Annotated in this window: 54 protein-coding genes; 39 read left to right on the plus strand and 15 right to left on the minus strand. The window is 41.4% G+C overall.

The features are described 5' to 3' along the window. Positions 1-317 precede the first annotated feature (317 nt). On the plus strand, positions 318-803 hold the full coding sequence (locus V7K73_RS26750) for a CRR6 family NdhI maturation factor (RefSeq protein ID WP_334884651.1): 486 nt from the start codon (positions 318-320) through the stop codon (positions 801-803). A gap of 247 nt (positions 804-1,050) precedes the next feature. On the opposite strand, the gene V7K73_RS26755 is transcribed toward V7K73_RS26750, so the two are convergent. Then, on the minus strand, positions 1,051-2,631 hold the full coding sequence (locus tag V7K73_RS26755) for a B12-binding domain-containing radical SAM protein (RefSeq protein WP_334884653.1): 1,581 nt from the start codon (positions 2,629-2,631) through the stop codon (positions 1,051-1,053). Between the two features lie 329 nt (positions 2,632-2,960). On the opposite strand from V7K73_RS26755, the gene trpS reads away from it, so the two are divergent. The 3 genes from trpS (at position 2,961) to V7K73_RS26770 (ending at position 6,016) form a co-directional block, all read left to right on the plus strand. Continuing rightward, positions 2,961-3,968, plus strand: coding sequence for a tryptophan--tRNA ligase (gene trpS / locus V7K73_RS26760; protein WP_334884655.1), 1,008 nt, complete (start codon positions 2,961-2,963; stop codon positions 3,966-3,968). 59 nt (positions 3,969-4,027) lie between these two features. Then, complete coding sequence (locus V7K73_RS26765; RefSeq protein ID WP_334884657.1) at positions 4,028-4,948, plus strand: methylenetetrahydrofolate reductase; 921 nt, start codon at positions 4,028-4,030, stop codon at positions 4,946-4,948. A 243-nt stretch (positions 4,949-5,191) separates the two neighbouring features. Beyond that, on the plus strand, positions 5,192-6,016 hold the full coding sequence (locus V7K73_RS26770; protein WP_334884659.1) for an Rpn family recombination-promoting nuclease/putative transposase: 825 nt from the start codon (positions 5,192-5,194) through the stop codon (positions 6,014-6,016). A 71-nt stretch (positions 6,017-6,087) separates the two neighbouring features. Here V7K73_RS26770 and V7K73_RS26775 read toward each other — a convergent pair whose 3' ends face one another. The 3 genes from V7K73_RS26775 to V7K73_RS26785 form a co-directional block, all read right to left on the minus strand. Beyond that, complete coding sequence (locus V7K73_RS26775) at positions 6,088-6,333, minus strand: hypothetical protein (RefSeq protein ID WP_322650065.1); 246 nt, start codon at positions 6,331-6,333, stop codon at positions 6,088-6,090. A 240-nt stretch (positions 6,334-6,573) separates the two neighbouring features. Beyond that, positions 6,574-7,122 carry a phosphate-starvation-inducible PsiE family protein gene (locus V7K73_RS26780; RefSeq protein ID WP_334884661.1) on the minus strand — a complete coding sequence of 183 codons (549 nt, stop codon included), beginning with the start codon at positions 7,120-7,122 and terminating at the stop codon, positions 6,574-6,576. An 88-nt stretch (positions 7,123-7,210) separates the two neighbouring features. Beyond that, a complete protein-coding gene (locus V7K73_RS26785; RefSeq protein ID WP_334884663.1) occupies positions 7,211-8,131 on the minus strand; it encodes a tetratricopeptide repeat protein in 921 nt (306 codons plus the stop codon). A 264-nt stretch (positions 8,132-8,395) separates the two neighbouring features. Here V7K73_RS26785 and V7K73_RS26790 point away from each other — a divergent pair, with 264 nt between their 5' ends. Then, positions 8,396-10,444 carry an elongation factor G gene (locus V7K73_RS26790; protein ID WP_334884665.1) on the plus strand — a complete coding sequence of 683 codons (2,049 nt, stop codon included), beginning with the start codon at positions 8,396-8,398 and terminating at the stop codon, positions 10,442-10,444. Between the two features lie 91 nt (positions 10,445-10,535). Here the strand turns inward: V7K73_RS26790 and V7K73_RS26795 are convergent, their stop codons facing one another. Together V7K73_RS26795 and V7K73_RS26800 are read right to left on the minus strand one after the other, a co-directional pair. Further along, entirely contained in the window at positions 10,536-10,739 is a 204-nt protein-coding gene (locus V7K73_RS26795; protein WP_292804740.1) for a type II toxin-antitoxin system HicA family toxin, read from the minus strand. Further along, a complete protein-coding gene (locus V7K73_RS26800; protein ID WP_196518444.1) occupies positions 10,736-10,936 on the minus strand; it encodes a type II toxin-antitoxin system HicB family antitoxin in 201 nt (66 codons plus the stop codon). Before V7K73_RS26800 ends, V7K73_RS26795 begins: the two co-directional genes overlap by 4 nt. Before the next feature lie 243 nt (positions 10,937-11,179). Here V7K73_RS26800 and V7K73_RS26805 point away from each other — a divergent pair, with 243 nt between their 5' ends. The 3 genes from V7K73_RS26805 (at position 11,180) to V7K73_RS26815 (ending at position 14,316) form a co-directional block, all read left to right on the plus strand. Beyond that, positions 11,180-12,076: an SPFH domain-containing protein gene (locus V7K73_RS26805; RefSeq protein ID WP_334884667.1), complete on the plus strand. Its 897-nt coding sequence runs from the start codon at positions 11,180-11,182 to the stop codon at positions 12,074-12,076. A gap of 682 nt (positions 12,077-12,758) precedes the next feature. Then, positions 12,759-13,178, plus strand: coding sequence for an RICIN domain-containing protein (locus tag V7K73_RS26810; RefSeq protein ID WP_334884669.1), 420 nt, complete (start codon positions 12,759-12,761; stop codon positions 13,176-13,178). 487 nt (positions 13,179-13,665) lie between these two features. Further along, the gene (locus V7K73_RS26815) at positions 13,666-14,316 is read left to right on the plus strand and encodes a Uma2 family endonuclease (RefSeq protein ID WP_334884671.1); all 651 of its coding nucleotides are present in this window, start codon (positions 13,666-13,668) and stop codon (positions 14,314-14,316) included. A gap of 420 nt (positions 14,317-14,736) precedes the next feature. On the opposite strand, the gene V7K73_RS26820 is transcribed toward V7K73_RS26815, so the two are convergent. Next, entirely contained in the window at positions 14,737-15,243 is a 507-nt protein-coding gene (locus tag V7K73_RS26820; RefSeq protein ID WP_334884673.1) for a DUF6174 domain-containing protein, read from the minus strand. 257 nt (positions 15,244-15,500) lie between these two features. Between V7K73_RS26820 and V7K73_RS26825 the strand changes: the two genes are divergently transcribed. After that, complete coding sequence (locus V7K73_RS26825; protein WP_334884675.1) at positions 15,501-15,686, plus strand: DDE transposase family protein; 186 nt, start codon at positions 15,501-15,503, stop codon at positions 15,684-15,686. A 469-nt stretch (positions 15,687-16,155) separates the two neighbouring features. Here V7K73_RS26825 and ctpC read toward each other — a convergent pair whose 3' ends face one another. Then, positions 16,156-17,439, minus strand: coding sequence for a carboxyl-terminal processing protease CtpC (ctpC, locus tag V7K73_RS26830; protein ID WP_334884677.1), 1,284 nt, complete (start codon positions 17,437-17,439; stop codon positions 16,156-16,158). 248 nt (positions 17,440-17,687) lie between these two features. After that, positions 17,688-18,914: a (E)-4-hydroxy-3-methylbut-2-enyl-diphosphate synthase gene (gene ispG / locus V7K73_RS26835; protein ID WP_334884679.1), complete on the minus strand. Its 1,227-nt coding sequence runs from the start codon at positions 18,912-18,914 to the stop codon at positions 17,688-17,690. Between the two features lie 756 nt (positions 18,915-19,670). On the opposite strand from ispG, the gene V7K73_RS26840 reads away from it, so the two are divergent. From V7K73_RS26840 to V7K73_RS26870, 7 genes are all read left to right on the plus strand, one after another. Further along, positions 19,671-20,753 (plus strand): glycosyl transferase, encoded by a 1,083-nt coding sequence (locus V7K73_RS26840; RefSeq protein WP_334884739.1) that lies wholly within the window; start codon positions 19,671-19,673, stop codon positions 20,751-20,753. Between the two features lie 42 nt (positions 20,754-20,795). Continuing rightward, positions 20,796-21,209, plus strand: coding sequence for a secondary thiamine-phosphate synthase enzyme YjbQ (locus tag V7K73_RS26845; protein ID WP_334884741.1), 414 nt, complete (start codon positions 20,796-20,798; stop codon positions 21,207-21,209). Between the two features lie 398 nt (positions 21,210-21,607). Continuing rightward, positions 21,608-22,354: a hypothetical protein gene (locus V7K73_RS26850; RefSeq protein WP_334884681.1), complete on the plus strand. Its 747-nt coding sequence runs from the start codon at positions 21,608-21,610 to the stop codon at positions 22,352-22,354. A 37-nt stretch (positions 22,355-22,391) separates the two neighbouring features. After that, entirely contained in the window at positions 22,392-23,180 is a 789-nt protein-coding gene (locus V7K73_RS26855; protein ID WP_334884683.1) for a Nif3-like dinuclear metal center hexameric protein, read from the plus strand. A gap of 289 nt (positions 23,181-23,469) precedes the next feature. Next, complete coding sequence (locus V7K73_RS26860) at positions 23,470-23,688, plus strand: hypothetical protein (RefSeq protein ID WP_334884685.1); 219 nt, start codon at positions 23,470-23,472, stop codon at positions 23,686-23,688. 239 nt (positions 23,689-23,927) lie between these two features. Further along, positions 23,928-24,086: a hypothetical protein gene (locus V7K73_RS26865; RefSeq protein WP_334884687.1), complete on the plus strand. Its 159-nt coding sequence runs from the start codon at positions 23,928-23,930 to the stop codon at positions 24,084-24,086. A gap of 219 nt (positions 24,087-24,305) precedes the next feature. Next, complete coding sequence (locus V7K73_RS26870) at positions 24,306-24,620, plus strand: DUF6679 family protein (RefSeq protein ID WP_334884689.1); 315 nt, start codon at positions 24,306-24,308, stop codon at positions 24,618-24,620. 94 nt (positions 24,621-24,714) lie between these two features. Here the strand turns inward: V7K73_RS26870 and V7K73_RS26875 are convergent, their stop codons facing one another. Continuing rightward, a complete protein-coding gene (locus tag V7K73_RS26875; protein ID WP_334884691.1) occupies positions 24,715-26,382 on the minus strand; it encodes an MBL fold metallo-hydrolase in 1,668 nt (555 codons plus the stop codon). A 681-nt stretch (positions 26,383-27,063) separates the two neighbouring features. On the opposite strand from V7K73_RS26875, the gene V7K73_RS26880 reads away from it, so the two are divergent. From V7K73_RS26880 to V7K73_RS26900, 5 genes are all read left to right on the plus strand, one after another. Further along, entirely contained in the window at positions 27,064-27,621 is a 558-nt protein-coding gene (locus V7K73_RS26880) for an RDD family protein (RefSeq protein ID WP_334884693.1), read from the plus strand. 43 nt (positions 27,622-27,664) lie between these two features. Next, the gene (rpmG, locus tag V7K73_RS26885; protein ID WP_334884695.1) at positions 27,665-27,859 is read left to right on the plus strand and encodes a 50S ribosomal protein L33; all 195 of its coding nucleotides are present in this window, start codon (positions 27,665-27,667) and stop codon (positions 27,857-27,859) included. 2 nt (positions 27,860-27,861) lie between these two features. Then, a complete protein-coding gene (rpsR, locus tag V7K73_RS26890; protein ID WP_012411240.1) occupies positions 27,862-28,077 on the plus strand; it encodes a 30S ribosomal protein S18 in 216 nt (71 codons plus the stop codon). Positions 28,078-28,380: 303 nt separating this feature from the next. After that, positions 28,381-30,441: a ribonuclease catalytic domain-containing protein gene (locus V7K73_RS26895; RefSeq protein WP_334884697.1), complete on the plus strand. Its 2,061-nt coding sequence runs from the start codon at positions 28,381-28,383 to the stop codon at positions 30,439-30,441. A gap of 571 nt (positions 30,442-31,012) precedes the next feature. After that, on the plus strand, positions 31,013-31,369 hold the full coding sequence (locus V7K73_RS26900; protein WP_334884699.1) for a type II toxin-antitoxin system ParD family antitoxin: 357 nt from the start codon (positions 31,013-31,015) through the stop codon (positions 31,367-31,369). Here V7K73_RS26900 and V7K73_RS26905 read toward each other — a convergent pair. Continuing rightward, positions 31,288-31,740 (minus strand): GrpB family protein, encoded by a 453-nt coding sequence (locus V7K73_RS26905; RefSeq protein ID WP_334884701.1) that lies wholly within the window; start codon positions 31,738-31,740, stop codon positions 31,288-31,290. The genes V7K73_RS26900 and V7K73_RS26905 overlap by 82 nt on opposite strands. 113 nt (positions 31,741-31,853) lie before the next feature. On the opposite strand from V7K73_RS26905, the gene rpmI reads away from it, so the two are divergent. The 4 genes from rpmI to V7K73_RS26925 all read left to right on the plus strand — a co-directional run bounded on the left by rpmI (position 31,854) and on the right by V7K73_RS26925 (position 34,019). Continuing rightward, a complete protein-coding gene (gene rpmI / locus V7K73_RS26910; RefSeq protein WP_118167921.1) occupies positions 31,854-32,051 on the plus strand; it encodes a 50S ribosomal protein L35 in 198 nt (65 codons plus the stop codon). Between the two features lie 19 nt (positions 32,052-32,070). Next, positions 32,071-32,427, plus strand: a complete 357-nt coding sequence (gene rplT / locus V7K73_RS26915) for a 50S ribosomal protein L20 (RefSeq protein WP_069069781.1) — start codon at positions 32,071-32,073, stop codon at positions 32,425-32,427. A 12-nt stretch (positions 32,428-32,439) separates the two neighbouring features. Then, complete coding sequence (locus V7K73_RS26920) at positions 32,440-33,255, plus strand: transporter substrate-binding domain-containing protein (RefSeq protein WP_334884703.1); 816 nt, start codon at positions 32,440-32,442, stop codon at positions 33,253-33,255. A gap of 239 nt (positions 33,256-33,494) precedes the next feature. After that, positions 33,495-34,019 (plus strand): tetratricopeptide repeat protein, encoded by a 525-nt coding sequence (locus tag V7K73_RS26925; RefSeq protein WP_334884705.1) that lies wholly within the window; start codon positions 33,495-33,497, stop codon positions 34,017-34,019. Between the two features lie 145 nt (positions 34,020-34,164). Here V7K73_RS26925 and V7K73_RS26930 read toward each other — a convergent pair whose 3' ends face one another. After that, positions 34,165-34,668 (minus strand): NINE protein, encoded by a 504-nt coding sequence (locus tag V7K73_RS26930; protein WP_334884707.1) that lies wholly within the window; start codon positions 34,666-34,668, stop codon positions 34,165-34,167. Positions 34,669-34,961: 293 nt separating this feature from the next. Between V7K73_RS26930 and V7K73_RS26935 the strand changes: the two genes are divergently transcribed. The 9 genes from V7K73_RS26935 to V7K73_RS26975 all read left to right on the plus strand — a co-directional run bounded on the left by V7K73_RS26935 (position 34,962) and on the right by V7K73_RS26975 (position 45,491). Next, positions 34,962-36,941, plus strand: coding sequence for a primary-amine oxidase (locus V7K73_RS26935; RefSeq protein WP_334884709.1), 1,980 nt, complete (start codon positions 34,962-34,964; stop codon positions 36,939-36,941). Between the two features lie 120 nt (positions 36,942-37,061). Then, complete coding sequence (locus V7K73_RS26940; RefSeq protein WP_334884711.1) at positions 37,062-37,631, plus strand: peptidylprolyl isomerase; 570 nt, start codon at positions 37,062-37,064, stop codon at positions 37,629-37,631. 570 nt (positions 37,632-38,201) lie between these two features. Continuing rightward, positions 38,202-39,728 (plus strand): ferredoxin:protochlorophyllide reductase (ATP-dependent) subunit B, encoded by a 1,527-nt coding sequence (gene bchB / locus V7K73_RS26945; protein ID WP_334884713.1) that lies wholly within the window; start codon positions 38,202-38,204, stop codon positions 39,726-39,728. A gap of 165 nt (positions 39,729-39,893) precedes the next feature. Continuing rightward, on the plus strand, positions 39,894-40,220 hold the full coding sequence (locus V7K73_RS26950) for a hypothetical protein (protein ID WP_334884715.1): 327 nt from the start codon (positions 39,894-39,896) through the stop codon (positions 40,218-40,220). A gap of 75 nt (positions 40,221-40,295) precedes the next feature. Further along, positions 40,296-40,652 carry a hypothetical protein gene (locus V7K73_RS26955; RefSeq protein ID WP_334884716.1) on the plus strand — a complete coding sequence of 119 codons (357 nt, stop codon included), beginning with the start codon at positions 40,296-40,298 and terminating at the stop codon, positions 40,650-40,652. A 333-nt stretch (positions 40,653-40,985) separates the two neighbouring features. Then, on the plus strand, positions 40,986-41,147 hold the full coding sequence (locus V7K73_RS26960; protein ID WP_157816505.1) for a hypothetical protein: 162 nt from the start codon (positions 40,986-40,988) through the stop codon (positions 41,145-41,147). Between the two features lie 282 nt (positions 41,148-41,429). Further along, complete coding sequence (locus tag V7K73_RS26965; RefSeq protein WP_334884718.1) at positions 41,430-41,720, plus strand: type II toxin-antitoxin system Phd/YefM family antitoxin; 291 nt, start codon at positions 41,430-41,432, stop codon at positions 41,718-41,720. Beyond that, complete coding sequence (locus V7K73_RS26970) at positions 41,717-42,001, plus strand: Txe/YoeB family addiction module toxin (RefSeq protein WP_334884720.1); 285 nt, start codon at positions 41,717-41,719, stop codon at positions 41,999-42,001. The genes V7K73_RS26965 and V7K73_RS26970 overlap by 4 nt, the downstream gene beginning before the upstream one ends. A 343-nt stretch (positions 42,002-42,344) precedes the next feature. After that, a complete protein-coding gene (locus V7K73_RS26975; protein ID WP_334884721.1) occupies positions 42,345-45,491 on the plus strand; it encodes a plasmid replication protein, CyRepA1 family in 3,147 nt (1,048 codons plus the stop codon). A gap of 187 nt (positions 45,492-45,678) precedes the next feature. Here V7K73_RS26975 and V7K73_RS26980 read toward each other — a convergent pair whose 3' ends face one another. Beyond that, positions 45,679-45,963, minus strand: coding sequence for a DUF2470 domain-containing protein (locus tag V7K73_RS26980; protein ID WP_334884723.1), 285 nt, complete (start codon positions 45,961-45,963; stop codon positions 45,679-45,681). A gap of 252 nt (positions 45,964-46,215) precedes the next feature. On the opposite strand from V7K73_RS26980, the gene V7K73_RS26985 reads away from it, so the two are divergent. After that, positions 46,216-46,971 carry a metallophosphoesterase family protein gene (locus tag V7K73_RS26985; protein WP_334884725.1) on the plus strand — a complete coding sequence of 252 codons (756 nt, stop codon included), beginning with the start codon at positions 46,216-46,218 and terminating at the stop codon, positions 46,969-46,971. Between the two features lie 66 nt (positions 46,972-47,037). On the opposite strand, the gene V7K73_RS26990 is transcribed toward V7K73_RS26985, so the two are convergent. Further along, on the minus strand, positions 47,038-47,898 hold the full coding sequence (locus V7K73_RS26990; protein WP_334884727.1) for a M48 family metallopeptidase: 861 nt from the start codon (positions 47,896-47,898) through the stop codon (positions 47,038-47,040). A gap of 393 nt (positions 47,899-48,291) precedes the next feature. Here V7K73_RS26990 and V7K73_RS26995 point away from each other — a divergent pair, with 393 nt between their 5' ends. Continuing rightward, complete coding sequence (locus tag V7K73_RS26995; RefSeq protein WP_334884729.1) at positions 48,292-48,825, plus strand: DUF4330 domain-containing protein; 534 nt, start codon at positions 48,292-48,294, stop codon at positions 48,823-48,825. 277 nt (positions 48,826-49,102) lie between these two features. On the opposite strand, the gene V7K73_RS27000 is transcribed toward V7K73_RS26995, so the two are convergent. Continuing rightward, positions 49,103-50,095 carry a metal ABC transporter solute-binding protein, Zn/Mn family gene (locus tag V7K73_RS27000; RefSeq protein ID WP_334884731.1) on the minus strand — a complete coding sequence of 331 codons (993 nt, stop codon included), beginning with the start codon at positions 50,093-50,095 and terminating at the stop codon, positions 49,103-49,105. Positions 50,096-50,872: 777 nt separating this feature from the next. Here V7K73_RS27000 and V7K73_RS27005 point away from each other — a divergent pair. The 3 genes from V7K73_RS27005 to V7K73_RS27015 all read left to right on the plus strand — a co-directional run bounded on the left by V7K73_RS27005 (position 50,873) and on the right by V7K73_RS27015 (position 52,341). Next, positions 50,873-51,208 carry a hypothetical protein gene (locus V7K73_RS27005; RefSeq protein WP_334884733.1) on the plus strand — a complete coding sequence of 112 codons (336 nt, stop codon included), beginning with the start codon at positions 50,873-50,875 and terminating at the stop codon, positions 51,206-51,208. A 234-nt stretch (positions 51,209-51,442) separates the two neighbouring features. Next, on the plus strand, positions 51,443-51,793 hold the full coding sequence (locus V7K73_RS27010) for a YtxH domain-containing protein (protein ID WP_334884735.1): 351 nt from the start codon (positions 51,443-51,445) through the stop codon (positions 51,791-51,793). Between the two features lie 11 nt (positions 51,794-51,804). Further along, on the plus strand, positions 51,805-52,341 hold the full coding sequence (locus V7K73_RS27015) for a DUF948 domain-containing protein (RefSeq protein WP_334884737.1): 537 nt from the start codon (positions 51,805-51,807) through the stop codon (positions 52,339-52,341). Positions 52,342-52,647: the final 306 nt, after the last annotated feature.

Consider the following 52,647-nt stretch of genomic DNA (forward strand, 5'->3'; position numbering starts at 1 on the left):
TAGTTGCGCTTTAGCGCATCCGGATAAAGATGCGCTAAAGCGCAACTACGAGCCAGTAATGATTATTTGTGCAAATTAAAGGCGCAACAGCTTATCAAAGCTAGCAACTAGATGTATATTTGTTATGATCAGCGAAAACTAAGCAAAAGTATCAAATAAATTAGAGAAGGTCAGACTTGTGTATAAAACTTGTATAAGTTGACCAATTATTAGCAAAAAAAGTATTAGAAAATAATTTATTTCTAAAGGTCAATCTAGCGTCAATCCCTGAAAGCTGCTACTGTATATTGTCGATCCTACAGTTGAGCATCAAAAAAGTGGCTGCTGAATCAAAGACAATTGCGATCGCACTCAATAATGACTTCATTAACAATCTGGATCTGTCGCCTGCGTCAACGGTGATTGAACAACTGCTGCAAGATGGGGCTGCATCCCATGAACAGCAGCTACGCTTTGATATCAATTATCAACTCGAACCTGGCGATCCCCGCGAACTCTCAGAAATTCCAGAGGTGCGACTGTGGTTTGTGCGCCTAGATGCCAAATACCCCTGGTTGCCATTTTTACTAGATTGGAAAGCTGGAGAATTTGCTCGTTATAGTGCCATGCTTGTACCACACCAGTTCAGTTCCAAAGAAGGCATTCAGTACAATCCTGAAGCCTTAGAAATATTTTTGATGCACAAAATCTTTATTTTAGGTGATTGGCTCAAACAACAAAATATTCCCAGTCTCTCGCGGCTAAAGTCTATGGCCCAAATGCTGGGTTATGAATTAGAGGATGCTTTTTTTGAGATATTTTAATGCTGAGGTATAGCCGTAGGGGTTGGGAGCATCCCGTCAGGTGCAAAACACCTTGATAGCCCTCATCCCCTAACCCCGAATCCCAGATGAAGGGAGAAGGGGAATTAAAATTATGTCTCCCCTCTCCCAAACATGGGAGAGGGGCTGGGGGTGAGGGAAAAGATTTAAGCTACTCATTGGGATGCTCACTAGGGGTTTAGCAATAAGCATTGCTATGCCCCTATTGCGTATTCCCATTAGACTTTTGTTAAATTTTGACTAATGGTTTTTCAACGGGGATAGGCGTAGTCAGTGGATCAAATCCTAACTGCTCAGTAATGCGCTCTCTAGCTAAAACGCGGTATTCCCAAAAATGCTCACCAGCAGCACATAAACCTAAATACATATTCACGAATTGGGGCTTGGTGCGGAAAATAATCCAAAGCTGTTGCCAAAATTGACCCCGAATTTCCCGCCGTTGCCAACCTTGTCGCCACAGCAAGTGGGCAAGTAGTCGCAGTCCTTTGCCAGGAGGAAAATACATCGTCTGCTGTAGTTGGGGATTAGGTGTAATCTTGAGGCATTGTTCAAAACAACGTCGGAGATAGTTTTTGGGTTCGTACATTCTCCAAATTGCCTCTAAATATTCTTTAGCAACTTCAGCCATCGGCCGGCTAGGAACAAAATTCATTAAGGAATTCTGATCCCCCACCTCCAAACCTCTAAATCCTTCTAATAATCGCTCCTCTTTTTTTAGTCTTTCCCAGAGGGCAGTATTGGGGAGGGCTTGTAGTATACCTAGCATCGGTTGAGGAATGCTGGTTTCTTCAACAAAAGCTTGAATTCGCTCTCCAGCGCCAGTTTTTTCTCCATCAAAACCAATGATAAATCCTGCATAGATTAACAATCCAGCTTCATTGATGCTACGACAGGCTTCTAAAAGGGGATTGCGGGTATTTTGAAACTTGCGAGTGACTTGCAGGCTGTCTTGATCTGGTGTTTCAATACCCAAAAATACAGCATAGAAACCAGCCTTAGCCATTAATTCTAATAACTCAGTATCTTCTGCTAGATTGACAGAAGCTTCAGTCATGAAGGTGAAGGGATAATTGCGTTCCTGCATCCACGGAATTAATGCTTGTAAGAGACGTTTAACATTGCGCTTATTACCAATGAAGTTATCATCAACTACGAACAGAGATCCGCGCCAGCCTAAGTCATAGAGGGTTTGGAGTTCTGCGAGGGTTTGACTTGGTTCTTTGGTACGTGGTTTGCGACCGTATAAATTGATGATGTCACAGAATTCGCATTCAAAAGGACAACCGCGAGAAAACTGGATTGCCATCATTAAGTAATCATCTCGTTTGAGTAAATCAAAGCGAGGGATAGGGCTTTTGCTGACATCTGGTTTTTCTAGGGCGCGGAAAGTTCCTTGTTGTTCACCTTTGGCGATCGCATCTAAAAACTGTGGAATTGTAATCTCCCCTTCATCTAAAATCAAGTAGTTAGCTCCTGCTTTGTGAGCAGGTTCTGGTACTGAGGTTGGATAAGGGCCACCCACAGCAACTTTTTTCCCCAGTTGCGCTGCTTTGTGAATTTGGGCAAGAAAGTCTTCTTTCTGTGCAAGCATGGCAGAAAGAATCACGAGATCGCACCATTGCCAATCAGCATCTGTTTCTTGGTTAACATTGCGGTCATAAAACCGAATTTCCCAGTCTGTTGGTAGCATAGCGGCAACAGTCAGAATCCCTAGCGGTGGAATAACTGCCTTAAGTCCCGCTATTTTCATAAATTCGTCGTAAGACCAAAAGGTTTTGGGAAAACGAGGGTAGAGTAAGAGTACTTTCATTGCTATAGTCCTCTAAATAAATTTTGGTTGCAATATTTTTTACTTTTGATAAAACTGTATTTTGGATACTGATTGCAGAGATGATGCTACAATCCCACTACCCCTATTCTTTCGCTATCTGTCTTTAGACAGACATTTGCATCGGCAAACGTGATTTTTTCGCAGTATTGCCACCGTTGTTCCGAGTTGAGTTAAAATCTCTAATTCCGTCACGGCGAGTTGACCTGGAAAATGTCAAAATTAAATGAGTTTTGTGTAGGCGCAAAGCGACTTTTCGCCAGACATCGCCACTTTACTAGGGCGGATTTGAGATAACTAAGTTGAAATTTATGGGCAAGCAACGTGTTCTTTCTGGAGTTCAACCAACGGGCAATTACCATCTAGGTAACTATTTGGGAGCCATTCGCAACTGGGTAGAAGGTCAGAGCGAATACGAAAATTACCTTTTTGTGGCTGATTTACATGCGATTACAGTCCCACACGATCCAAAACAATTGGCAGCTGATACCTACACCCTTGCTGCTCTGTATCTAGCTTGTGGTCTTGATTTAAACCACTCTACTATCTTTGTCCAATCCCACGTTTCGGCGCACAGTGAACTCACTTGGTTGCTCAACTGCATTACACCTCTAAACTGGCTGCAAGACATGATCCAGTTCAAGGAAAAGGCTGTTAAACAAGCAGAAAATGTGAGTGCAGGCTTATTAGATTACCCTGTGCTAATGGCATCTGATATTTTGCTTTACCAAGCTGATAAAGTGCCAGTGGGTGAAGACCAAAAGCAACATTTGGAGTTGACACGGGATATTGCATCTCGGTTAAATCACCAATTTGGTAAACCAGATCAACCAGTTCTAAAGTTACCAGACCCTTTGATTCGTAAGGAAGGGGCAAGGGTGATGAGTTTAGCAGACGGTACACGCAAAATGTCGAAGTCCGATCCTTCAGAGTTAAGCCGAATCAGTTTGCTAGATTCACCAGAACAGATTCAATACAAGATTAAGCGTTGCAAAACCGATCCGATTCGTGGGCTGACTTTTGATCCAGCGCGTCCAGAGTGTAATAATTTGTTAACGCTGTATACATTGCTTTCTGGTAAAACCAAGGAAGATGTAGCCGCTGAGTGTCAGGATATGGGTTGGGGACAATTCAAGCCATTGTTGACAGACACGATAATTGAGTCTTTGAAACCAATTCAAGAAAAATATCAGTCGATAACGGAAGATAAAGGCTATTTGGAGTCTGTGTTGCGGGATGGAGGGGAAAAAGCTAGAGCGATCGCAAATCAAACTTTATCACAAGTAAAAACTGCTTTAGGTTACTCTCTTCCTCTATAATTTGTCCCTTTTCGGTGTGATTGGCTATACCATTTAAGAAATTGAATTTTCTTAATTTTATGCATCACACCCATAGCCCCACAGCCTTTCGCAAAGCTGTACAAGCAGGTGAATTTCTAATTACCGCCGAGGTAGCACCGCCGAAAGGGGGAGATCCAGCGCACATGATTCAAATGGCGGCGACTCTTAAGGGAAGGGTTCATGCTGTCAATGTTACTGATGGTAGCCGCGCAGTATTACGGATGTCTTCGTTAATCGCGTCGGTGATCTTATCACAAAATGGTATAGAGCCGATTTGTCAAATAGCTTGCCGCGATCGCAACCGCATTAGTTTACAAGCTGACTTAATGGGCGCTCATGCCTTGGGCATCCATAACATTTTAGCTTTGACTGGCGACCCAGTAAAAGCAGGCGATCATCCAGATGCCAAAGCAGTGTTTGACTTGGAAGCCGTGCGACTGCTACAACTGATTCGGAAGATGAATCAAGGCGTTGATTGCAACGAGAAACCCTTGACTGATGGAGCCTTAGATTTATTTGTTGGTGCAGCAGTAGATCCGCAATGTAAAAGTTGGTCGGGTTTGCAAAGTCGATTTGAACGCAAAATCGAAGCCGGAGCGCAGTTTTTTCAAAGTCAGTTAATTACAGATTTTGAGCGTCTAGAAAAGTTCATGGATACGATTGCATCTGGCTATAAAAAACCGATTTTGGCAGGAATATTTCTGTTAAAATCGGCAAAAAATGCCCAGTTTATTAATAGATGTGTTCCGGGTGTAAATATTCCCCAACATATTATTGATAGATTGGCAAAAGCCAAAGATCCTTTTGAGGAAGGGATGAAAATAGCCGCCGAGCAAGTGCAAATAGCACGGCAATTGTGCCAGGGTGTCCATCTTATGGCGGTGAAACGAGAAGATGCGATCGCGCCAATTTTAGATTTGGCTGGGGTTGCTCCACTTAATCAGTTGGTATCTATGTAAAGGAGATAAGTAAGTGGGTCAAATTAAATATAAAACCTCACCCCGCCTCCGGCTTCCCTCTCCTTACTAAGGAGAGGGATTGAGGGTGAGGTTTTTCTTATATTTAATTACATCTACCTACTTAACAAATTTTTTATTAAAGCAGATGGAAACAAACATCTGCTTTTTTAATGCTAAAATAGACGCATTTACACTATTGTTGATAAACTTTAAATATCCAATTTTAGCTATTACTAAATCCAGGTGCAAACTGACAAAATATTTTATAGCTTATTTCAAACTTTTCCTAGCATATTTTTTGCAATAATTGGCGATACGACTGTCAATGTCAACGCATATCAATTTGTTTCAATCGAACTAAAAGAAACTGCTTTTAGGATTGATGGAGTATTTATCCCCACAAGTGAAACTACAAATCAACCCCTCTACTTTGTTGAAGTCCAGTTTCAATTAGACCCAACTTTCTATAGACGCTTCTTTGCCGAAATCTTTCTTTACTTGCGTCAAAACGAATCTGTAAATTTTTGGCGTGCTGTTGTCATCTATCCCCAACGAAGTTTAGATCCAGACGATCGGCTGGCATATCAATTCCTGCTAGATAGTTCACAAGTGCAACGCATTTATCTAGATGAATTAGATACAGGTGAGAACTCAATGCAAGTTGCGATCGTTAAATTAATTATCGAAAGGGAAGAGACAGCCGTTGACAAAGGTAGAGAATTGATTTTACAAGCAAGGCAACAACTGGCAGATGAAACTACCACCAAGCAAATTGTAGAATTGATAGAGACTATTCTGTTGTACAAATTTACCCGGTTAAGCCGAGAGGAGTTAGCAGAAATGTTGGGTATAGACGACGAATTTAAAAAGACAAGGATGTATCAATCAATCAAAGAAGACGGCTTAGAAGAAGGTCGCCAGCAAGGTCGCCAGCAAGGTCGCCAGGAAGCTAAGTTAGAATCTATTCCCCGGTTGTTGGCATTGGGATTGAGTGTGGAACAAGTGGCGGTGGCTCTCGATTTGACAGTGGCGCAAGTAGAGCAAGTAGCCCAGAATCAGTCTAGCTGATAGTGGGCGATGCTTGCGTCTAATATAATCAGCAAGTGCGTAGACTACGCCTACGCACTTCAAAACTTGGGTTACATCTTACCGTGTTGCAGCACTTGTTGTAGATGTTGGCGAATCTCTTGTGCGTGTTCAATATCAGATTGGCGCAATTTTTGGAACAACTCTACACAAGGTTGAGAACCTACTTGTTCTGCATCTTTAATGTAGGTATCGTAAGCTTTAACGGCTTCTGCCTTGTTGTGCAAAACGGTGACAAAATCGTATTCCAAATCGCTAATCGCTTGTTGAGATTGTCCGTTACCTGTATTTGTAGTCATTGCTTAAACCTCTTTTAGAATTTCTAATTAACTTTATACTCGCCCTTAAAGAGCGATTCATCTTCCAAAAAGAGTATATTTCAATACGTCGGAAGTACCTTACAAAAGTAAGTTATACCATTTTAGATTTTAGATTTTAGATGCATCCAAGTTCCTGATACAGCCCCAAACAAAGGAGTGGAGAGTAGGAAAATACTTTTTCACCACTCCCCACTCCCCACTCCCCATTTTCATAACAATTTATCCAAGCGGTTGATTTTGATCACATTGACGTGAATACTGTAATTCCAACTCGTTTTGCCGTTCTCTACCTCCCTTATACACAAGCGGACAAAACTTAGTGTTAGCGCTCATACAATCCATGTGTGGCGTTTTAGCACATACCACAAGTAATCCACCTAGAACAAATAACAAACCACAAATTGCAAGCGTATTAACCCAATAAATTTCTAGCGCTCCGTGAACTACTATTTCTCGCAGTAGAGATACAATTGTTACCTCAACTGCCACTCCCACAGAGATACTATGTTCTTGCAAGTAAACCATTAATAGTCGGAATAACTCGACTAAAATTAACACAAATAGTATTTTTGCAGTCACATGTTGATAGTCTAGTGGCTGCGTGATGGCGATCGCTATCCCCCACAATTGGATCAGCATGACGGCGAACAATCCCAAACACAAGACAATCACAATTAAGTCTTGAAAAGCCTCCATGTTGCGAACAATTGAGTGCCGATCAAGCCAGCGATCGCTAAATAAAAATCGACTTTTCTGGCGCTTTTGCATGTACATTTTTTCCAATCGGGACAACTTCAGACAACACCACCAAGTCAACCCAATAATTTTATATTATGCAATATTAAGCTTTTGTGCATCAGCGAGGTTTGTAATTTAAATTTTGTGCTTGTTGCAACAATTGCTCGGCATTTTTCGCCCACTGAGGATTTTTCTGAGCATGATATAAATCTCTAGCAAATTGCAATACTTGTACTGCATCTTTATATTGCTGTAACTGCATAAAAACTAACCCTGCACCATAATAAGCGTTGGGATAGTTAGAGTTAGCTTCGGCTGATTTTCTAAAAGCCTCTAATGCCTCTTGTGATTTGCGTTGCCCAAACCAAATTGAACCGAGATTGTAGTAAGCTTCTGCATACTTCGGATTAATTTTTACTGCCTGATTAAAAGCATCTCTAGCTTGATCGAATTTACCTTGTTGGAGATAACACATCCCTATATGATAAGGAGGCTCTGGTGCATTTTTGCTATATTCTATGGCTTTTTTAAAAGATGCGATCGCTTTTTCACAATCTCTTTGCTGCTCTCGTAACAACCCCAAGTTATAGTGGGCAAATCCGAGTTTAGGATCGAGTTCTAAAGCTCGTTGCAAATAATCTTTAGCTAACTGTAAATTATTCCCCTCTAACAATGCTCCACCTAAATTAGCAAAAGCTGGCGCAAACTTAGGATCGGCTTGCGTCGCTCGATAAAATGCATCCGCAGAGGGTTGCAATTGTCCCGTTTGTCGGAATGCTAACCCTAAATTATAGTGCGCTGGTGCCAATGTCGGATCTAATTTAGCTGCTTGTTTGAAGGCTGCGATCGCATCTTGTACCTTTCCTGCCTGAATTGCTTGTAAACCTTGGTTTAACCAGTCTATAGCAGTTTTAGCATTAGATTCTGCCAGCTTTGAGGGGACGGGAGCAGATAGAGAAACAGAGGGAAAGGAAATACTAACAAGCAGCATCAAACTTACTAACCCGGCTATGCGATATTTAAAGAATGATTTTCCCATTGATTTTCTGACTTGCAATACCTTCAGTTAAATTTACTTTATAAAAAGTTTTTTACAAAAATTTTTATTTCGCCATAAAAAACCGTTTTTATTAAGTTTTATTAAGAGAAATCTTACGACAAACTACAATTTTTTTAAATTTAGATTAAAAGGAGCATAATAACAAATTAAAGAAGGGGTAATTTTGACTCCAGAGAAGCACTTTTTATCCCTGATATATACAGAATCATGCGGTTAGGAAAAACTTACCGCAAGGGAGGTTTTATGAACGAAAAAGTAAAATCGGGTTCGCGGAATGTTGCAATTGTCGGGCCTTATTTAAGTGGAAAAACCACTTTACTAGAAAGCTTGTTATTTGTCACAGGGGCCATTTCCCGCAAAGGGAGTGTTAAGGACAGCAATACAGTAGGAGATAGTGCTGCCGAGTCGCGCGATCGCCAGATGAGTGTAGAAGTCAGCGCCGCTAGCACTGAGTATAACGGCATTCGCTTTACTTTTATTGACTGTCCGGGAAGTGTAGAATTTGCCCAAGAAACATACAATGCTTTAATGGGAGTGGATGCGGCAATTGTAGTTTGCGAACCCATCCGCGAAAGAGTCCTTACCCTCGCGCCTCTATTTAAATTCTTGGACGATTGGGAAATTCCCCACCTCGTCTTCGTCAACAAAATGGATCGGGCAAATATTCACGTTCTAGAAACGTTGCACGCCCTGAAAGCAGTATCTAGCCGTCCTTTGGTAGCACATCAATATCCGATCATGAACGGGGAACAACTCACCGGCTTTATTGATATGGTGAGTGAACAGGCATATCAATATCACCCAGGCGCACCTGCTGACCCCATCCCCTTCCCCGAAAGTTTAAAACAAGAAGAACATACAGCACGGGCAGAAATGCTCGAAGCCTTAGCAAATTTTGACGACCATTTACTCGAAGAACTTTTAGAAGACATCGAACCACCCCAAGAGGAAATCCTCAAAGATTTAAAAATGGAATTAGGGGCAGATTTAGTAGTCCCCGTTTTCTTTGGTGTAGCAGAACAAGATTATGGTGTTAGACCTCTATTAGAAGCCTTGTTACGAGAAGCCCCCGAACCAGAAACCACAGCAGAACGTCGTTTAAAAAACATAAAAGGTGATACACCTCTAGCGCAGGTATTAAAAACTTACTACACTCCCCAAGGTGGCAAACTTTCCTTGGTGCGTGTTTGGCGGGGTAAATTAACTGATGGTATTGTCCTCAATGGCATTCGCACTGGGGGAATTTACCGCCTCATGGGACAGCAACAGCAGTCAGTTAACCAAGTTAGTGCAGGTGAAATTGTCGCATTGAGCCGTTTAGAAGGAATCAAGACAGGCGATACAATCTCCACAGAACAGCAGTCGGCAATAAAATTACCCAAAGCTGTAGAGTTGGAACCAGTGTATGCTCTCGCCATTACACCAGAAAAGCGCAACGATGAAGTAAAACTTAGCGGTGCGATCGCCAAGTTATTAGAAGAAGACTGTTCACTTGCTTGGGAACAACACGGCGATACCCACGAAGTTATCTTGTGGGGTCAAGGCGAGATTCATTTACAAGTCGCCCTAGATAGACTGCGCCGCAAATATAATTTGCCAATGACAACCCACTTACCGCAAGTACCTTACAAAGAAACCATCCGCAAAACAGTGGCTTCAATTCATGGGCGCTACAAACATCAAAGCGGTGGTCACGGACAGTTTGGTGATGTTTTTCTCGACATCAAGCCTTTACCACGCGGTACAGGTTTCAACTTTAATGAAACTATTGTCGGCGGCGTGGTTCCTAAACAGTACATACCTGGCGTGGAAATGGGCGTGCGGGAATTTCTCACACATGGGCCTTTGGGCTTCCCAATGGTGGATTTGGCGGTAACTCTGACTAATGGTTCGTATCATAACGTTGATAGTTCTGAACAAGCCTTTAAACAAGCTGCGCGATTGGCAATGCAAACGGGAATATCCCAAGCCGAACCTACTCTGTTAGAACCAATTTTGCGGGTGGAAGTGACCACACCTAGCGAATTTACCTCGAAAGTGCTGCAACTGTTGAGTGGTAGACGGGGGCAAATTTTAGGCTATGAAGGCAGAAACGATTGGTCGGGCTGGGATAATATCTCTGCATACTTGCCACAAGCAGAGATGCAGAATTTTATTGTAGAACTGCGATCGCTCACTTTGGGCGTTGGTTCCTTCCACTGGGAATATGACCATCTCCAAGAAGTACCAGAAAAACTCGCCGAACGTGTTATTTCCAGCAATGGTAATGGTGGTAACGGCAACGGCAAGTAATTTTGGATTTTAGATTTTGGATTAATCTAAAATCAACACTAGCCCGGAACTTTAAGTTTCGGGCTAATAACTAAAGTCCAATAAATTGTTGTTAGTCTATATCTTCTTCAGTAAGACCTGCATCCTTCAGCAGTCCTTTCAGTGTTCCAATGGGTAAATCACGATTGCCATGAACAGGAATAGATAGAATGACACCTTTGTTGGCATAAATATGGTGACTACCAGTAATCCGTTTCAGGTTCCAGCCATACCGTTCAACAATTTTACATAAGGCTTTACCAGAAACAGATTTCATAAGGATATTTCAATCAACTGTTTATCGGGTTCAAGTTCTTCCTGCTGGCTAGCAACTTCAAGCCAACCCTGAATCGCATCTTTAAGCATTTCTAACAAGTCTTCGTAGCTTTCTCCCCATGTGTGACACCCTGGTAGGGCTGGTACAGAAGCACACCACACATCGTCTTCTTGCCAGATAACGGCTTTGATTTTCATGATCAATCTGTTGTAGTGTCGTGTTGTACATCTTAGCGTAACTACATTTGAGAGTAGCGTAGGCAATGCCTGTCGTAGGCATCGCTCCAAAGCTGAGATTCCCGACTTGTTAGAGAAGCTGGGAATTTTTTTCAATAAAAGGATTCGTAAACCACTAACTTGTGTAAAACAATATTAGTTTTATAAAAGCTTTTGGGAATTATGTAATTAAGTATATTCGTCTTAATTACACAAAAAAAACTCATGGGCTTTATAGTATCTCTTTTAACTACCCTAATTGCAATTCTTGTTTATCTCAATACAGGTAGGATATCTGATGATAGGTCACGTTTAGCAATACGCACAATTATAATATTGATTGGCAGTATTGCAGTACTCAATTCTATTTCTAGGCTTTTGGTAATTGTCCCGCCTGGTAATGTCGGTGTCGTCAACTTGTTTGGTGAAGTTTCCGAAACTACTCTTAATCCTGGTGTTCACTTGCTTAACCCCTTTAGCAAAGTGCTGAATTTTTCCACTCGCCTTAAGGATGTAAAAGAAAATGTAGATGCAACATCTCAAGAAGGTTTGAGCCTAAATCTTGATGTCAGTCTTCAATACAAACTCGATCCGCAAAAGGCAGCTACAGTATATAAAACAATTGGAACTGATGAAACACAACTGGTGATTTCCAGATTCCGCTCTACTGTCCGCGCCATCACGGCTAACTACCCAGCCAGTGCTATTTACTCTACCAAACGCCAAGAAATCGCCCAAAAAATTGATCAACAACTCACCCAAGAGATACCCGCTTTGGGTTTCATTGTTGAGGAAGCTCTTTTACGAAACGTCAAAATGCCTGATACTCTACAAGCTGCAATTCAAAACAAACTCAAAACAGAGCAAGAAAATCAGCAGATGACATTTGTTTTAGAGAAAGAGCGTCAAGAGGCAGAACGAAAGCGTATTGAAGCGCAAGGTATAGCTGATTCCCAAAAAATTATCTCTGGTGGACTTACCAACCAAGTGCTACAATTACGAGCAATTGAAGCCACAGAAAAGCTAGCTCAATCTAATAATTCTAAGCTTGTAATTATTGGTTCTGAAAAAGGCGCAGTGCCTATTATGATTCAGCCAGAAACAGCAACTTCAAAGCCGTAAAATTTCCTTATCAGGTCAAGTCGCTTCTCGAAATTAAAAAAAGGTCAACTACCCCACCTACCATGCGCGATCATTCGTAATATTTTAACTGCTGTCCGTGGGTTTAAGTCCCCTGCTTCTCTCAAGCGGCAAGTTTTGTGGTGGGGTTAAAATCCCCATTGCAAAACTTAATTACGAATTACGAATTACGAATTACGAATTACGAATTACGAATTACGAATTACGAATTACGAATTACGAATTACGAATTCTTTAAGATATAACTCGTTTTGTCAAGAGTGATTACACTGAAAATTATCTATCCTAAGCATGAACTATACTTTTAAATATGAGGCGATGACTGGCTGAAAACTTGTGTTTTCGACTCCGATTTTGACTTAATTTTAAGCACCATTACTTAGACCCTATTTATAAAGTAAAAGTAAAATTACTGGAGAGTATGTTAGGTGCATGTTTGGATATGATTTCTCACGAAAAACATGATATGAGCGCCTAATGCACCATTGGATATGGCGCTGTGTTAGCTAAAGCCGAAACACCACTACTTAAGATTTACTTTATAAATCGTTTCTTATTGATAAATGGTTAATGAGCTTAACATGTCACCAATGGACTCGACGATTCCAGCTAGATTGAGCATCACTATCCATTAAAACAAGCTTACCTTAAAGGAAAATTAATCATGCGTAAATTGAATAAGACTGTTATCAAGTCCGCTGCCGTTGCGGCCGCCACACTGATGATGATCGGCATGTCTGCGGACGCGGCGGGGAGCAAGAACTATGTGAACGTCTCGACCGGTTTCTGTCTGGACAGCAACGCTAACGGCATGGTGTACACCCTTGGCTGCAACGGCGGCAACTACCAGAACTGGCAGAGCGACGGCAATCGCCTGGTCAACGTCTCGACCGGTTTGTGTCTGGACAGCAACGGCGGCGGCTCGGTGTACACCCTTGGCTGCAACGGTGGCAACTACCAGAACTGGGAGAGCGACGGCAATCGCCTGATCAACGTCGCAACCGGTTTGTGTCTGGACAGTAACGGCGGCGGCTCGGTGTACACCCTTGGCTGCAACGGTGGCAACTACCAGAACTGGAACTAATCCGCCAAGAACAATCAGTGCGTTGAGCGAGGGGTGAGCCATAGTGAGCCGCATGGTGGCTGGAAGTGCAGGTTGTCATCCGGACTAAGATTGCGCTCCGGTTGAACGCAATGTTAGGTCTTTTGCTCATTTTATGCTTCATCAGTCCGCGCCCGGTTAGCTTTACGTTACAGCACTTCCGGCGGCTATGAGGTACATTCTCAAATCTGAAAGCTATGATAGGAGAGGGGCAAGAGGAAAATCGCATTGCATAATAGCCGGAAGCGCTGTAACTGGCTTAGGTTATCTGTACAGGCACGACCCGAAAGTTTTCTTTTCGAGGCGATCGCCTAATTGGCTACACATCTCAAAAGCACATATAATACCACTTATGACAAGCATAATCGCCTACAATAGCAATTCTGACACAGTGTGCGATCGCATTAAGGATTTAAAATCTCGCTAAATGGCTTTTGCAAGCTTCAATTTTAAATTTCAATGGTAAGTAATGGTAACACTTCAATTACGACAATTAAGTGTTCCGCCGGGACATAGAGTAATACTCCACGATGTTAGCTGGCAAGAATTTGAGGCGATTTTAGAAGAACTTGGCGACCATCGAACCGCTCGATTGGCATACAGCCACGGAACTTTGGAGATGAGAATGCCGTTACCAAAGCATGAGAAAGCCAAAGTCATAATCGGGGATTTGGTGAAAATTCTATTTGAAGAGTTAGAAATTGACTGTGAAACATTTGGCTCAACCACCTTTAAACGTGAAGATATGGCTTTTGGTGTAGAACCGGATGACTCTTTCTACATTCAAAATCATGCTCAAATGATTGGTAAAGAGCGAATAGACTTGACGGTTGACCCGCCGCCTGACCTTGCAATTGAAGTTGATGTTACTTCCAAAACCCAACTGGATGCTTACGAAGCATTGCGAGTTCCTGAACTGTGGCGATATGAAGATGGTAAGCTACAAATTAATATTCTTCAGGATGGCAAATATATCGAGTCTGAAATTAGTTTTACTTTTCCCAACTTGCCCATTGTTGAAGTAATTCCCCGGTTTGTCGAACAGAGCCAAACTTTAGGTAGAAGTCCAACGCTTAGAGCATTTCGTCAATGGGTAAGAAAGCAAATCATCCAAACTTAATGTCATTCTTGCTCCATCCGCGCTAAATTTCCTACCCAATGGTCGAGTTGTCCCATTCCCACTTTGCTGCTATTTGAATGATACAGTATGAGCGTTGCTAGAAACTGATAACTACAAATCACTATACCACTACCTTGGTCAGGAGCGATGTCTACGACGGGCTACGCCTACGCTCAACATTTCGCATCCCTATACCAAGATTTATACATCTAATCAGCAATACCAATCTTTTTTCTTAGAAGAAATTTAATTAAATGCCTGCAAACCTCAAAAAATCAGGAATGTCATTCTGAGCGGAACGCAGGGAGAGAAGAATTTCACCAGATGTTTTGCTCCGCTCAAGATAACAATTTAAGTATTTATGTAAGATTAAGGTAAGTATACCTATTGTCTTAATCTCTAATTTTCTCTTTGCAGTGGCTATTTAATTACCTTAAAATTCTCAATTGTGAGATATTTTTCTTCATCAGCTATCTGACTGTTGTAATCGATATCAATTTGAGTTGGATAGCCGAATCTAGCATTATACCGCACATTCAGGCTGAAGGCTTTACGGTTGATAGCATCTTGAATCACATTAAACAGTTTAGGAATTGTGTTGTAATTTTGAAAGTATTGTGGATTAACTGGTTTACCTGTAGCTACAGAAGTGATGGAAGTTGTTTGACCATTACGTACTTCAATTACTACTGGCCCCCTAGCATCGCTTATACAAAAGCAACTATTGCTAAATTCATAACTATAGTTTGAAATATTTTGCTGATTCCAGAAACGGCGATTAAATTCTAATCGCTTTTGTAATTGCTTTAAATTCAAGTTATTCTTCGGTGGCGATTGTGCTATCTCTATGGGAGATATGGACATTACTGGTAGGTTCAGTCCAAAAGATAGCAATAATCCGGCACTGATAATGATAGGTAAACGCATATGAATCCCTTGAATTTCAAAAGTATTATGTATGTATTATATCTATTAATCGATCTACTTATTTAAGTACACTTTATATTTTTATTAAAATTCATCAGTGCGTAGACAAGGGCAAATAGCAAATTTATGACTGTAAGGAACTGATTAGTGAGTGTAGTCTATAGCTAAATCAGATCCGATGTAATCGCATACACGCGAGAATATTTTCTGTATGCCGTAGAATCTCTACTGTAAAAAACAAATGTTTTATTTTAAGTATGAATGAATCACAAACTTGGTATATTGTCAAGCGTTGTGTTGGAAATTGCGAAATTGTCTCCAGCAACAAAGTTGGAGAGGATAATCTAGAGATTATAGAACAGTGGGGGCCTTTTAATTCGCAAGAAGAAGCGATCGCTCGGCGTGTCGGACTTATTAGGGCTGGAAAGTGCCAACCAGTTTAAGTTAGGAGTTAGGAGTTAGGAGTTAGGAGTTAGGAGTTTGGAGTTAGGAGTTAGGAGTTTGGAGTTAGGAGTTAGGAGTTAGGAGTTAGGAGTTTGGAGTTAGGAGTTAGGAGTTAGGAGTTAGCAGTTTGGAGTTAGGAGTTAGGAGTTAGGAGTTAGGAGTTAGGAGTTTGGAGTTAGGAGTTAGGAGTTAGGAGTTAGGAGTTTGGAGTTAGGAGTTAGGAGTTAGGAGTTTGGAGTTAGGAGTTTGGAGTTAGGAGTTTGGAGTTAGGAGTTTGGAGTTAGGAGTTAGGAGTTTGGAGTTTGGAGTTAGGAGTTTGGAGTTTGGAGTTAGGAGTTAGGAGTTTGGAGTTAGGAGTTTGGAGTTTGGTAGTTCACAATGATGGTTTTTATTTATAACTCCTCACTATTGACTCCTAACTTTATTCCTAACTCCTCACTATTGACTCCTAACTTTATTCCTCACTCTTCATTTTTCTGCTGTTGCTGCGCCCACAGCAGCTATTTTTTTACCTATTACGTCCACTGCTTTAGCGAATTGGGGATCTGCTAAAGTAGCGAGTTTGTCACGTCCATGAAGCCACAATTCCTCCATCTGGGCTTTAGTCAAATCTACCTTCACATCTGGACTAATACCTTTATGATTAATATCTGTACCGTTGGGGGTATAGTAATGAGCAATTGTTACCGCCAATCCTGAACCATCTTCCAAGGGACGCACTGATTGCACTAGTCCCTTACCAAAGGTTTGAGTACCAACCAAAGTAGCACGCTTGTTATCTTGCAAAGCCCCTGAAAGAATTTCACTTGCACTGGCTGAACCTTTATCTACCAGCACCACCAACGGTTTATTTGTCAAGGCGCGTCCGTTTGCTTCTTCTTTTTCAGCCTCTCCTTGGCGTTCAACAGTGGAGACAATCTTACCTTTATCTATCCACATCCGGGCAATGTCTACACTGGAGAAGAGTAAGCCACCGGGATTACCACGCAAATCTAGGATATATCCAGCTACCTTTTTGCTTTCTAAATCCTTGATAGCGGTTTGCATTTCTTTACCAGCATTGGCGCTGAACTGGTTGAGGCGAATGTAGCCAAGATTACCTGCTGGAGTTTTCTTTTGGGAATATTTAACTGGATGAATTTCAATCCGCGCCCGTTTGATGTCAAACTGTTTTGTCTGACCGTCACGCCCAATCGTTAAGCTGACTTGCGATCCTGCTTCACCTCTAATCATGGATACTGCCTGATTAGTATCCATTCCTTTGGTATTTTTGCCGTCGATTTTGAGGATGACATCTTTTGCCAAAACGCCAGCTTTATAAGCTGGTGTATCTTCGATTGGCGCAATTACAACCAATTGCTTGGTTTTTTCATCCTGGCTAATCGTGATCCCAATCCCTGTCAATTCTCCAGAGGTTTCCACTTGCATACTCTTGAATTCCTCTGGGTCCATAAACCGGGTGTATGGGTCTTCTAGCTTTTTGAGCATTTCCCGAATGGACTTATACGCTTCCTGCGGATTACTGTAGGACTTGCTTAAGTATTCTTTACGAACAGCCTGCCAGTCTACTTGATTAAAAGTGCCATCTACGTAATTGCGGTATATATTTTGCCAAACTTCATCTACTAATTGTTTAGGACTTGCTTTAAATAAAGCCTGACCTCGGGAATGAATACCAAGGCTAGCAACAGCGATCGTGGAGAGTGTCACTGCCGTAGCACCCAAAACAAGCCTACTTTTTGTAATCACCATAATGACAGCTGCGTCAGAGGGAAAATATATAGTCAGTATGCTCAATCTAACACAGGCTACCACTGTAGAGAGCGAGTATGTATCCTTAATTTAAACAAAATACTTGACAATCCGGCGAACTTGATGGTTTATACAAAATTTTGGGGAGTGGGGAGTGGGGAATCGGGATCGGCACAGGAGGTAAAAGTTATAAAATGTTTGAATGCGTGTATGCGTGAATTTATTTCTCCCCCCACTCCCCTAACCCCTTACGGTTCTACCCAGCGTTCATCTGCCTTAATCAGGTTAATTAATTCCTCTACACCTTTATCTTCTGGGACTTTTTTAATTTCCTCTCTGCCACGATACAAAGAAATGTAACCAGGTGTTTTGCCAACATAACCATAGTCGGCATCCGCCATTTCTCCGGGGCCATTGACAATACAACCCATAACCGCTATGTCAAGACCAGTTAAGTGTTTAGTGGCTTCCCGAACTTTGTGCAGCACTTCCTCTAGGTTAAACAAAGTGCGTCCACAGGAAGGACAAGCGACATATTCTACCATCGTTTTTCGCAATCCCAAAGCTTGGAGAATGCTATAACAGACGGGAATTTCTTTTTCTGGTGCTTCTGTAAGTGACACGCGAATTGTATCGCCAATGCCATCAGCAAGTAAGGTAGCAATACCGGCGGTGGATTTAATTCGCCCGTATTCGCCATCACCGGCTTCGGTAACGCCTAAATGTAGGGGGTAATCCATACCCAGTTCATCCATGCGCTTGGCGATGAGGCGATAGGCGGCTAGCATCACGGGTACTCGTGAAGCTTTCATGGAAATTACTAAGTTGCGGAAATCCAGAGATTCACAGATGCGAATGAATTCTATGGCAGATTCCACCATGCCTTCTGGGGTGTCACCGTAGGTAAATAGCATCCTTTCAGCGAGGGAACCGTGATTTACCCCAATTCGCATCGATTTACCTTGATCGCGCAAAGAAACTACCAGAGGTTCTAAGGTTTCGCGGATTTTATCGCCAATTTCGTCAAATTCGGTTTTAGTATACTGGGTTCGATTGACGTTGGGCTTTTCAAAGACATATAACCCCGGATTAATCCGCACTTTCTCTATGTGTTTGGCAACTTCCACGGCGATTTTTAGTCCGTTGTGATGGACATCAGCCACAATAGGCACGTCTTGGTAAGTTTTAATTAATTTGTGTTTAATTTCTGCTAAAGCTTTAGCATGAGCCATACTCGGCACTGTGACACGGACAATTTCGCAGCCTATTTCGTGCAGACGACGAATACCAGCCACGGAACCATCGATATCAAGGGTGTCTTCGTTAATCATTGACTGCACTACAACGGGGTAGCCGCCGCCAATGGTGACATTTCCTACCTTTACGGGGCGGGTTTTACGCCGCTTGATAGTTGTATCAAAGGTTGGTTGGCTGGATGTAGTATTTGAAGTATCTACTATGGGCAGAGTTTGCATAACCTGATTAGGTAAATTTGCTGTGGTTAAAATATCAGATTTAATAAATCTCTGTTTCCCAGATTGCCACAGGTGGTGGCTCTTTTGGAAGGTTAATATAAAAAAAGGAAAATAAGACAGGCAAAGAAATAAAGAGCAATTCAAAGATTTTGCTCATTTATTAAGATATATTGCTGAAAAATTATTTTAACTGAGTAGCTTGAGTAGCGATCGCTCTTTTAGTGAGTTATAAATACTACTCTTGTCATAGTAATTCTCTAGCCTAATCTGCAATACTTAACTATAAATTAATTGTCCTTTTTTATACTATAAATTAAATATAATTATATTTAGGACTTACGCAAAAGTTTTCGGTCTACTGACCTTATTAGGCGCAGAGAAGCCAGTGCGCCCTTGCGGGTTAAGAGACTTGTCCCTTGCGCGTCTCCCCTTGGGAGAAGCAACTGGCGCGACACGGAGAAATAAGAGTTTGAGAGATATTTTGCGTAAGTCCTAATATCGTAAAAAATAGCACATTTAAGTTTTGTATCTTTCAAATCTACCAGGGTGAGCGCGTCTCAAATCCTATTGACAGGCGGATAATATAGCGGTTCTCAGTTGGGTGCAATATATAGCATTTCCTAATTACATAAGATACATCAGAGCAAGCTCATTATAATTTTCACCCCTAACTTTGCCAATTTTAGATTTTGGATTGAAGTAAAAATCTAAAATCTAAAATCTAAAATCCAAAATTGAATGACTCCTAACTTGAAAATGGAACGCCCAATTTTATACTTAGTCATAACTAACCACGGATTTGGTCATGCTACCCGCATGGCATCTGTAGCTGCGACAATTCAAAAATTACGTCCAGAAGTTCTGCTAATTCTCGTAACTACTGCCCCGCGCTGGTTGCTAGAGTGCTATATAGAAGGCGATTTTATCTATCGTCCCCGTGCATTTGATTTGGGTGTGGTGCAAACCGATAGTTTGACAATGGATAAAGTAGCGACTTTAGAAAAGTTGCTGGATATTAAAAAACATCAAAATTCGCTTATTGCCTCAGAAGTGAATTTTATCCGCCAAAATCGCGTTAATCTCATTTTGGCAGATATTCCCGGACTCGCTCCTGGGTTTGCCAAAGGTGCAAATATTCCCTGCTGGATGATGAGTAACTTTGGCTGGGACTTTATCTACCGAGATTGGGGAGGCGAATTTACCGCAGTTGCAGATTGGATTAGTGATTGGTATTCAAAGTGCGATCGCTTATTTCGTCTTCCCTTCCACGAACCAATGCAAGCTTTTAACAATATCACAGATGTTGGTTTAACAGGCGGTTCCCCCTGTCACTCTGCTGATGATTTACGTTCTCTTTGGAAAATAACTGCACCTGTAGAAAAAACTATTTTGTTAACCTTTGGCGGCTTGGGTTTACAGCAAATTCCCTACGATAACCTGCAACAATTCCCAGATTGGCAATTTATCGTCTTTGATCAATCTGTCGCTGATTTACCTAATTTAGTGAAAATTAATGATCGCAAATACCGCCCTGTAGATTTTATGCCTATTTGTGGGCGAGTCGTTTCTAAACCTGGTTACAGTACTTTTGCTGAAGCCACACTATTAGGAGTACCTATTGTTACTATCCCCCGTGAGGATTTTGCCGAAGCAAGTTTTCTAATAGAAGGCATTACTAATTATAACCAGCATCAAATCATTACCCCATCTGAATTTTTTCAAGGGACTTGGGATTTTCTGCATAAGTTACCTCAATCGCCAAAACAATCTGAACCAATTGCTAAGGATGGTAATGAAGCGATCGCTAAAGCTATTCTCAATTATTTACAGACGAAATAAAGTTATTCAAAACACCATCAATTAATCATGGAATCTCCACTAATGACTCACTACCAAAAGCTACTAAAAATTTCCACCACTGGTAAATCTTTTTACAACATTACTACGAAAATTGCAGCCACAGTTGCAGAATCGGGAGTTGAAACTGGTCTTTGTACTCTATTTTTACGCCACACTTCAGCCAGTTTAGTCATCCAAGAAAATGCTGATCCCGATGTTCTTGTAGATTTAGCTAACTTTATGGCAAAACTCGTCCCAGAATCGGGAAAATACATTCACGATGCAGAAGGTCCCGATGATATGCCGGCACACATTCGTACCGCACTCACCCACAGTTCTGAACATATCCCCATTAATCGTGGTCATTTAGTACTGGGAACTTGGCAAGGAATTTATATTTGGGAACACCGCCAGCGCAGTCATTTAAGAGAATTGGTTGTCCATATTTCTGGATAGGCGATTCTCAAGTTTTAAGTAGGTAGACGTAATTAAACATATAATAAACCTCACCCTGCCTCCGGCTTCCCTCTCCAAAGTATCGGAGAGGGATTGAGGGTGAGGTTTTATATTTAATTTGACCCACTTACTTATTTATTTAAGGTGGAGTCCTGTAGAGTCTAAATACTCTAGTTATCCCGCTTACCCTTTGGGTATAATCTGATAAACTCGCGGTAATATACATCTAATAAATTTTACCGCGATCGCTTTGCCATGAAAACTAATCAAATCCACGCTCAAAAATTCGTGTCAATTTGTAAATTTAAAAGTAAAGTTTATTTGTGATTATTTAAAAATCTCCTTGTATCGATATAAACTAATGTTTAGTGTAAGCTGTATGGGCTATTTCAATTACTATGAAGCAAAAAGTAACACCAACTCATACTTTCCAATTAATTGATAAAATACTTGCCCAACAGTCGATTAATCTATTATCACTTAATCCCAATAAAACATTAATTACCAGTTTTGCAGAATTGGAAAATTTAATTCCTGAAAACACTGATAGTGAAATCTTCATAACCCTTCAAGAAACTCTCGAAAGCATAGTTAGTACTCAGTTGCAAAACTTCCCAGAAAACATATTCTGGGATTTTGATTTTCTGGTAAGTAGTATGCTTAGGCAGGCTTTAATAGCAGATGAAGGTGCTATAGCTTTTTTAAAATCTTTTGGTGAAAAGATGCTTTCTCTTACAGAAATGTTCGGAAGTAAAACGGAAATACGCTTCCGTTACGTTCACGATTTTATGTATGGGTTCGACTGGGCAAGATGGGTACAAAAAGAGCCACAAAAACGCGCACATATAGAGCCTTTTAGTCCGGTTTTTTTAGATTATTTGCTCGTTAAAGGGAAAGAACTTTTACAACGCATTAATCATGGTCAGGTTACATCTTATAAACTATGTGACACAGGCTACCGTAATCCCTTCACTTTTTCTCGTGAACCAGAAGATGAATATCGTCTGCTAACTTGTCTTGCTCAAGAAGAACTTATCCCAGTAGCAGTGTGGAACTGGAATGCTAGCCCTGTCTGGAACAAACCTTTCCAAGAAATGCGCCAGCAATTAGCATTAAAATTAAATATTCAACCACAGAAACACTAATTAGCAATTAAAATTAAAAATTGCTGAAGAAAATAGTATGAAAATTGCTGACTTAATTACTTGGTTTGAAGCATGGGCAAATCCCGCTTGGTGTGAAAGCTGGGATAATTGCGGCTGGCAGATTGAACCAGGAGTGTTGCAGGAAAAAGCACGGGTTTTGGTATGTTTGACACCGACTTTGGCAGTAATGCAGGAAGCGATCGCAGAAAATGCTAACCTGATATTTGCCCATCATCCGTTGATTTTTACTCCTCCCAAATCTTTACGCACTGGGGAAGCGATCGCAGAAATGGTACGGTTATCCTTTACCCACAATATTGGTATTTACACTGCTCACACCAATTTTGACCAAGTGCAAGATGGTACTGCTGACGTTTTAGCTCAAATTTTAGAACTAAAAGAAGTTACTCCCATAGTACCGACACAAGCAGGATTAGGATATGGTCGTGTTGGTTTGCTAGAGCCATTTCTAACATTACAAGAATTACTCGCAGCCATTCAAACCCGACTTGCTTCCCCTAATTTGATTTTTTCCCCAACTACTGATTTACAGCAAACAATTTCACGAGTTGCTGTTTTGGGTGGTTCTGGCGCTAGTTACATTTGGGCTGTCGCCAAAAGTGGTGCTCAAGCTTATCTGACTTCTGACTGTAAGTTTCATCAGTTTCAAGAAAGCCGCGATCTCAATCTCATTTTAATCGATGCCGGACATTACGCTACCGAACGTCCGGCTTGCGATCGCTTAGTGCAAAAATTCCAGTCCTTAAACCTAGACTGGGTGCAATTAAGTCAAAAGGATGAAGATTTCCGCCAGTTTTTTGCTTGATTGCTTATTTTTCACTATATTTTTGGGATACTTTTTAAAAGTTTTTCTATCTTTTAATATTGTGGAATTATCCGCCATCTCAGTACTAATATTAATTTTTTTGTAACTATATTCTACGTATATAAATAGATAGATGCACCCAAATCTTATATTGTGAACAATTGATGTGATCTAAATCACCAATTAAATGTAATTATAATCACATGATATTCATGTTCCATATCAATTATTATCAGAGGGAAATGTTCCACACTTGACGTAACAATTTGTTTACTCTGTCCTAACCAAGATGATTCGCACACTCGTTGAATCTGCTTTTCAAACTGGATATCTTAGTGTTGAATCTGAGGGATTACTCCATCAAGTGCTAGTAACTAAATGCTGGAAGGAAGAGGATTTGTCGGATCTGGCAACCCTATACGATGCAGTTCGGGCAGGTAAAATTAAACGAGAAGCATCCTCCTCGAACGTGCTTATGGAATTTCCGCTACCATATAAATCTTGCTGATACTCCAAAATAAGCAAAGGGTGACTTTCTGGTGTTTCCCCTTAGCCCCCCATTTCCTTAGCCCCTGAAGCTTCTCCCCCTATTCCGTTACCTTTTCCTTAGCCATCATCAGGCAAAAACCTGCAAAAATCAAAACTATTTAGGTGTTATTGTTGAAAACCATCAAGGTCAGCAAGAGAATGAGTTAAGATCATATACACATGGGTAAAAGTAAAACCAAGTCCCCGGACTTCCCAGCAATGCCAATGATTATAAGTAGGCAAGTTAAACAACCGCAATCAACGATTGGTTTGGAGTATTCTTTATTACATAATAGTAACAAGGACTCACCAGCAAATATCAACCTGGTTACGACAGGTTCCGAATTGTTTGACTTCGACGAAGCAGACATTCCGTAGAATGAGCCGGAAAGAGATTGAGTTCATTAGCTAAAACAAGCATTGATTTATGATCCACAATTTCTCAATATTTGACAACTACAAGCAAGTCTTGGGATTGGGTGATGAAGCTTGCTTGTTCTCAACAATGAAATTAACCTCTTAAAGGTGTAATGTAATTGGGTAGAACCCAGATTTTGACAGGTTTAACTACGTTGTTTAAAAAGGCAGAAACAGTACATGCTACACCGCAAGATTTATCAACTCTGTTGCGATGGGCGCGAGGTATGTGTTTTCTTGCGGGACCAGCAACGCTGGATTGAACGCGCCCGCATCATCGACATAGAGGGAGATTTAGTGACTCTACGCTATGAAACAGAAGAAGAGGACGAAGTTTGTTCTTGGGAAGAAATGGTTCGCCTCGAGAGCATTGGTGCTGTAACGCAAAAACTGGCTTCAGTACCACGCGGTAATGTGGAACCTTTGATGACTGAAGACTGTCCCGAAGCCGAACGCATCCACAACCGTTACACTGACTCGAATCCAGAAAATTAGTCATTAGTCATTAGTCATTAGTCATTAGTCATTAGTCATTAGTCATTAGTCATTAGTCATTAATAAAAAATGGCAAAAGGCAGCGGATTGATGACTATTGACTATCATTCAAACCTTCAAAAGCAGGGCAGTAACCTTCTAGAGTTACTTTAAAGTTATACAATGGGGAAGCTGGATTCCAGCATCGCTGCCCCCTTTGGTGTCGGCAAGTACCGCAACAGTCTACATCTGTCCATGTATAGCGATCGCTACTTTGGTTGAGCAATTCTCGTTGAGACAATCCCTTCAATACTAGTTCTTCGCCTTGCCAACGAGCTTCGATTAAACCAGTATCAGCAAATTGCCGCCAACGCGGATCGGTAGTAATTACATCGGCTAGGGTGATTGTGATTACTGTTCCCAACTCTGTCAGTTCGCCTTCATAATTAGTTTCTGGTGCTGCTGGTTGTAAAAATGTATCGCCGATAGGCAATTCTACTAAGGTTTCAGCCGCCGGGGAATGGACATGGTAGCGGTTTTGCAACTCCTCTAAGCTAGTCAAGTCTGCCAAGTAAGCAGGAGAACCGTGAATAAAAATGACGTGCTGGGGTCGCAAATTATGAATTAGCTGCGTAGTACCAGGCCCATCACTATGTTGAGCCAACAGATAAGTTTCAACAGTGGTGGGTGCTAAATATTCTTTATTAACTTTTATATCAATTTTTTCTGGTAACAAGATCAGCCAAGGGCCAGTGTCTACTTGGCAGTGCTTACCCAAATCATCTGTAGAGTCGGTGAGGACTATACAAGGTGACTTCCCCACAATGGGACGATGTTCTGCTTGTAAACGACGCACACGGGGACGCACCCGTTCATCCCAAAATAAAGGTTGATGGCGGGCGAAGTTCTGTACAGATGGGGGAAGGTGGGGTAACAGTTCTAAGTAGGCATCACACCCAGTAGCCACAGCACCATCTACCCAGATATCTAAATCTCGTCCGGTGAAGTGGTGATGAGAGCGTAAGAGCATTAATAATTCTTGACCCAATCCTAAAGCAGGGGTGGGAAGAATTACAGAACAATTGTCAGCGATCGCGCGATTAATTCTTTCTGCTAGTTGATTTTCTTGGTTGCGGCGGTGAGGATGACGGGATGTGCCATAACTGCCTTCAATAATTAGCACATCCAAGTCTAATCCTCGCAGTTCCTCTAAACGCAAACCTTCTACCAGCCGGGAGTTTGATAAGAAAAAATCTCCTGTATACAGTAGCTTATAAGTACGTTGCTTAGTAGTGTAGGTAAGGAGAATTGCCACAGCCCCCGGTAGATGCCCGGAGGGAAATAATTCTGCCACCAAACCATCTTGGAATTCTACAGGCGATCGCAACGGCAAGGCATGACAAAATTCAGAAATTTTCTCAGGATCTTGGTCTAGCCAATTCAACGGCAGTAACTTGCTGGTTACTTCGCTACCATAAATAGGTAACTTTGGAAAAGCTTTATGCAGTGCCAGTAAGCCTCTGGCGTGATCTGGGTGAGCGTGACTAATTAAAACCAAATCTGCTGGTGAGGGCGAATCAATTCCCCGTACCGACTTACTAAGCCCCTTCGTCAGCGATGAAATATCTTCCAAACCACAATCCAACAGGATGCGGTGTGGCCCCATCTTCACCAATAAACACACACCCTCATCGTAATGCTGCACACTATAGGGCAAACATTCTAATTCACTACCCCCATCCGCAGCATCTACGCGAGAGGATGCCGATAGATTATCCCTCATGCTCTCCTCCCCTCAAACCTCATCATCATGGACATATCCCAAAAGCCAAAAATTAATTACATAAATTTTGGTTTTGTGACTTAGGGGTAAGTTTTATCGTGCGCCCCTACACCCTGAGAATACAGATTTTTGATTGGGGAGGACGCCTCCACCGAACCCGCACTGGTTCAGAAAGGTGGACTAACCAGAAGCCATCAAATTACTAGCTTAAGGATGCCTCTTGTTTATTTTCCCTTTGCAAGTTCTAAACGCTCTTAACCAACTCACCCTACAGTAAGTCGCCCAAGCGTCTACAGATTTATCTCAATGTGCAGAGCCATTGCCGTGATAGTTATCGGAATCATAAAATCCATTTTTCGTGCCAAAAAATAAGCACGAAAGCGTAAATATAACTGTCAATCCAGCTAGAATCAGCTTTACATCCATTTTTTTGCTGCCCTTTACTTAAAGACTTTCCTATATTAATTTAGTGCTTCCGCAATCAAACGTAATCACTAGAAAATCTTTACTATGCTTACATGGATTGGGCAATAGGTAAATTTACCGCAATCAGTCAGATTGTAGAACCTTTCGGTTCACCTGTCCATTGATCTAGATTTAACCTTGAAAGGGCTGGTCTTACTTAATATTAAAAACAGGAGCAATTATTTCCCAACCCCTAAATAAAAATACCTGTGTTGTATGACTATCGAACGAATTCCCCAAAAACACTATCCCAAAGCTGAAATTGGGCGACGAGGTATGGCATTGGGGCTTGATTTCCTTGGTGTCTGGTTAGTCAGTTCCCTACTGGGAGGGGGCGATATCGGGATTCAATTTGTGCAAATCCTAGTTTTTGTAATCCTTTGGCTGATTTTGCGGGTGGTGGTGGTATACAACAATCAAGGGCAAAGTTTAGGGCGTTGGGCGTTCGATTTAAAGGTATTGGAAGTTGAAGATGGGGAAGTAGTCGGCAGAATTCCAGATTTGCTCTCATTAGTGAAGCGAGAGGCGATCGTTGGCTTGAGCGCCCTTTTAGTGTCAATTGCCCTGAGCAATATTAGAGCCAATCCCACTGTTATACTGCTAGTAATTCCCTTAGCTATTGATTGTGGGACTGCCTTCTCTGATACCCAGATGCGGCAGGCTTTACACGATCGCTATTGTGGAACTTTCATCGTTTCGTCGCGTCGTGGCTACTCGCTCGATATAAAAGTTAAAAGATTAGTTGATAATATGCGGCGGAATGTGAGAAGATAGTCATTTGTGTTAATTCTCTTCAGGCTTCACTGTTTGTAAGATTATGGCTAAGAGTAAAGGTGCCCGCATTATTATCACACTAGAGTGTACTGATTGCCGGACAAATTCAAACAAGCGTTCTGCTGGTGTTTCACGTTATACCAGCACCAAGAATCGCCGCAACACCACTAACCGGCTAGAACTGAAAAAGTTCTGCACCCACTGCAACAAACATACCGTTCACAAGGAAATTAAGTAGAGATGAGTTATTTCCGTCGTCGCCTTTCTCCGATCAAGCCAGGAGAACCAATCGATTATAAAGATGTTGATTTACTGCGTAAGTTTGTCACCGAGCGAGGTAAAATATTGCCACGTCGGATTACTGGGCTGACATCTCAGCAACAGCGAGAGTTGACATTAGCAATTAAACGATCGCGGATTGTGGCTTTGTTGCCATTTATCAATGCGGAAGGCTAAAAATAGTGATGAGTTATGAGTTATGAGTTATCAATTAACTCCTCACTCTTAACTAATTTAAAGTGATGAGTTATGAGTTATGAGTTATCAATTAACTCCTCACTCCTAACTATTTTAAAGTGATGAGTTAGAAGTTATGAGTTATGAGTTATCAATTAACTCCTCACTCCTCACTCCTAACTAATTTAAAGTGATGAGTTAGAAGTTATGAGTTATGAGTTATGAGTTATCAATTAACTCCTCACTCCTCACTCCTCACTCCTAACTAATTTAAACTGTTCACCAAATTAAAGTGCGAGAGTTGTGGAGAAGGGGACGCTAGTTGAATTTAGGGTTCAAGGCGATCGCCGTCTGGGCATCGTAGAACGTCCAGACGGTAAAACCCGCTGGTTTGTGGTAGACGAACGTGGTCAATCCCACAGCCTCGCGCCTAGACAAATAACTTATACAGTTACCGGGCAGACGTACAAGCCCCCAGAGATTGCCAGCTTTCTGGAGCAGGTCAAGCCTTATTTAGATCCATCTAGCTTAGAAGTGGCTTGGGAACTATTGGTTGAAGATGGGGAAACAGTCACCCCAGACCAAATGGCAAATTTGCTATTTTCTGAATCAACTGCCCCTCCTTGTTACGCCGCCCATTGCTTGTTATCAGACGACAAACTTTATTTCAAGCAAAAAGGAGACGCTTACGAGCCGCGAACTGCTACTCAGGTGGCAGAACGTCAGCATCAGGTGGAAATAGAAGCACTAAAAGCTAAGGGACAGCAGGAATTTTTAACTCGTGTAGAGCAGGCGCTCAAAGGTGAAGCAGTAGAGTGGGGTCGCCACGATCGCCAGCGCTTAGAAGGACTCGAAAAATACGCAGCGCTGATTGCTGACACCGTGCGGACAGGGGTAAATTATGACTCCTTGGCTCGCGCTTATCCGCCAAGCGCTCCAGTATTAGAAACTATGACCATGCTGGGACGACCCACAACACCCCAGGGAGCCTTTCAACTGTTGGTGGATTTGGGTTGCTGGAGTCCTTATGAAAACTTGTTCCTGCGTCGTTCTTCAATTCCGATCCAATTTCCTAATAAGGTATTAGAAGTGGCGCAACAGCGTTTGGATTTCCCGCCAATTGACTCAGATACAAACCGCCTTGATCTGACTCACCTGAAGGTCTACACCATTGATGATGAAACTACCACAGAGATCGACGATGGTCTGAGTTGGGAAGTACTACCCGATGGACAAGAACGCCTGTGGGTGCATATCGCCGATCCGACTCGATGGTTAGTACCGGAAGATGAATTAGATTTGGAAGCCAGAAAGCGGGGTAGTACAGTCTATTTACCTACCGGGATGATTCCCATGTTCCCAGAGGTATTGGCGACTGGGCCGATGAGTCTGATCCAGGGACGGGTTTGTTGCGCCCTCAGTTTCGGAATTATTTTAGGTACAAGTGGGGTAGTAGAAGATTACAGCATTCATACCAGCTTGATTAAGCCGACTTATCGCCTCACCTACGAAGATGTAGATGAAATGCTGCAATTACGGGTACAGGCAGAACCGGAAATTGCCGCGATCGCTACTTGGGCGCAGAAGCGCAGAGCTTGGCGTTACGCTCAGGGGGCAATTAGCATCACCATGCCGGAAGCGATGATCAAAGTCAAAGATGACGAGATCAATATTGACATTTTGGACGATTCCCCGTCACGGCAAGTAGTGGCAGAAATGATGATTGTTGCCGGTGAAGTTGCGGCTCGTTATGGTAAAGCTCATAGCATACCTTTGCCCTTTCGCGGTCAGCCGCAACCGGAATTACCCCCAGAAGAGGAATTGCTGCTACTTCCCGCCGGATTCGTTCGCGCTTGCGCTATGCGTCGTTGTATGCCTAAGAGCGAAATGAGCATTACGCCTCTGCGCCATGCTGGTCTGGGTTTGGATACCTACACCCAAGCAACCTCTCCCATCCGTCGTTACAGTGACTTGCTTACCCACTTCCAACTTAAAGCCCATTTGCGGGGTGAAGTTTTACCATTTACCGCAGATCAACTTAAAGAAGTAATGATGACTGTCACCAGCATTACCCAAGAGGTGACGATGGTAGAACGGCAAACTAATAGATATTATGCTCTAGAGTATTTACGCCGTCATCCAGAGGAAACTTGGGAGGTAACAGTGTTAATGTGGCTGCGAGAAGACAGCAACTTGGCTCTAATTTTGTTAGAAGATTTGGGCTTGCAATTACCAATGGTTTTCAAACGTTCTGTGAATTTGGGCGAACAGATATTGGTGAAAGTTAGCCACGCCGATCCGCAAAAAGATATGATCCAGTTTCAAGAAATAGTTTATCAAGAAGCCCAAACAGCAGCGAATTAACTAATTTGTAATCAGGCTCGAATACTCGCTCATAGCGTTGCTGTGGCGTTCGCAAAGCGTCTTTAGGAGTTGGCTTTAGGCTGCGCTAAGTAAGTGGGCGCGAATAATCATCACTGGCTCGTAGTTGCGCTTTAGCGCTAAAGCGCGACTACGAGCCAAATATAGAGATTTTATTTTTCGTTACATAGTTTGGTTTTATCTTGCCTACCTACTTAACGTAATTCGTAATTATCAATTAAGAATTATTTTAACCTTACTCCAATTACTTTCTGACTTTTCAGGGTATCTGGAAAACCTCTGTTCTTCATCTCTCTCCTTTTAAAACTACCGTGGATACATCAAGTCATCGAATTACCCAAAACAAAAGAAAAACCTCACCCTGTCCTATCGGACATCCCTCTCCTTAGTAAACCTCACCCTGTCCTATCGGACATCCCTCTCCTTACTAAGGAGAGGGACAGATTTTGCTTGTGCAAAATCAGGGTGAGGTTTTTTGTGGGCATTTGATGATCTGAATTGTCAGCAATCTCTCTCGGTTAAAATATAGGGTAAATAGAATGAGGTAATAGTTGTGAATATATCTTTGACCCCAGAACTGGAGCAGTTGGTTAAGGATAAGGTTAATAGTGGGAAATATCACTCAGTTAGTGAGGTGATGGGTGAAGCATTGAGATTGCTAGAAGAACGCGATGCCTGCGGCGGGCTATGCCAACGCATTCGAGAGCAGCGTCTAGCAGAATTGAAAGCTAAAATCCAAGAAGGAATAGAAGCCTCAGAGCGTGGTGAAGTAGTCGATGGCGAAGAGGTGTTTGCAGAAATTGAAGAAGATATCCGACGTGCTGAAGCTCAAATGCAAGAAGCAGAGGCCGCTAAATCGCGTTTTAAAGCTTCATATCGTTTTGCCTCTTCAGGATGTCTCCTCAGATAGTCGCAAAATAGCTTGTGCTTCTCCCAAAATTCGCTGTCAACCTCGACTATGTGAACATGATGAGTACGTTGCTTTCCGTATGGTGGCATTCCTTTCACAAAAAACATCCGTCCTGGATCTGGGTTTTCACGCCAATAAACGTATCCCAACGATTCCAATGCTGGAATCGTAGATTTCGCATTTACTAAGGAACGGACTCCTACCATGATGTCAATAACTAGTTTTGCTGCCATTCCTGGTACTGCCGTACTCCCAATATGTTCAATTTCCACAATCAAGTCATTGCCTAGTAGTTGCCAAATCCGCTCGGCTTCTTCTGCAAACAAAATCTGCCAACGTGGGTCATATTCGACTATATTTACTTCATCCATCGGTGAAATTAATTTTGTCTATAACAGTGGTAGTTAGTTAAATCCTTTATTTAATTACCATTCAAGCAATTTTATTAGTATAATAATGGATCGTGTCGAATTAAAGCTAGACCATGCCTAAACTAAAGACTCGTAAAGCAGCAGCGAAGCGATTCCGTGCCACCGGTACCGGCAAAATCGTCCGTCGTAAAGCGTTCAAAAGCCACCTTTTAGAACATAAAAGTTCTAACAAAAAGCGTAGCCTGCGTCAGAGTGCGCTTGTACATGAACGCGATGAACTTAACGTGCGCTTGATGCTCCCATATTTGTAAGTTTTTAAGGAAATAAGTTATGACTCGGGTAAAACGCGGTAATGTAGCTCGGAAGCGCCGCAATAAAATTCTCAAACTAGCTAAAGGTTTTCGCGGTTCTCACTCAACTCTGTTTAGAACTGCCAACCAACAAGTGATGAAGGCGCTACGGAGTGCCTACCGCGATCGCAAAAAGAAAAAGCGCGATTTTCGTCGCCTCTGGATCACCCGCATCAACGCTGCTTCAAGGCAACACGGCTTGAGTTACAGCCAGTTGATAGGGAACTTGAAAAAAGCTGATATCCAACTAAATCGCAAGATGTTGGCACAATTAGCAGTCCTCGATCCAGCTAGCTTCGGTAAAGTTGCTGAATTGGCAAATCAAGCTAAAGGATAAAGGTGGCAAGGGATGTATAACAGATGTAACAGATGGCAAGTAATTACTCGGTTACATCTGGTATTATCCGCCACTATTTTTTGGATATCTTGCTTTTCCATAGTGGGGACAGGATTAACTGCATCTGCTGCCGAAATTCCAGAAATTCAGCAGCGAGGCTATCTAACTGTTGCCGTTAAAGATAACTTGCGTCCGTTGGGATTTAGAGATGCTAACGGCAATTTGCAAGGCTTAGAAATTGACTTAGCACAGCGATTGGCACTTGACTTGGTTGGGAAAGCGGAGGCTGTCAAATTGAAACCTGTAGCGAATCGCGATCGCTTATCTGTAGTCTTAGACAAGAAAGTTGATTTTGCGATCGCTAGGGTAACAGCAACCGAATCTCGCAGCCGGATAGTTAGTTTCAGTGTTCCCTACTATTTGGATAGCACTGTATTAGTTACAAAAGATCCCTCTGTACAGAAATTGAGTGATTTTGCAAAACAAAAAATTGCTGTACTCAATAACTCCAGTACCATCGCTAAAGTACGGTACTATGTGTCAAACGCTGAGTTGATAGGAGTGAATTCATATCAAGAAGCGCGAGATAAAATAGAAAATAATGCCGCCTTTGCCTTTGCCGCAGATGCTAGCGTTCTGAGTGGTTGGGTGCAAGAATATACCCAATATCGGCTACTGCCAATTAAGTTATCAACAGAACCCTTGTCTGTAGTTATGCCCAAGGGATTGCAGTACGATAAGTTGAGACGAAATGTTAATCAAGCGATCGCTCGTTATTTAGCAGAAGGTTGGCTCCAGCAACGTGTTCAATATTGGGGTTTACCGTAAGTAAGTTAGGAGTTAGGAGTTTGGAGTTAGGAGTTAGGAGTTAGGAGTTAGGAGTTTGGGGTTAGGGGTTAGGGGTTTACCGTAAGTTGGTTAGGAGTTAGGAGTTAGGAGTTAGGAGTTAGGAGTTTGGAGTTTGGAGTTTGGAGTTTGGAGTTAAGATAATTATCCTTATCTCCATCATGGCCAATAAGCTGATAATAGATTATAAGAAGTAACTTTTAATATTTGTGTTTGCAGCAATGGATAACAGTCTAGCCGTTGTTTATCTCTCAGTTTTGGTGGTTATACTCACAGTTGCAGGCGTGAGTGTTTTTCGCCAGATTTTCAAAACTCGCAAGATTGAAGGCTCCTTTGGAAGATTGCGGAAGAAGTTAGAGAAAGAAAAGGGTACGACTCAAGAATATTATGAGTTAGGCAGTATTTATTCAGACAAAAAAATGTATTCCCAAGCAATACTGCTGTTTCAAAAAGCTATCAAAGCTGCCCAAGAAGAGGGAGAAGAAAATATTGCCCCTATTTACAACGGGCTGGGTTATATTTATTTTATCCAAGAGCAATATGACCTAGCAATTCGTCAGTATAAAGAAGCCCTAAAAGCTAAACCAGACTACGTAACAGGGTTGAATAATCTCGGTCACGCTTATGAGAAAAAAAAGTTAACTACTCAGGCGTTACAAAGTTACGAAGAAGCACTAAAATTGGCTCCAAATAACCCTATTGCTAAACGCCGTGCTGAATCTTTACGTCGGTTAGTTTCTGCTTAATTGCTAACGGATCATAATTGATCAGTTATGAACAGAGGATTATAGCCTTGATTTTCCGTAGGGGCAATTCATGAATTGCCCCTACATTTCTTAATTGATGCGTAAGTCCTAAATATGAAAATATATGAATATTTACTTTTAAACCTTACACATCAAAGTGATAACGGATAGCTCCAGTATTTGGATCATTGTTGACCTCAGCATACCCTATCTTCGTTGCTTCAAAAAGCAATTCTTTCAGATGCTCTGATTCTAGCTCAGTATACATAGCCGCTTGAGCGATGGAAAGTTGTCCATTATGTTCCTTTGCAGCTTTGAGCAGCTTCTGCATTGGACTAGCTGTAGATATTGCTGGCTGTATCGCTTGTAACTGTTGAAGTTGGGGAATCTCACCAATGTTCAACGTAATTGATTGATTGACACTGGGGGTTCCATTACCATGTAACCCACGCAGATAAATATTTCGCTTGTCAACCATACCAGGAATGAGAGCCAAATCGATTAGTTGACCAATCCCAAAAAAACCAATTGTGAAAAAATATAACAAACCAGTACCAATCTGTCCGGTGTAGAATCTTTGCCCACCACAGATACCAAAGAAGCACAAACACCAAAGAATGTATGCGACGCCTGAATTTGCTTGCTGCATGACAGTGTACTCCAATTTCCCATGAATACCTGTATACAGTATTCCCAGGTTTGAATGTAAAGCTAACAATTGATTAGACTGATGGATTTTATAAGGGACTTCCAAGAAATAAATTATCCAAATAAACGAACCACAGAGACACAGAGAGAGTTTTTGCGTCAGTTTTGGAACATTTTTTTATTTGGAAGTCCCTAATTGGGATAGTGTTAGCAAATTAATTTCTTAATCTATCGGTTTCTGAGCTATTGCTTAGAAATAAATAACTATACGTTTGTTTTAAAGAATGTAAAGGGATGATTAAGCGGCTACGTTTTTTTTGGATAGCTATTACTATCACTGTCGTTATTTCTATCTCATTGGGACTCATGGAAAAATTGACGGCTCAACAGCCTTCGATTTCCCATCCTCTGACTTCGCTAACAGAGGCAGAAATTAGCACAGCCGTTTCAGTGATCAAAAGAGAAAAAACTTTGAGCGAAATGGCAGCTTTTCCACTTATTGCTTTACAAGAACCAGATAAACAAGAAGTTCTGAAATTTATGCCTGGTAAATCTTTTGGGCGAAAAGCTTTTTTGGTAATCTATGAGCGATCGCAAAATAAAACCTTTGAGGGTATAGTCGATCTAACAAGCAAAACCTTAAGTTCTTGGAAAGAAATACCCTCTGTTCAACCTGCGATCGTCAATCCAGAATATGAACTCGCAACTCAGGTAGTTAAAGCCGATCCCGGATGGCAAAAAGCAATGCGAACGCGAGGAATTACCGATTTTAAGCAAATCGAAATAAGCTGTTGGGCACCAGGAATCTTAAGTAAACAGGAAGAAGCAACAGGTAATCGTCTGTGTCGAGCCTTATCTTACTATAAGGGCGATCGCTGGAATTATTACGGTAGTCCCATTGAAGGAGTCTTAGCAACAGTCAATTTAAACACGGGTAAAATCGCCAGTTTTGTTGACAGAGGAAAAGTACCTTTCTCTAAAGAAAACTGGAACTATGATGTAAAGTCTTTGGGTAAATTACTTTCACCACTAAAAGCATTAAAGATTGTCCAACCTAATGGTACAAGTTTCCAGGTCAAAGACAATGAAATTAGCTGGCAAGGTTGGAAGTTTCGCTATTTAATGCATCCTCGTAATGGATTAATGCTGTACCAAGTGACACACGACGACGGGGAAAATATTCGACCAGTTTTATACCGCGCTAGCCTATCAGAGATGGTAGTTCCTTATGGCGATCCAGATCCCACTTGGTCGTTTAGGAATGCATTTGATGTTGGAGAATATAACTTTGGTTTGCTAGCAAATACGATGGAGTTAGGTAAAGAAATTCCTGAAAACGGTCTTTTGCTGGATGCTGTATTTGCTAATGAGCAGGGAGAACCTTATAAGATACCAGGAGTTATCGGTATCTATGAACGCGATCGCGGAATGCTTTGGAAACACTATGAGTATAATACTGGGCGTAATGATGTCCGTCGCAATCGAGAATTAGTGATGACGATGACTGCGGCCGTTGACAACTATGATTACAGCATTAATTGGATATTTCACCAAGATGGGACTTTGCAAGTCCAAAATGAATTAACGGGTATTGTACTGGCGCAGGGAACGGCTGCCCAAAAGCAATCTGAGGATGATTCCTATGGGCAGTTAATTGCTAAGAATATCTTTGGAGTAAATCACCAGCACTTTTTCAACTATCGCCTAGATTTCGATGTCGATGGCCAAGCTAATTCTGTCATGGAAATGAACTTAAAAGCTTTACCGATGGATGAGAAAAATCCTTTAGGAAATGCGATCGCAATTACACAAACCCCACTCACAAAAGAAACGGCTGCTGTGCGCGATTTGGATATGAAAAGCAGTCGGGAATGGATGATTGTTAGTGCAGATAAGAAAAATACGCTAGGGGCTGCACCTGGATATATGCTAATGCCTGGTGGTAACTCCATATTTTTCCCAGTGGAAGGCTCTAACATCCGTCAAAAGGCAGAATTTGCGACTCACCACGTCTGGGTAACAAAATATAAACCTGCTGAACTCTATGCTGGCGGTGATTATCCCAACCAGACTCAACCAGGACAGGGTTTACCAAAATATATTGCAGACGATGAATCCTTGACGGGTGAAGATATCGTGCTGTGGTACACAATGGGCGTAACTCATATTCCGCGATCGGAAGATTGGCCTGTGATGCCTGTTCACCAAGTTGGCTTTAAGCTAGTACCTAGAGGATTCTTTAGCCGTAATCCAGCAATTAATTTACCAGAGTAAAACATTCGTTTTCTCAAGTTTCCTTAGTTCAGTCTTTTCGCAATCTGTAAACCTGTAACTTGAATGCTGATAAGCTTATCGTAGGTCAAATACTGCCAGTTTTCATTCATAGGATACCTCATGAATTTTCCAGAAATTAATATTCCCGGTGAAGGCACACTGCACGCTCGTTTAATTACTTCCTTGGGTGAAATTATAGTTCTTTTGGAGGAAGACAAAACCCCCAACACTGTCAAAAATTTTGTAGGTTTAGCAACCGGGACAATCGACTGGAAAGACCCTAAGACAGGTCAATCTCAAAAGGGGACTCCTGCCTACGATGGAATTCGCTTTCACCGAGTCATCCCTGATTTTATGATTCAGTGTGGCGATCCCCTGGCTCGTTATCCAGATATGGCCAACCGATGGGGTACTGGTGGGCCAGGATATCAATTTGAAGATGAGTTTCATCCTGAATTGAAACACTCTAGTGCGGGTATCCTCTCAATGGCAAATGCAGGACGTGGTACTAATGGTTCGCAATGGTTCATTACAGAAGGACCAACGCCTCATCTTGACCGCAAACACAGTGTTTTTGGTAAAGTTGTCGAAGGTATGGATATAGTCAACCGCATCGCCAATGTGCCTACGACTAGAGATCGTCCGAATCAAGACGTAGTGTTAGAAAAAGTAGAAATTTTTCGCCAGTAACTAACACCTCACTAGGTTAATTTCTACTCCCTCAAATGAACAAATTGCGCTAGTTTTATTCCCCTTTTTTGTTTGTTTAAGGAGGGTTAGAGGGGATATTGATACAAGGTGATTTTTTACAAACATCCTCTCAGAGGATGTTTGTAATTTTGGAGAAGTTGTACATAAATTTTCTAAATTTAGTGGTGATAGTTAATACACCGCCCCAAATTGAACAGCACTTACGCAAAATGCCTCTCAAACTCTTATTCCTCAGTGTTCTCTGTGCCTCTGTGGTTCGATTTTCCGTTACCTATGCGTAAGTCCTATTGAAAACAAATTTGCCGAAAAATTAAGATTTATTTTAAAAAAACAACAGTAATATTGTTAAATTCAGAAGCTAGATTCCAATCAGGAACAAGGTTTGAGCGATACCTACGCCTACACACCCAGCTAAAACCCTTACAAGTCTTCACTTCATTAGGGATACAACTTTTGAGACAATCAGAAACGATTTAATAATAATCAAGCACTTATAGTCCACTTTTATCGGACTCCGTGTTATTTCTGTTGAAAAGGGAGAACACAAACATGAAATTAGCTTACTGGATGTATGCAGGCCCAGCCCACATCGGCACTCTGCGAATCGCTAGCTCTTTTAAAAATGTCCATGCGATCATGCACGCCCCCATTGGCGATGACTACTTTAACGTCATGCGCTCCATGCTATCGCGGGAGAGGGATTTCACTCCGGTGACAACCAGTGTCGTTGACCGCAACGTTTTGGCGCGTGGTTCCCAAGAGAAGGTGGTTGATAACATCGTCCGCAAGGATGCCGAGGAACACCCAGATTTGATTGTGTTAACTCCCACCTGCACCTCCAGCATTTTGCAAGAAGACCTGCACAACTTTGTCGAACGGGCGCAACTCGAAGCAAAAGGAGACGTAATGCTGGCGGATGTGAACCACTACCGCTACAACGAACTGCAAGCAGCCGATCGCACTTTGGATCAAATTGTCCAATACTACATTGAAAAAGCCCGGAAGCGGGGCGAATTGGCACAGGGCAAAACTGCAAAACCCTCAGTTAACATCATCGGTACTACCACCCTTGGTTTCCACAATAATCACGACTGCACCGAACTGAAACGGCTGATGGCTGACTTGGGAATTGAGGTAAATACCTTAATTCCCGAAGGTGCTTCGGTGAACGACTTGAAAAAGATGTCCCAAGCGTGGTTTAACTTGGTGCCTTACCGTGAACTCGGTTTAACGACCGCTCGTTACCTAGAAGAACAATTCGGCACACCCTATATAGACATTACTCCAATGGGTGTAGTGGAAACTGCCCGTTGTATTCGCAAGATTCAGCAGGTAATTAACGCTCAAGGTGCAGAAGTTGACTACGAAAACTTCATCAATGAGCAAACCCTTTATGTATCTCAGGCTGCTTGGTTCTCCCGTTCGATTGACTGTCAAAACTTGACTGGCAAAAAAGCTGTGGTCTTTGGTGACAATACCCACGCCGCCGCCATTACCAAGATTTTGGCGCGAGAAATGGGGATTCATGTTGTTTGGGCTGGAACTTACTGTAAATATGATGCAGACTGGTTCCGCGAACAGGTTAGCGAGTATTGCGATGAAGTGCTAATTTCTGAAGATCATGGTGAAATTGGGGATGCGATCGCTCGTGTCGAACCCTCTGCCATTTTCGGCACCCAAATGGAACGCCACGTTGGTAAGCGTTTGGATATTCCCTGCGGTGTAATTGCAGCACCAATCCACGTCCAAAACTTCCCCATTGGTTACAAACCATTTATGGGTTACGAAGGTACAAATCAGATTACAGATTTAATCTACAATTCCTTCACTTTGGGAATGGAAGATCACCTATTAGAAATCTTCGGTGGTCATGATACTAAAGAAGTTATTACTAGAGGAATTTCTGCTGATTCTGATTTGAATTGGACAAAAGATGGTCAAGCAGAATTGAATAAGATTCCTGGATTTGTACGCGGGAAGGTGAAGCGTAATACTGAAAAATTTGCCCGCGATCGCGGTTTCAAAGAAATCAATGCTGAGGTATTGTACGCTGCCAAGGAAGCAGTCGGGGCTTAGTTTAGCGATTAATCAAGAAGATTTAGGGGTGAGGAGTTATGTATACTCTTTACCCCCATTTTTTTGCTTTAGTGATAAAAAAAAATGTAAATTATGAGATATTATAGGTTTATATTAATTTTTATATATTTCTCTCAATAACTCTTTAAAATAACTAAATTAAATATGAACGATGACAAAACGGCATTGTTTGCGGCACTGTGTCAGGCTGGTATTAAGCACAGTCCAGAAAAAATTGTGCGGATTGCCAAGCAAGCTGATGGCAAAATCGTATTTTTAGAAGAGGGCAAAGCTGGTAGAAGAGGTAGCGGATTATCACACATCTTAAAAGAACATCGAGATGATTTTGCCAGACGTGGAATTTCTGAAAATGAAATTGCGGATGCTGTTATAGCGGCTGTGACAACAGGAAAATTCCTTGGTTATCAAGGAATAATAGAACCTCGTCGGGAAATCTATGAAGTGATTTTTAATAACAAACACAATACATAGCAGTGACAGTAAGCGATAATGGTTATATAGTTGGAGCTAATCCCGCCTCCATACCATAATTTCACCTGAATAGCTATGGCAGTAAAGATAAAACTAATGGCTGATTATGGGTGCGACCCTTTATGGTGGGCAGATGCTGATAAGGTTGGTAATATCGATCCAGCAAAACTGCCTCTCAGTCAAAAAACCATTAGCCATTTGAGAAAATGGGCGGCTGATTACAATGCAACATTAAATTGGCAAGATCCTGCTAACTCACCAGATTTGAGTGCAGAGGCCCAAGCGGCTTTTGAAGAAGAAGGAATTAGTCTGTGGAAGCAAGTGCAAACAGAACTTGCGCCTAATTATCAAGTTGTTTATTTCAGTGAGCTATTAAGCAAGGTTTTAACTCATCCTATTGAATTAGAAGTTTTACGTCCTATTCAGCAATGATTTCACGTAATAGAATATAAATCTAGTGCAGCATCAATAAATTTAATTGCGATCGCGGTTTCAAAGAAATCAATACTGAGGTATTGTACGCCGCGAAGGAAGCTGTCGGGGCTTAGTTCAGAGCTAGGCTAAGAAGAGTAGGTCGTGAGGGGTAAGGTCTACTTTCACTACTTTTCACTACTTGCTCTTTGTGCTATAGACACTTGTGTACGCTAGTGTTACATTAAAGACGTGCGTTTGGACGCATTGTATCTCCTTCAGAAGTCAGAACTGCAAACAGAGTCTAGTCAAACTAGGTACTGTTCTATCCAAGCTACTGAATAGGAGATTACAATGAAAATAAGTGTACCGGCCTGTTTTATACCTGTGTTTGTGTGTACTTTAATGAACTACTACAATCCAGGGACTTCTGGCATTCCTTTACTACCCTGCCCAGGAAATATAGTTATTGAGTGGCAGGAAAAAGAAAAAAAAGGAAATCTAAAAAAGAAGTGAAACATTCTCAAAAAAGTGTACTATGGATAAAAATAAAAGCTCGCACTAAATTAACCTAAACAAACTAAATTAACCTAAATAAACTAAATTAACCTAAACAAACTAAATTAACCTAAATAAACTAAATTAACCTAAACAAAAAAGCGAAAGAAACTCAAAAATTTAAACCCTAGTATACTTAAGCCCCCTTACTAAAGTGAGGAGGGCTTAATTTTGATCACGCCTCCAACCAGTCAAGCTATTATGTACTGTAAAGCCTACAGCATTAAGAAATCTCCCACCATGTCCAACCAGACAAACTTGACTGATGCTCGTAACAACCTAGCCGAACTCTGCGCTCAAGTAGTTGCAGATAGAGAAGTGGTAATTATTACCCGACAAGAAGGCGAAAACGTCGCCCTAATTGCTGTTGATGAACTAGATAGTTTACTAGAAACATCTTATTTACTTCGTTCATCTAAAAATGCAGTCCGTTTGTTAACTGCTTTGGAAAGAGCAAAAGCTAGAACTTTAAAACCTCAAAATATTAACGAACTACGTCAGGAGTTGGGAATTGACGAAGAAGAAGAATGAAACCCAACCCCCAAGAAAATAAAGTTCGAGATGCTGTATTTCATCCAGAATTTCGGGAAGACCTCGCCTATTGGGTAGAGACAAACCGCAAAACTGCGCTTCGCGCTTTTAACTTGGTTGAAGCGATTATGCGAGATCCTTTTACAGGTATTGGAAAACCTGAACCATTGAAATACTTAGATTCAGATGCTTGGTCGCGGCGACTTACTCAAGAACACCGGATTGTTTATCGAGTAAGTGATGACCGAATTGATTTTCTTCAAGCTCGATATCACTATTGAAATAGCACATAGCTAAAAGCCAGTATGCGTCTACGATTCTTGACAAAGCTTGTCTTGCAAGATATTACCCTATAGCGATCGCTCCTGTAACCCCTCAAGCGATCGCATTCCTTAACAGGAAAATTTACTGATAAATAAAAATTAATAGCTAACAAATATCACAATACAAAATTATTACTTCGGGGATCTAATAGGCAGAATAACCTACTAAAGCCTTAACCGATGTGTCTCCCGCGATAAAGTAAAAAAAGCGTCATAAAACCCTCGCAATCTCTCTTAGATAAAAAAAGCAGATGCATGTTAATGTTTTAGTCTCATTGACTTTCCCTTCGTGCCTTTCCCTATGCATCTGCACTATTTAGACCCCCAACACCTTGAAGAATTAGTCAAGAGTAGTGGTATAGACTTACACCTAGTGCAACTCAATTTTAGGTCACTTCAAGGCATAACTGCTTATGAGTATCTATTGATTTCTAAGCTACTCCCTCGCACTAATACCGGAATGGTGAAAGCTGTATTGTTGCAGCGTTATGCTCATATTACTGAAGGTGGCTGGTGGTGTTCCGGGCTAGACCCTTTAAATAATTGGCAAATGATGGAATGGGGATGCTTTAAGCCAAACCAACCCCGACAGAATCACAATGGTAAGTCCATCAAATACGAGCATCCCCCCAGCACACCAACGCGGATGTTTTGTTTGCGCGTAACGCTGCAACTGTGGCAGCAAGTCGCTGCACGTTACAATCTGGTCATGCCTGACAATATCACCATTACTGCTGATGGTGAAGCTGAAGGCTTTTGGCAATGGGTGATGCAACATAACATTCCCCTGATTCTCTGCGAAGGTGTTAAGAAAGCAGCAACACTTTTGACGCAAGGATATGCAGCTATTGCTATTCCCGGAATTACTAGTGGTTATCGGGTTGTTAAAGATGAATTTGGCCAAGTTACCCGTCGTCAGCTAGTTCCTGACTTAGCAGCATTTGCAATGACAAAGCGTAGCTTTTATATTTGCTTTGATTTTGAAACGCAGCCTAAAACAATTGCTGCTGTAAATAATGCTATTTCTCAACTTGGTTGTTTATTCCAGCAAGAAAAATGCACTGTCAAAATTATCGAACTTCCAGGAATAGAAAAAGGAGTTGATGAGTTTATCGTTGCAAAAGGTGCAAGTAGTTTTGAAACCGTTTATCGCCAAAGTGTTGATTTAGAAATTTATCTTGCTCAAACCAAACCCCACACTGAGTTAACTATTCCTGCTGCTCTCACCTTCAATCGCCCTTATATAAGTGAAATACCTTTCCCCACTTCTGGATTAGTAGGAGTCAAATCAGCAAAAGGAACAGGTAAAACTACAGCACTGCAAGCCGTTGTTCAGCAAGCCAAAATTAGAAATCAACCCGTTTTATTAATTACTCACAGAATTCTACTAGGAAGATTTTTGTGTAAAAAAATTGGTATTCAATGGGGAACACATAAAGAAGATGCGGATAAAAGGATTGATAAAACACTTACCCCCGCTCCTCCGATTCTCCGCTCACTCTCTCCTCAGCAGTCCCTTGGATTGTGCGTTGATTCTATGTGGAAACTTAACCCGGAAAATTGGCAAGGAGCAATAGTAATTCTGGATGAAGTAGAGCAGTCTTTGTGGCATCTATTAAATAGTAATACTTGTAAACATAAGCGTGTAAAAATATTAAAATTATTCCAGCAACTAATTTCCACAGTTTTAACAACTGGGGGGTTAGTAATTGCCCAAGATGCTGATTTATCGGATGTGTCACTTGAATATTTACAAGGATTGGCAGGAATTAAATTAACACCTTGGGTAGTTCTCAATCAGTGGAAACCTCAGCATGGTTGGGACGTAACTTTTTATGATTCGCCGAACCCAACACCGCTAATTCACCAACTTGAATTGGATTTAATTGCTGGACGTAAATGTTATGTTACTACCGATAGTCGCGCTGGGCGTTACAGCTGCGAAACAATTGAACGTTATCTGAAAGAACGCTTACAAAAATTACGACGGCAATTTCCTAAAACTTTGGTAGTTAGTAGCCACACTACAAACACACCTGGTCACGAAGCGGTTGATTTTATCGCAGCAATCAATCAAAAAATCTCTGAATATGACGGCGTTTTTGTTACCCCTAGTCTTGGTACAGGAATTAGTATTGATGTCCAACATTTCGACCGAGTTTATGGCATTTTTCAAGGGGTAATTCCTGACTCGGAAGCAAGACAAGCATTAGCAAGAGTGCGCGATGATGTACCGCGTGTTGTCTGGTGCGCTAAACGAGGTATTGGCTTAATTGGTAGTGGTAGTACAAATTATCGCTTGCTATCTGATTGGTATCAAGAAAATCAAAAAGAAAACTTAGCTTTGCTGAGTCCACTACATAAAATAGATGTGGATTTACCTTTAGTTCATGACCCAATTCATTTGCGAACTTGGGCTAAATTATCTGCACGGGTAAATGCTTCTATTCGCCTCTATCGTCAATCGATGCAAGATGGTTTGATTGCTGATGGACATCAAATTCAGATGCGGAGTAATGCTGTTCACAATAATATTATTCGGGATTTACGCCTTGCCTTTTTAGCAACTGACGCTGATGATTTAGCTACCCGCAAAAGATTAATTTTAGAAATTGTCAAAGTTCAAAAAGATTGGGCGCAAAGCCGCCAAAAAGCTAAAGATATTAAACGCAAAATTAAAGAGATTAAGCAGCAAAATCAACTATCACTAGCAACTGCTGTGGCTAATGCTAAAGATATTGATTATGTAGAATATGAGCAGCTATTAGTGAAGCATTCCTTGACTGATGGAGAACGCAACCAAATCAATAAACATGTTCTTAGGCAAAGGTATGGTGTAGAAGTTACTCCTTGGCTAAAATTGCAGGATGACCACGGATATTATCGTCAATTGTTAATTCACTATTATCTAACTCACGAAAGCGAGTATTTTCACGTCAGAGATCAGCAAGAATGGCATCAGCAATTGTCTTGGGGTGAAGGGAAAGTTTTTCTTCCAGATTTAAAAACTTACACACTCAAAGTTGAGGCGATGAGAGCTTTGGGAATGCTTCAGTTTCTCGAAGCAAAACGAGAACTTATCGAGAGTAATCCAGATTTGATACTGCTAAAAAATATTGTTTTTCAGCATAGTAAGCATATTAAAAGAGCGCTTGGTATTAACTTAATTGGGGAGAAAGAGCAGGTTTCGGCAATAAAAATACTCAGCCGACTGTTAAATTTGTTGGGCTTGAAACTAAAGCGGATAAATGAGGTTTATCAAATCGACCTAGAAACGCTTTATGATGGCAGGGAGAGAATATTTACAGTTTGGCATCAACGGGATGAGTTGATGTTGGCTCATCTTAAGAGTGCTGACTATGAATTGCCTGATTATTCTTCAAACTGGAAGTTTGAAATTATCCAACCCAAGGCTTATGCCGCAGTAGCTAATACCCTTGACAGCTAATATCAAGCAAACGGCATGTTTAAAGACAGCCAAGCATTAGTAATACAATTAAGTAAGTGGGCGCAAATAATCATCACTGGCTCGTAGTTGCGCTTTAGCGCTAAAGCGCAACTACGAGCCAAATACAGAGATTTTACCTTTAGTTACATAGTTTGGTTTGATGTTGCCTACCTACTTATCCCAATTTCTACTTTGCCTTCAGCCGCGCCTGCTTCACCATCGCAATTAAAGTTTGATGGGCATCTTCCGCATCTGCTAAAACATGATCAAACTGGATGCGAACTGGCACAACTTCCGCATTCACTTGCGCTGTCAAATCCATCCCTTGTGCATCAATTGACAGCATTTGTGCTGCACTAGCAGATGTTACACCACCAAAAGCCTTAGCATAAACAACTATGGCATCAGCATGATCATCATTCATGTGCTTGCAGATGCGCGAACTAATATCAGCAGAAAAATCCTTAGACATTGTTGAGATACAAAGTAAGCAATATAGCAACAGCTTAAATTTTAAGCTAAGAACGCGAATGAAATTTGCTGATTTTCTTTCTTAGCACTCAAGATTCTGCATTTTATCCCATTGCGTAATAAATTAATTTTATTTATACGGGAATAATTAAATTAAAATAAAACTTATTCAGTATTTTTACCTTCTATTACGGAAACCAGACAGCTTAAACTGTAGCAGAAGTATTAGCCAAACTATTGAAGCTAAAAGACAATGAACGAAACTAGCCCCAGACGAATTGTAATTGGGGATGTGCATGGGCACTATGAAGGTTTGATGACATTGTTGGAGGCGATTGCCCCCACCTCAGACGATCAAATCTATTTTCTGGGAGACTTAATTGATCGTGGTCCTCATAGTTCACAAGTAGTGAATTTTGTCAAGCGACATAACTACCCATGTTTGCTGGGAAATCATGAGCAGATGTTATTAAACATTCTGACCAATCACAGAACTTCGTCCCCGACGATGCAAGCATGGTTATATAGTGGGGGGCAAGCTACCGTAGCCAGTTACAACGAGGCTTCTATTCCTGATGACCATCTGGATTGGTTTAAGAGTTTGCCTACATATTTAGACTTGGGGGATATTTGGTTAGCTCATGCTGGCGTTGACCCTTCCAGGTCGGTGACAGAACAAACTGCCGATCAACTATGCTGGATACGAGAAGAATTTCACAGCATTGAAAAACCCTACTTTCCAGATAAGCTAATTATCATCGGTCACACCATTACCTTTACTCTACCGGGTGTTTCTCCTGGCAAACTGGCACAAGGAGAGGGATGGCTAGACATAGATACTGGCGCTTATCATCCCCGGAGTGGCTGGTTGACTGGATTAGATGTCACGAATAACCTGGTTTATCAAGTTAACATTTTTAAACACTATCTCCGTAGCTTGCCCTTAAAAGATGTAGTGATCAGAGTTGATCCAGCTAAAATCAAAGTCGATCGCCGCAATAAGAATTGAGCAATATTCGAGATGAGGGGTATGAGGGAGACAAGGGGAATAACCAATGCCCAATACTTAATACCCTCAAGACCTCACTAATGCTCGCATATTAGCTCTATAACTAGCCTTATCCAAGCCATAATTTTCCTCACTAGGTTGAGAGTTAATTGCACGTTTGAGGGCTTTAATGCGATCACTCGTTCCGGGGTGCGTACTTAAAAATGTCGGAGCAGAACCACCCTGTTTCAGCAGCTTTTGCATAAAAGAAACCATTGCAGACTGGGCATAACCAGTCCGTGTTAAAGTTCGCAGTCCTCTTTGATCGGCCTCAAATTCATTGCTACGACTGCGTGGCAAGTCTCGCGCTAGCTGTACACCCATTTGCACCGCCGTACTCCGGTCTAAGCCAGCAGCTGTTAATAGACCACTTTCGAGCGCTTTTTGCTGCATCTGTTTAACTACGTGTTTGCCGCCAATGTGACCAATTTCATGGGCGAGTACGCTTGCTAGTTCCGCTTCATTGTCTGCGGTTTTCAGCAAACCCGTATGGACATATACATAGCCGCCCAAGGTAGCAAAAGCATTAATACTTTCATCCTGAACTACTTGGAAGGTATAGGGGAGATCGGGGCGATCGCTATTAGCAGCTAAACGCCGACCAACTTGTTCCACATAGCGATTAACTTCTGGATTACGATAAAGCCGTACTTCACTGCCTACTAATTCTTGATTAATCTGCTTACCCAGATCAACTTCCTGGCGAGGGGACATACTAGAAAGCTGAAATGCCTGAACTCCTTGGAGTAGAAGAGGTAAGAAATCTAAAGTTCTTCCAGGTAAGGGTGTACTCAAGCACAGACTCAAGGCAACTATCACTGAAATTAAAGGATAAAACCAGCGACGCCGCGACACACGGTAATTTGCAACAAAATTCCAGTTGAACATAATAGGCGCTGAAGATTATTTTGGGAGAACATAAAATGATCGGACAAATTATGAGACGGATTTAGAGTATTCTAAGTTGCATTCTTAAATCAAGACTAAAGGAGTTGTTATACAGCTAATGTTTAGGCAAATCTACCGAATTACGGGGGTTAGAGACTTCCTCTAGAGATAGGCTTAAACACTAGATATTACTTTCTGGGTGTGTCAATCTTAACAGGCAAAAGTTTAAGCGTTAGCTGCCACCCCTGCGAACTTACGAACTCGTGATAAACTGTCGCATAACCGCAACGCCCAGCCGCTTTTCCTTTATTACCAAACAGGGAAAATTACTATTCCCATCGAAAACCTTCTTGCTACAATCAATTACTTCGCTATTACCTCGGAAAACTTTTTATGGCTATTTTAGATTCAAAAGGTCGCTTGTTCGGCAAAATCAACCTCTTAGATTTAGGTGCTGCGCTAGTAATTCTGCTAGTTATATTTGGCATCTTTATTTTTCCTGGCACTTCTGGTTCTGTTGCCCAAGTCGGTGCGAAAACAGTACCCATAGAAGTAGACTTAGTAGTTCGTGGTTTGAATGTGCGTGACCCGGAACAATTATTCAATAACGGATTAAAAAAAGGCGGTAAAACTAATGTGATTATCCGCAATCAACCTCATGGCGAGATTGAGATTAAATCCATTCAACAGCTACCTAGAACAATCAATATTCCCCAACCTGATGGCACTGTTAAAGAATTACCAGATCCAAAAACCAACAATTTTAGTACCGATTTGATTTTGACTTTAGATGGCAAAGCTCAACTGACTGACAATGGCCCCGTTCTCGGTAACAGTAAAGTTAAAATTGGTATGCCATTTGAGTTGGAAGGCTATAACTACAACTTCAATGCAACTGTTATTGATGTCAGAATAAAAGACAAATAGCATTCACATTTTCGTCTTAAAAAAATAATTTGATAAACCGAATTTTATCTAATCTCCAAAAACTCGGTTTATCAGATTAATGAATAGGGCTATTTCATTCTATACATAAACCGCCCAGAACTAAAGTTATAGGCTCATAGCTAAAGTCCGTTAAAACGGACTAGAACATGAGTCTCAGTTATCTTCAGATGAATGAGTGCTATAAGACAGGTAAATTAATTCTGAGGCGGGCTAAATGAGAATGAAATAGCCCTGGATTAATCAATTGAGGTTAAAACTACTGAGCAGTTTTTGCTTCAAACATTAAATACGTCCCTCCTAACCCTTCTACAATTGTGCGTGTATTGGCAATCATCATTTTCTGATAAGTGTCAGCCTCGCTTCCGGGTTCACCAAGTCCCTCAGCATACAACTTCCTGTTAGAAATTTTTACTCCAGCTTGTCTGGCTATAGATTGAAGCAAATTAGGGTTAATTGCCGCCTCAGTAAAAATTGTTGATACTTTAGCCTGCTTAATATTTGTAACCAAATTTTTCACTTTTGCATCTGTCAGGTTTTCGCCAGTACTAATACCTTGTAATCCCCCTGCGAATGGAATCCTGTATGCTTTTGCGTAATAACTCAGTGCATCAGAAGTTGTAACTAACTTCCGTTCTTTGGGAGGAATACTGGCAATTCTTGACTTAATCCAGCTATCTAGTTGAGTAAGTTCATTTGTGATTCTTTTGGTATTGCTGGTATAAGCCTCTGCTTCGCTAGATTCTAATTTTCTCAAGTTACTATTAATTACCTCCACCATCCTGATAGTATTCTTCGTATTGTGCCAAAGATGAGGATTAGTTAGATTATTGTCGCCTTTCTGAAACTTTTGTGGCTTAGACATTGCAAGTTGACTAACGGCTATTTTCGGTGCAGTGTTTTTAGTCACTTTAATTAATTTGATCAGATTTGGTTCTAAATTATAGCCACTATAGAGAATAAGATTAGCTTGCTCAATGGCTCTACGATCTTCCGGTTTTGGTTTATAAAATTGGGGGTTAGTACTAGGGTCAATTAAGCAGGTGAGGTTAACTGAATTTCCGGCAACTTGTCTGGTTAAGTCACATAATACACTTGTAGTTGCAACGACTCTGGGAAGATTCTCATTTACCTGAGTGGTTGTCTGAGTGAATGCAGTTCTTGCAGTTTGATTTCCACACCCAACAAATCCAATTGTCAAAGCAACAAGAATAGCTCGGAAGAAATTAGTTGATGGTAATTTTTTTGACATCCGAAACTCCTACTGGATGTATAGAAATAATCATTATCAGTAACGGATTAGTGAAATACCAGGTGGAAGCGTTCAACAAGGTAGAGGTTAAAAGTTATACGCTAAGGCTTTGGCTTCATCCTCCCTAATCCTTTTTAACAAGGAGGAAATTAGAGCAAGCCTTTTTAAGGGAAGAGGAATTAATAGACTCTCTCCTTCCCCAATAGCACATCTAGCAATTTTTACTTGGTGAACCCGAAGTGAGGTTTTTGCAGGCAAAATGTTAGTTAAGGTCAGGCGACAGACTGGAAAACTGGTAGGGTAAAAGCACAATAATAAAGGTGATGCTGGGGAGCCTCCGGTAAAGAGTGTAGTGTAGTTCTCTCACCGTCTGTTGAAGGGGCTATACCATTGTGCTTACATTCCACAAAGGTCGCAAATGATCTAAGATTATCAGGTTAAGGAGTGGAACATAGTAATGCTGGGGCTTATTGAGCATACGGGTTGATTTCGCCTTCCCGATTCGTGAATCTAAGGCAATTGTAGCTGTGGTTTTGCGAACTGTGGGCATCTGGGGGTTACAAAATTGGCGAATTGGTGATTTTTTAGCGTTAGACTAAATTTTACCTAGTAAAGCCTTTCAATAACGCTCAGAGCATCATCTAACTGCTCTTTATTGCACAATACCGACTGTACTTTGTGCCATAATTTTTATTTTGTAATTTCTTAATCATTAAATAAGAACCAAGTCAAGTATATAGAAAAATCCCTCAAAGCTGATATTAGTGAATATAAACAATGGTTATTTTAGTTATCCTCGTTAACACCCTCATTTCACTGATACTACTCTATGTAGCTTGGCGAGTGTGGCAACTCAAGCAGCAGTTAGCATACATAGCAGATAGCTTAACCGCCTATGAAAGTTGTACCCATGCAGCACTGAATAAAGCACCCGAAAATATTTATCTCAGCCAGGAGAGTATTTATAAGTTACGGCAGAAAAATCAAGTACTACAAATGCAAATCCAACAAGTGCGGCAAATTATTAGTCTACTTTTGCTAGGACAGCAAATCTGGCAGCGTTATTTTCGTAGGCTACAGTTAACACCAGCGAAAAGAACTGTTGGAAAATGAGTTATGTCAACAGATGAACATTTATAATTAGGACTGACACAGGGACGCAGTGACACCATGAAACAAAGACGCAAGGAGTTTTGATTATAAGTAATTAATAATTTTAATATTTAATGAATAAAAGCAACTTTTTTGGCTGATATTTTGTCAGGATAGATTAACTGAATAAAATCGGTGGAATCTTACAAGGAGAGAAAACCCACTTAAAATGGGTGTAAGGAGAGAAATAACAAGATGTCTAATAACCGTTCTGGAGTATTTTTTGGCGGTTTGATGCTGGGAGCTACCATCGGTGCTTTAACCGGTTTGCTGGTGGCTCCCCGTACAGGGCGCGAAACGCGTAAAATTTTGAAAAAATCTGCTAATGCTATCCCAGAATTGGCAGAAGATTTATCAACGAGTGTGCAAATCCAGGCAGATCGTCTATCTGCGATCGCACTACGAAACTGGGATGATACTTTAGATAGATTACAGGAAGCGATCGCAGCAGGTGTAGATGCCAGTCAGAGAGAAAGCCAAGTCTTAAAGCGGCAAATATCTGTTGAAGACTCAGATTCGCTTCCCCAGCAACTAGAACGCTTATAAATGACACAACCGTGATTGATCCCCTGTTTTGGTTGGGACTTTCTTTACTCTTAGTCGCCACAAGTTTGACTGCGGTTTTAGTGGCGGCAATACCTGCTTTACAGGAGTTAGCACGCGCTGCTCGTAGTGCAGAAAAGCTATTTGATACACTCTCGCGGGAGTTACCACCCACTCTAGAAGCTATCCGTGTGACTGGTTTGGAAATCACTGACTTAAGTGGTGATGTTAGTGAAGGTGTAAAAACTGCTAATCAAGTCGTGAAACAAGTCGATCAAAGCCTTGATAGTGCAAGAATTCAGGCTCAAAATCTGCAAGTAGGTACACGTAGCATCTTGGTTGGCGCGAAAGCTGCTTGGAGAAATTTCACGCGCCAAAAACCCACAAGGCGAACAAGCGATCGCTTACCAAGCAATGAAAAACCACCCCTAACGTTGCGAGAACGAGAAGCCCTCAAGCAAGAAAATCGCCGGAGCAAAGCAGAAGTATACCGCGCTAATGACGGTTACAACGATGCCAGCTGGGAAACAAATTTTGATGACGAAGATTGATCAAAAAAAAGCATAGGGCATTGCTTATCTTCCTGATAGGGTGTCAAAATGTGCTATTTTATCATGTCCTCGCCAGACACTAAATCCGCACTTAAGCTACTAAGCTTATCTTCTACACTTAAAGTATCATCAGATTCTAAAAACTCCATAATTTCTTTGCAGCCTCTAGGAATTAATGAACGTCACTAGTAGAGCGAATAATGATAATTCTTTGTTATACCATTTCTTTGTGAGGCTGCGCCAAACCCTCTTAACTTCTTCTTTCTTTCTTTCTTTCTTTCTTTCTTTCTTTCTTTCTTTGTGTTC

This window comes from Nostoc sp., from assembly GCF_036916975.1.
Taxonomy (GTDB): Bacteria; Cyanobacteriota; Cyanobacteriia; order Cyanobacteriales; family Nostocaceae; genus Nostoc.

Excerpts from the sequence above, each read along its gene's own strand:
- V7K73_RS26755 (WP_334884653.1), bottom strand. The coding sequence starts at position 2,631 with ATGAAAGTACTCTTACTCTACCCTCGTTTTCCCAAAACCTTTTGGTCT.
- trpS (WP_334884655.1), top strand. The coding sequence starts at position 2,961 with ATGGGCAAGCAACGTGTTCTTTCTGGAGTTCAACCAACGGGCAATTAC.
- V7K73_RS26765 (WP_334884657.1), top strand. The coding sequence starts at position 4,028 with ATGCATCACACCCATAGCCCCACAGCCTTTCGCAAAGCTGTACAAGCA.
- V7K73_RS26775 (WP_322650065.1), bottom strand. The coding sequence starts at position 6,333 with ATGACTACAAATACAGGTAACGGACAATCTCAACAAGCGATTAGCGAT.
- V7K73_RS26780 (WP_334884661.1), bottom strand. The coding sequence starts at position 7,122 with ATGCAAAAGCGCCAGAAAAGTCGATTTTTATTTAGCGATCGCTGGCTT.
- V7K73_RS26785 (WP_334884663.1), bottom strand. The coding sequence starts at position 8,131 with ATGGGAAAATCATTCTTTAAATATCGCATAGCCGGGTTAGTAAGTTTG.
- V7K73_RS26790 (WP_334884665.1), top strand. The coding sequence starts at position 8,396 with ATGAACGAAAAAGTAAAATCGGGTTCGCGGAATGTTGCAATTGTCGGG.
- V7K73_RS26795 (WP_292804740.1), bottom strand. The coding sequence starts at position 10,739 with ATGAAATCTGTTTCTGGTAAAGCCTTATGTAAAATTGTTGAACGGTAT.
- V7K73_RS26800 (WP_196518444.1), bottom strand. The coding sequence starts at position 10,936 with ATGAAAATCAAAGCCGTTATCTGGCAAGAAGACGATGTGTGGTGTGCT.
- V7K73_RS26805 (WP_334884667.1), top strand. The coding sequence starts at position 11,180 with ATGGGCTTTATAGTATCTCTTTTAACTACCCTAATTGCAATTCTTGTT.
- V7K73_RS26810 (WP_334884669.1), top strand. The coding sequence starts at position 12,759 with ATGCGTAAATTGAATAAGACTGTTATCAAGTCCGCTGCCGTTGCGGCC.
- V7K73_RS26815 (WP_334884671.1), top strand. The coding sequence starts at position 13,666 with ATGGTAACACTTCAATTACGACAATTAAGTGTTCCGCCGGGACATAGA.
- V7K73_RS26820 (WP_334884673.1), bottom strand. The coding sequence starts at position 15,243 with ATGCGTTTACCTATCATTATCAGTGCCGGATTATTGCTATCTTTTGGA.
- V7K73_RS26825 (WP_334884675.1), top strand. The coding sequence starts at position 15,501 with ATGAATGAATCACAAACTTGGTATATTGTCAAGCGTTGTGTTGGAAAT.
- ctpC (WP_334884677.1), bottom strand. The coding sequence starts at position 17,439 with ATGGTGATTACAAAAAGTAGGCTTGTTTTGGGTGCTACGGCAGTGACA.
- ispG (WP_334884679.1), bottom strand. The coding sequence starts at position 18,914 with ATGCAAACTCTGCCCATAGTAGATACTTCAAATACTACATCCAGCCAA.
- V7K73_RS26840 (WP_334884739.1), top strand. The coding sequence starts at position 19,671 with ATGGAACGCCCAATTTTATACTTAGTCATAACTAACCACGGATTTGGT.
- V7K73_RS26845 (WP_334884741.1), top strand. The coding sequence starts at position 20,796 with ATGACTCACTACCAAAAGCTACTAAAAATTTCCACCACTGGTAAATCT.
- V7K73_RS26850 (WP_334884681.1), top strand. The coding sequence starts at position 21,608 with ATGAAGCAAAAAGTAACACCAACTCATACTTTCCAATTAATTGATAAA.
- V7K73_RS26855 (WP_334884683.1), top strand. The coding sequence starts at position 22,392 with ATGAAAATTGCTGACTTAATTACTTGGTTTGAAGCATGGGCAAATCCC.
- V7K73_RS26860 (WP_334884685.1), top strand. The coding sequence starts at position 23,470 with ATGATTCGCACACTCGTTGAATCTGCTTTTCAAACTGGATATCTTAGT.
- V7K73_RS26865 (WP_334884687.1), top strand. The coding sequence starts at position 23,928 with ATGCCAATGATTATAAGTAGGCAAGTTAAACAACCGCAATCAACGATT.
- V7K73_RS26870 (WP_334884689.1), top strand. The coding sequence starts at position 24,306 with ATGCTACACCGCAAGATTTATCAACTCTGTTGCGATGGGCGCGAGGTA.
- V7K73_RS26875 (WP_334884691.1), bottom strand. The coding sequence starts at position 26,382 with ATGAGGGATAATCTATCGGCATCCTCTCGCGTAGATGCTGCGGATGGG.
- V7K73_RS26880 (WP_334884693.1), top strand. The coding sequence starts at position 27,064 with ATGACTATCGAACGAATTCCCCAAAAACACTATCCCAAAGCTGAAATT.
- rpmG (WP_334884695.1), top strand. The coding sequence starts at position 27,665 with ATGGCTAAGAGTAAAGGTGCCCGCATTATTATCACACTAGAGTGTACT.
- rpsR (WP_012411240.1), top strand. The coding sequence starts at position 27,862 with ATGAGTTATTTCCGTCGTCGCCTTTCTCCGATCAAGCCAGGAGAACCA.
- V7K73_RS26905 (WP_334884701.1), bottom strand. The coding sequence starts at position 31,740 with ATGGATGAAGTAAATATAGTCGAATATGACCCACGTTGGCAGATTTTG.
- rpmI (WP_118167921.1), top strand. The coding sequence starts at position 31,854 with ATGCCTAAACTAAAGACTCGTAAAGCAGCAGCGAAGCGATTCCGTGCC.
- rplT (WP_069069781.1), top strand. The coding sequence starts at position 32,071 with ATGACTCGGGTAAAACGCGGTAATGTAGCTCGGAAGCGCCGCAATAAA.
- V7K73_RS26920 (WP_334884703.1), top strand. The coding sequence starts at position 32,440 with ATGTATAACAGATGTAACAGATGGCAAGTAATTACTCGGTTACATCTG.
- V7K73_RS26925 (WP_334884705.1), top strand. The coding sequence starts at position 33,495 with ATGGATAACAGTCTAGCCGTTGTTTATCTCTCAGTTTTGGTGGTTATA.
- V7K73_RS26930 (WP_334884707.1), bottom strand. The coding sequence starts at position 34,668 with ATGCAGCAAGCAAATTCAGGCGTCGCATACATTCTTTGGTGTTTGTGC.
- V7K73_RS26935 (WP_334884709.1), top strand. The coding sequence starts at position 34,962 with ATGATTAAGCGGCTACGTTTTTTTTGGATAGCTATTACTATCACTGTC.
- V7K73_RS26940 (WP_334884711.1), top strand. The coding sequence starts at position 37,062 with ATGAATTTTCCAGAAATTAATATTCCCGGTGAAGGCACACTGCACGCT.
- bchB (WP_334884713.1), top strand. The coding sequence starts at position 38,202 with ATGAAATTAGCTTACTGGATGTATGCAGGCCCAGCCCACATCGGCACT.
- V7K73_RS26950 (WP_334884715.1), top strand. The coding sequence starts at position 39,894 with ATGAACGATGACAAAACGGCATTGTTTGCGGCACTGTGTCAGGCTGGT.
- V7K73_RS26955 (WP_334884716.1), top strand. The coding sequence starts at position 40,296 with ATGGCAGTAAAGATAAAACTAATGGCTGATTATGGGTGCGACCCTTTA.
- V7K73_RS26960 (WP_157816505.1), top strand. The coding sequence starts at position 40,986 with ATGAAAATAAGTGTACCGGCCTGTTTTATACCTGTGTTTGTGTGTACT.
- V7K73_RS26965 (WP_334884718.1), top strand. The coding sequence starts at position 41,430 with ATGTCCAACCAGACAAACTTGACTGATGCTCGTAACAACCTAGCCGAA.
- V7K73_RS26970 (WP_334884720.1), top strand. The coding sequence starts at position 41,717 with ATGAAACCCAACCCCCAAGAAAATAAAGTTCGAGATGCTGTATTTCAT.
- V7K73_RS26975 (WP_334884721.1), top strand. The coding sequence starts at position 42,345 with ATGCATCTGCACTATTTAGACCCCCAACACCTTGAAGAATTAGTCAAG.
- V7K73_RS26980 (WP_334884723.1), bottom strand. The coding sequence starts at position 45,963 with ATGTCTAAGGATTTTTCTGCTGATATTAGTTCGCGCATCTGCAAGCAC.
- V7K73_RS26985 (WP_334884725.1), top strand. The coding sequence starts at position 46,216 with ATGAACGAAACTAGCCCCAGACGAATTGTAATTGGGGATGTGCATGGG.
- V7K73_RS26990 (WP_334884727.1), bottom strand. The coding sequence starts at position 47,898 with ATGTTCAACTGGAATTTTGTTGCAAATTACCGTGTGTCGCGGCGTCGC.
- V7K73_RS26995 (WP_334884729.1), top strand. The coding sequence starts at position 48,292 with ATGGCTATTTTAGATTCAAAAGGTCGCTTGTTCGGCAAAATCAACCTC.
- V7K73_RS27000 (WP_334884731.1), bottom strand. The coding sequence starts at position 50,095 with ATGTCAAAAAAATTACCATCAACTAATTTCTTCCGAGCTATTCTTGTT.
- V7K73_RS27005 (WP_334884733.1), top strand. The coding sequence starts at position 50,873 with ATGGTTATTTTAGTTATCCTCGTTAACACCCTCATTTCACTGATACTA.
- V7K73_RS27010 (WP_334884735.1), top strand. The coding sequence starts at position 51,443 with ATGTCTAATAACCGTTCTGGAGTATTTTTTGGCGGTTTGATGCTGGGA.